Genomic DNA, 57671 nt, shown 5'->3' with positions numbered 1-57671 from the left:
GAACTGCAGGAGCGCTACGTGAGCCATTTGAAGCGACAGATTGAGTTGGCCGGACGGGAGAAATCGCGTGTCCGAAACGACGATCACCTCTTTCGGTTGGCGTCGTTCTACCATGACTTGTTTACGATGACGCTGGAACAGTATATCAATCTGGATTGTCGGCCTGCGCTCGCGCTGAAGATTTTACAGGAAAAAGGTGTCATTGAGCTGATGGCGAGTGCGGCGACACACGCGTTCTTGCCGGCAGTGCAAACGACGGAAGGCATTCAGTCTCAGATTTGTGCTGGAATTCAGACGTATCGGCAAAGTTTCGGCCGAAAGCCGAAGGGATTTTGGCTTCCGGAGTGCGGTTACGACGCGAGGGTTCGCGATGTGTTTCAAGCGGAGGGAATCGAATGGATTCCACTCGACGTGCACGCGATGGACACACCTGATGAGAAGTTGCGCCCATGTTTGGCTCCGCTGCATATTGGGCAGGGAATCACCGCTTTCATTCGGAACCAATCGACGTCGGAGTTGGTATGGAACGCGCAGGACGGTTATCCCGGAGACAGCGTGTACCGCGAATTTTATCGGGACATTGGCTGGGATATCGGATGGGAGTCTGAGGAGGCGTGGAATTATATTCGCCCCTACTTATTGGACAATGGTGCGAGAATTGACACAGGTATCAAGTATTATCAGGTCACGGGCAAGGGAACCGAAAAGCTGCTGTACAATCCGGACGCGGCCATGCAACGTACCGTGGTGCATGCGCATCACTTTTTGCAGCAATGTGGCTTAGAGGCCGACCAAGCGCCTCGTTCCGGTATTGACCAGCCCGTGATCACCGCGATGTACGATGCCGAACTGTTTGGGCATTGGTGGTTCGAAGGGATTGAATGGCTGCGACAGGTGGTCTTGGCCGCGGAGCAATACGGGTTTGAATTGGCCTCACCAGGATACGTGGCGTCTTCACTGCAACATCCCGGCCCAGTCCACGAATTGTCGATGTCGACATGGGGGCGCGGGGGATATGCGGAAGTTTGGGTAAACGCAAAAAACCATTGGATGTATCGTCATTTACACGTCGCCGAGCGAATGCTTCAGCGCGCGATCTCGATTGCGGCGCAGGCGCCTGGCACGGGCGGGCATCTTCGCGCCGCGGCTGAGGCGTTGGCGCTCGCCCAAAGCAGCGATTGGGCTTTCATCCTGGATCACGACACGGTCGTTTCATATGCCTTGACCCGCTTTTCGAGTCATTTGGCTGACTTTTACGATCACATCGAACAACTTTCCGCGAACCTGTCCGTGCCAAGTTTTTCGGCGACCAGAGAAGATGTGATGGCATTCCCTCCGGGACGCCTCGTACTGGACCACGCAATCACGTTGGACCAAAAGTTGCTGAATGACGCCGTGTCGAAACCGGGCGTGTTCATGCTGACATGGGAGTATCCGCCGAACGTGGTTGGAGGTTTGGGAAGAGCTGTGTCGGAACTGGCGGAGACGCTGGCGAAACAAGGGGAAACGGTTCACGTCATCACCATCGCGCGCGAGCGCGAACCTGCGTTGGAGCTGCGCCATGGAGTTTATGTGCACCGCGCAACCATGCCTTTTATTGAACCGACGGTCTCGTTCTACGATTGGGTTGTTCTGATGAATCTCGCACTGGTGGATTGCGCGCTTGAATTGGTGCGTCGCGGGTGTGGCATCTCCTTGATTCACGGCCACGACTGGCTGGTTAGTATCGCGGCGGAAGAACTGGCGGAGCGTATGGAGGTTCCGCTGGTGATGACCATCCATGCCACGGAGTGGGGCAGGAACCAAGGACGGTTGACCAGCGAGTTGCAGACGCGGATTCACGATCGCGAGTTTGCCGTTGCGACAGCGGCGGATCGAATTTTCGTCTGCAGTCTGGCCATGAAGTCGGAGGTTTGTGGCTTGTTTCAACTGCCTGAAGACAAAGTGGATGTGTTCCGGAACGGCATTCTTTCCAAGGAACATTCATCGGTTCAGCGCCGCCGCTCGACGAACCAGGTTCTCTTTCTTGGACGTCTGGTCTTTGAAAAGGGCGTTCATACATTGCTGCACGCCATGCGCCAGGTGTGCGCTCAAATCCCCGATGTCCAGTTGCTGATTGCTGGAACGGGTCCTTTGGAGTCAGAACTGCGGGGACTTGCCGATTCCATGTTTGGCCATGTCGATTTTCTGGGATTTGTCGGGCCGTCGGAACGGGATCAATTGTTGGCGGAGGCGGCCCTGACAGTGATTCCGAGCTATTATGAACCCTTTGGGCTCGTCGCGTTGGAGGCGATGCAAGCAGGATGCCCCGTCGTGGTCGCGGATTCAGGAGGGTTGGCGGAACTGGTGGATCATATGGTGGAGGGGCGCAAGGCTATCCCTGGGGATGTCAACTCGCTGGCGACGCAAATTGTCGACGCGCTGCGCGACCAGGCTGGTTCCTTGCGAATGGCTGCGTATGCTCAACGAAAAGTGCAAAGTGAATTTTCCTGGGATGCGTGCGCGGCAGGCATTCGCGAGGTGTACCAGCAACTTCGAGTGTAAGTGGTCACTCGCTATCCAGCGCTGCCAGCAAAATTGGCAGGCGCGCGAATGACAACGCGCCCCTCGCGGCGGTTGCTTGAGCGCGACGCGTACCTGACGCGTCGTGATGCGATCATTCACTGAAATCGGGTGATATATCGGGTTAAGATTTCCCTTGATTTTGAGGTCTCTCCTAATTGATTGACGCTTGGATTTCTCTGTGCCAATTGTAAAAGGAAATAGCATGACTCGGGCAAATGATGCTCGAGGAAAGGCAGTGTGGTTCGATTCAATACTTCATCGTTCCGGAACATGTGAATGACTTCGTCGACCCATTCGTTAAAGACAATGGTTGTTCTAGCGATGTCGTAAGTGAACCTGTGTTCACCAGGGAACGTTGGCATGAATCGCATATATTTCTGAATGGCAAAATTTTTTAACTTGTACTTCTCATAGGCGTCCACCAGTCGCTGTGTTTTTTCAATCATTTCCGCTTCAATTGGGTCCAAGATATTCACAAGCAACAACGCGTGACCCAACATGTCGTCCAGCCAAAGGTTAAGCAATTTTGGTGTGGACAGCGCTGCTGGAGTCTCTCCTTCTGCCCATTTTTTACACAGACGGATGTATTCTTCGTTCTCGTTCAGCGTGCCAATGAGGTATGTTGGCGTCAGATTGATGATGATTTCGTTCTTGATCCGCAAGGCCTGCAAATGTCCTTCGAATCGATAGTAGTGTTCAGCCAGTTGCAGCGATTGCGCAGCGAATTGAATGGAAGGCCCTTGTTCGTGCAACCGATGAATCATCTGTTCAAATTGACGAATATAGTAATTCGCGACCCGAACGTGTTCCCTTTCGGATGGAGAGAGAAAATCGCGAACAAACACGGCATGGTCCAACAAAATGTTGAGCCAGAAGGCATGCTCCTCGTCCATTGTCAAGGGATTCATGCTGTTATCCCTCCTTCCCGAATTGCTACATTGTATGAGGAACCGTCGTCGAATAGAAATGTGGTGAATATTTCTCGCGATGGTTGGGGAAAATCGGCACGATAATCGGAATGAGGAAGTGAAGGCGTTTTGCACCTCAATCGATCGCGGCGCAGATTTCACACTCATCACCATTCGTCGGTGTCGACAGCCAAGGCTGACTCTCTCCCGTATCGCGGAGATATCAACGAAGCCCTGTCCTACACCTCGTCACATCTCGGTCAAAGTGACGACTTTGTGATAAGAAACCTTCAAGTGGCGGGACGGCGCTGTGTCCTTCTGTTCTATGTGAGCATTTGTAAAAGTGATGTGGTGGAGAAAACCATTCAGTCACTGTTGCAACATCATTACCCGAAGCGCATTCGCATGACGTTCGAGTCGTACGTTCTCAATCACGTCTTGACTGGCGCGAATCCGTGTTTGACATCGGACTTGCGCGACACAATCAGACCGTTGGACACAGGTGATCTCGTCATTCTCATTGAACGTGTATCCCATGCCATCGTCATTCCGGCGCGGAGCGTCGAGCATCGGGTTCCGGAGCAGCCGACCATTGAGGCGTCGACGCGCGGCTCGCAAATTAGCTTTGTCGAAGACTATCAAACGAACTTGGGTCTTATCCGGGCAAGTTTGGCGTGTCCTAGTCTCACCGTAAAGGAGTACAGACTCGGTGCAAGAAGTGAAAGAACTGTCGCCATGGTGTATCTGCGGGACATCGCGAACCCTTCCTTAGTGAGTTCCATCGACCAGAGGATCCTCCAGGTGAACATAGATTTGATCAACGGATCGGCGACAGTTGAACAAATGCTGTCAGAGCATCCGTGGAATCCTTTTCCCGTATCGAGAGTGACGCAGCGAATCGACACCGTCACGCGTGAAGTTGTACAAGGCAAAGTCGTGCTCATCGTGGATGGGGATCCGTGTGTGCTCCTGTATCCCGCCACCATCCAGGACTTTTTTCAAACGGAAGAAGATTACACGCGCTCCACATGGGAGGCGACGCTCATTCGCGGACTACGAGTGATCGCGTTATTCCTGAGTCTCTATTTGCCTGCACTATATGTCGCTTTCGTCGATTTTAATCCAGAACTGCTGCCAAAGGTGCTTGGTAACCAGATTGCGCAGTCTCGTGAGGGGGTTCCATTTTCGGCGTTTGTAGAGGTTGTCTTGATGCAAATCGTGGTTGAGATTCTGCGTGAAGCTACTTTGAGGATGCCGAGGCAGTTGGGACAAACGCTCAGTATTGTTGGAGGTCTTGTCGTCGGCGAAGCGACGGTACAAGCTGGCTTGGTGAGCAATATTCTCATCATTGTCGTTTCGCTGACCGCCATTAGTTTCTTCGTAATACCAAGCTATGAGTTCACCAGTGTACTGCGTATCGGAAGTTGGATTGCTCTGTTGGCGTCTGCCACATTTGGTTTCTACGGAATATTGCTCGTGTCGCTTTGGTTTCTGCATGAAGTTGTGAGTTTGAGATCATTCGGGACGCCATATCTCGCGCCGATGGATGGAGAATATCTAAGGGATTTCTTGGTCGATGGTTTCGTTCGGCTTCCGCTGAAGTTACTCAACAAACGGACGCAACACAACAAGCCTGTTGATGATAAGGGATGAGTGTCGTGAGGTTTCGTCGCATCGTCCTCTGCCTATTGCTTTGCCTGCCGCTGTCGGGTTGCTGGGACTATCATCGAGTCAACGACAGAGCACAGGTGACGGGCATCGCCGTGGATCCTGATCCAGATAACTCACATCACGTGATTTTCACACTGCACGTACCCATTTTTTCACAAAGCTCAAACTCAAGCGGAAGCAACATGAGTGGTTCCGGAAGTGCCAAACACTATAAGAACTTCACGGTTTCGTGCGGGACGTTGTCCACTGCGCTGTCCGAACTCCAGACGAGAAACAGCAAGGAATTTTATCTTGCAAGCTTGCAAGTGCTTATCCTAAATGAACATCTTCAAGATAAACAGATTGAGCGTGTTGTCGCATCTATCATGGGCAATATGTCATCGGACAAACTGGCATTCATCTTCATGACACCCGAAACGGCCGCAGGTTTTCTTAGCGGGTCAAGCATTGACGAACCAGTGGACGACTTGGTTAATGTGTTCAGTCGGGTTCGGCAGTCCGGTTATACGGTACGACGGAGGACTTGGGAGTTTTGGAGAGACACAACCCAGCCCGGTATTAACCCGACTACCGCCATGTTGCGCTCGTCTCCAGAGGGATTTGATGTCGGAGGCGCAGTCGTATTCGAGGGCTTTCAGCCCGTTTGTGAATTGCCGATGCAAGATGTGGTCTACTACAACATTATCCTGGGCAAATTAAAAAACATGGCGATTTCATTTGAGTACAACGACTCGGATTTCGAATTATTGCATATCAAATCGACGAGTAAGAGATTCGTTCGTCAAGTCCACGGGCATTTGCAACTCGTTCTGAAGATTCTTCTCAAAGGTGATCTTGATGTGAACGCCACCAATGGAGAGATAGAAGTATCGCCTCAAGATATGCAGCTTTATGAAAAGGCGGTCGAGACGACAGTGGAGCAACACACGATCGAAGTTATTCGAGCATGCCAAAGGAATAAAGTGGATCCTTTCGGTTTTGGGTTAAGGGATATGGTGGTTCACCCAAAGGACGCCTCAATTATCTCCAACCATTGGTCGACTCTCTTTTCGTCCGCGCAGATTGATGTTCGCGTCAAAGCTGAAATTGGACACAAGGGAGCGCTCAACTAGTGCAACGCATGACATATTTGCAAACGCTTTCGCTGGCCTCGGTAAGTTACCTTCCTCTGGCCTATTGGATATTTCCTGGCGTTGCGGTGAAATACGCCCATTTAGACGCCCTATGGGCAATGCTTGGAGTTATCGGTGCTAGTCTGGTGATGGCATGGGGGCATCAGTGGATCAATAATCGTCTCCCCGACGTGGGGGGATTTGATATTGTTGTCCGCGTTTGCGGACGAGGGATTGCAACCATGATTGGGGTTGTCTACGTACCGTGCTATCTCCTGTTTGTCGCCTTGTGCTGCTATTTTTTCGCGTCCATGATGAAAGCATATTTTCCGGCGACTCCACGCTTTGTGTTCTTGATGACATTCGTGTTGCTTTCTTGGAGAGGGGCTTGGGGCGGGATAGAGAATTTAGGTCGCGTCGCGAGTATTGTGTTTCCGATGACTTTAGTCGGGAACCTCACGAGTTGCATTGCCGTCATGATCCGTGGAGAATACCGATGGATACCAACTCAGGTGGTCAGCCTGCAAGATACCTGGCTGGGAGTGCTTCACCTGCTTCCACTCTACTTAGGCTTCAATATTTTCTTGATGCTCAATCCGTACTACTACAACAGCAGATTGTCGAAATGGTATTGTTACATCAGCGTCGTGATCGCGGGAGTGGCGATGTTGACATCCTTTTTCGCGGTATTGAGCAATTTGGGATGGTTTGCTCCGGAACACCTTACCTTTCCCATGCAGTTTACTCTTGGCCTCCTGCATTTAAGGGGATTTTTAATCGAGCGAATCGGTATCGTTATTATTATCCTCGCTACCGCGTACACAGTATTGTTTACGAGTAACCACATATGGTGCCAGGCAACGCTGATCGCTCGTATTTTGGGACAACCGGAGGACGACTACCGTCGATTTTCGGTCCTTGTGGTTGCAATCATCGTCGGTATGGCGATGGCTGTCCGAAACGGTGCCGACGCACTTTGGTTGTACAATCATGTGCTCGTACCTATCAGTTGGTGTCTTTTGCTAGGGGTGCCTCTGCTCCTTGTCGCACTCATGCTGATTCGGCGTATACAGTATACATGTGAATAGGTCGCTCTGCTTTCGAATGGTTTCAGGTGCGTACTTACTCCAGCAATGTGCATAAAATGCGGCCGTTCGGGGACGTCTATACGGAATGCACAAAAATGGAGGAGACGTGTCAATGAGCCAATCCATGGAAAAGATTGAGACGGTGCCAGTGAGTCGGTCGCTCGAGGACAACGTGAACTACGTGAACGATCTCCTCGGGATCGGCACGACTTGGGACATCATGGCCAAACCGTTCCGGTACGGAAAACTCAACATGATGTCCTACGTGACGAACGGTTTCTTTTTAACGATGAACGTCGTCCTCGTGTTGGACAGCTTCCACAAAAACGTGGAGGCGTTTGAACAGCAGAAGAAGGGCGAGGACTACACCATCGAAGAGTTGGTGTTTTATCTCAACACCAACATCGATTTCGTTCAGGTCCAAGTTATCGATAAAATGAGCGATGCGGTTCGCTTCATTCTGTCCGGACCGCTGATTACGTTTATCGACGGATACGATAAGGTGCTTTTGATCGATACCCGTGTGTATCCGATGCGCAGTATCGATCAGCCCATGACAGAGCGTGTCGTTCGCGGAAACCACGATGGCTTTACCGAGACAATGCTCATGAACACGACGCTCATTCGCCGCCGTTTGCGGGATCCACGGCTGCGCGTGGAGCTGTTTCAAGTCGGCGGCAGGAGTCAGACCGACGTCAGCCTGATGTACTTAAAGGACGTTGCTGATGAAGAATTGGTCGAGAAGATGCGAAACCTCATCAAGAGCGTCAAGTCGGAAGGCATGATGATGGGCGAACAACAGATTATCGATCTCATGGGCAAGGTCAAATGGAATCCGTATCCGATTGCTCGCTACACCGAGCGGCCGGACGTCGCCGCAACGTGCCTGTTGGAAGGCCAGGTGGTGATCGTGGTCGATACGACAGCCGAAGTCATTATCGCGCCAACAACGTTCTTTCAGCACATTCAGAATCCGCAAGAATACCATTCGTATCCACTCGTTGGGACATACTTGCGGTGGGTGATTGCCGTGGCGGTCTTCATGAGCATCTTTTTGCCTGGTGCATTTATCGTGGTCAATCAGCATCCGACGCATATCCCGCACTGGGCGAGTTTCTTTATTGCGTCACGTCACGATCCGCTGCCGCTTTGGGCGGAATTGCTCGTTGCCGAACTCGCGCTCGACATCCTTCGTTTTGCGGTGCTCAACACACCGACGGCCATGGCCTCGTCGATCGGCATCATCGCAGCGTTACTGTTTGGCCAGTTTGCGACACAGATTCAACTGCTTCAGCCAGAAGTGCTTGTCTACATGGGATTTGTCATGCTGGCGCAACACGCCACTTCGTCGTTCGAACTCGCTTCGGCGAACCAGTTGGCGCGTATCTGGATTATGCTGTGGACCGCAGGGTTGAATTGGGTTGGTTTTGCAGTCAGTGTCGTCAGTTGGGGACTGTTGCTGGTGTTCACGAAATCGTTTGGCAAACCGTACCTCTGGCCGCTGATCCCGTTTCGTTGGAAGAATGGCTTGCACGATCTCGTCGCTCGTTGGCCGAGTCAGGATCTCGAGGGCGTGCCCGAATTGTTCCGATCGCACCGGCGCAGACGAACATGATGGCCGAAGGTCACTGGTCGACGGCGGCGGACTTGGGATTGACAGGCTGGACGAGAGCGTATATGCTTCTCACCATAACAACTGGATACATGAGCTGTGATCAGGGACATGGGTGATGATGAAACGACTGTCCAGAGAGGGAATCCACCGGCTGAAAGGTTCCCCGTGTACGCCATCGTACTTACCACCCTGTAGCTGCTGCGGGGAACCACCGCGACAAAGCGGTATGTATCCGTGGCCGGAGGGTCACCTCCGTTATCGAAATGAAGGCTCGCCATCGTGTGAGCAAATTAGGGTGGAACCACGGCGTCAGTCGTCCCTTCGGGGGACGATTGGCGCCTTTTTGTTTTGCGGCGGTGAGACGATGCGGTCGCCACGTGGTTCAAATCATCAACATTTGAAGAAAGGAGAACGATGTCGATGAAACGCGTACAGGAGTTTGCAGGGCAAACGGACGAACAGGAGGTTTTGCGCTCGACTACCGCGGTGACAGCGGCGTCTTCTCCGGATTCGGAGCCACGGACTGGGGCGGCCGCGTGCCAAGCCATGTTGATATTGGGCAAGGCTGTCCAGGAACGTTACGGTGAAGCGGATGCGCTGCTGGTTGGAGGCCAGGTGGATCACGCCGCCTTCTACTGCGATTTTGACGTTCAGTCTCCGATATCGGTGACGGAGTTGTCGGCGATTGAGGACACCATGCGAGACATCGCGAGTCGAGAGGCGGACGCTTCGGCGCCTTCTCCCTGTGCGGCGTTCAAGTTGTTGACGGTGGGCGGCGTACACCGCCCGACGGGGGCTCGCAAGGAAATGCTGCAGCGCATTCAGGGCGTGGCGTTCGCGACTACGGCGGAACTTGCGGCACATCTCGCGCAGTTGGAGGATGCCCGGGCGCGCGATCACCGGAAGGTCGCGAAGGAACTCGAGTTGTTCATGTTTTCCGAGGACGCGCCTGGTATGCCGTTCTATCTGCCTGGCGGACTCGCGTTGCGCGAAGCGATCGAAGGATTCGAAAAGTCCTTGCAGGCGTTCGACTACGATGAGGTGCGCACGCCGCTGATGATGCACGAACGGTTTTGGCAGCAATCGGGTCACGCGGAGAAGTATCGCGAGAATATGTACTTTGTCGACGTCGACGACGAGAAGCACGCCTTGAAGCCGATGAGTTGTCCGGGTCACATGCTGATCTACAAGAGCCAGACGAGATCGTACAGAGACCTGCCGCTGCGACTGGCGGAGTACGGCATCTGCCATCGGCACGAATTGTCAGGCACGTTGAGCGGTCTGACACGCGTGCGATCCTTCACGCAGGACGACGCCCACATCTTCGTTCGCGCCGATCAGATTCTGCCGGAAGTCTCCGGCGTGATCGAACTGCTGGATCACATTTACCGCGTATTCGGATTTACGTACCGCGTCGAATTGTCGACGCGGCCGGACAACGCGCTGGGCAGTGTCGCCTTGTGGAATCAGGCGGAAGATGCCTTGCGCGAAGTGCTTCATATCCACCAGATTCCTTATCAAGTCAATGAAGGGGACGGCGCGTTTTACGGGCCGAAAATCGATTTTCACATCGAGGACGCGTTGAAGCGTCGCTGGCAATGCGGAACCATCCAGTTGGACTTTCAACTGCCCGAGCGCATGGATTTGGTGTACGTCGGCGAGGATGGGCAGCTTCACCGGCCCGTTGTCATCCATCGCGCCATCTTCGGGTCCATGGAGCGGTTTATCGCGATTTTGATTGAGCACTACGGCGGGGTCTTTCCACTTTGGCTCGCGCCGATTCAGGTAAGGTTGCTTCCGGTCGGGTCTGAGCACCGCGATACCGTCAAGGATCTGGCAAGGCGATTCAAGGGCGCCGGGATTCGCGTCGACACCGACTTGCGTCAGGAGAAACTGGGTTACAAGATTCGCGAAGCCCAGCGGCGAAAGATACCCTACACGATTGTGATAGGCGATCACGAAGTCGAGCAAGGGACGCTCTCGGTTCGGCCTTATCAGTCGTCGATCTCACAAGTGTGGGACGGGGACTCGTTCATCGATCACCTCGTGCAGCGCATCCGCCAGCGGGAAGGCGCTCTCGAACCCATCATCCGCTGAGGTCCAACACCGTTCGCATCCGTGAAACATGGGCTGTCCTGGCGCAGGGCAGCCCATGTTTGGATACGACGAAGTCGAATTGGTTTGTTCCATCAATACATCCGTTTCACGGCGGATAAATGGTTGTACCAGTAGCTTCCGGGCGCGACGCTGAGATAGCCTACTTTGCCGAGGCCGCCGCCGCACTGGATCATCTGGTTGTTGCCCACGTAGATCCCGCTGTGTCCGCCGTCGTTGAACGACAGCAAGTCACCGGGTTGCATGTCGGCCGTTGGCACGGTCGTGCCGACCGAGGTGTACTGGGTCTTCGACGCGGTGCTGAATACGTATCCGAGTGCGTGGTGATAGACGTACTCGACGAAATTGGAGCAATCGAAGCCTGTCTGTCCGCGATCCTCGTTGTGGTCCAGTTCGTACGGCGTTCCCAGTTTGCTCTCGGCGACCTGGAGGATGGCATTGAATTTCGCGGTTGCTGACGCGTTGACGCCGGCAATCGGCGTGATCGACGGGTCGAGCGTGATTCCTGGGGGCAAGGAGACGGTTGGCGCGTTCGTAACTTCTTTCGTATAGTACGACGATGTCGTGATATAACCCGATTTTCCGTCGGGCGCTTGCACATGGTACCAGTAACTGTTGCCCCCGGACTCAAGGGTCAGTTGCGTCCCAACCTGCTCCAGTTCAATACGGGTCGATCCCGTCGCCGGCTGCGCAATCAAATACGCGCTGTTCAGCACTTCCACGGTCGGGTTGGACGTGGACGAAGGCGCGGAGGTGCTCGTGGCGACGCTTGACGGGGACGTTGCCGTCGATGTGGATGTCGATGTCGACGAGGATGCGGTCTTCGATGTGGAACTGCTGGAGGCGTTCAATTCCTCCGTATAGTACGTTGTGGTAGTGATGTATCCGGATTTTCCATTTGGCGCTTCGACGTGATACCAGTACGAATTGCCGCCTTGCTCCAGGGTCAATTGGGTGCCGACTGGCTCCAGCTGAAGTTTGGTCGATCCCAATTTCGGAGCCGTAATCATGTACGCTGCATGGACAACTTGGACAACCTTCGCCGAAGATGACGTGGTACTGGCCATCGCGACCGACGTTCCGAGCGACAGTGTCATGATGCTAGCCGCAATCGATGTGGTGACTGTCCGGTTCTTCAAACGAAAATTCCTCCAATGCCTGCGAACCCCCTGATCTGGGATTCGGCGTTGTGATTTCCTAAAAAAGCATATCATATGGATTAAATTCATACTTGGCATAAATGGTAGAATTGCAGGAAATAGATGGGCGGCGGAGTCTGTCGCGGGTAAGAAATCCGTGATTTTCCAATGGGAATCGACTATAGTGGAGACATACGCAATCATACCCAGGCACAATGGTGGAGGTGTTGCTGTGAATATCCTGGTCACTGGCGGGGCTGGCTATATCGGATCGCACACGTGCGTCGAGCTCCTGGACGCCGGATACGATATCGTGGTGATCGACAACTTCGACAACAGCAAGCGCGAGGCGTTGGCACGCGTCAGCGCCATCACGGGAAAGGAATTTCCCATCTATGCTATCGACTTGCTGGATAAAGACGCAGTTGAAACCGTCTTTCGAGCACATCGGATTGACGCTGTGATTCACTTCGCGGCTTTGAAGGCGGTCGGCGAGTCGGTCGCGCAGCCGCTGCGGTATTACAAGAACAATTTGCTCAGCACCCTTCATCTGTGTGAAGTGATGCAGACTTTTGGTGTGAAGCGCTTCGTGTTCAGTTCCTCCGCTACGGTGTATGGGGCGCAGGAAACGGTGCCTTTGCGCGAGGACTTGCCATTGGCCCCGGTGAATCCATATGGTCAGTCGAAGGCGATGATCGAGCAGATTCTTCGAGATGTGCACCACGCGGACCACGAGTGGGGGATTGCTTTACTCCGTTACTTCAATCCGATTGGCGCGCACGAGAGCGGCAGGATTGGCGAAGACCCAAACGGCATTCCAAACAATTTGCTGCCGTATGTCACTCAGGTGGCCGTTGGCAAACTTCCTGAACTGACGATTCACGGCGACGACTACGATACGCCGGACGGCACGGGGATTCGCGATTACATTCACGTGGTGGATCTGGCGAAGGGGCATGTCAAGGCGCTGGCGTGGGTCATGCGTGAGAACGGGATAGAGCCTTTTAACTTGGGTACCGGCACGGGCTCAAGCGTGCTGGAGGTCGTCCATGCGTTTGAACAGGCGTCTGGGATCCGCATTCCGTACCGGATCGGTCCGCGCAGGAGCGGGGACGCGGCGCGCAGCTACGCGGACCCTTCGAAAGCGAACCGCGTGCTGGGCTGGCGGGCTGAGAAAACGCTGCTCGACATGTGCCGGGATTCATGGCGTTGGCAGAGCCAAAATCCCAACGGCTATCAGTCGTAATCCCTATCGCGCCGTGTTGTGCGATGAGACAAACGGCATTTTGGCCAACACGCTCACGAGCACGGTTCCGAATACCGGGATGCGTTCCAGTTGTTCGACTCGGACCACTCTCAGGTAGATGGCCGCCACTAAGTAGGTGAACAGTCCGACGATTCCGCTGACGGCCACTTGCAGGCTCGGCGACAGACTGTGCAAGGCGACTTGGGTCTCGCGGATGGGAACAGAGGCCAGCGCGGCCGCGATTAACATTTTGCCAACGTTAAGAAAGTTGACCCAGAGGTGCACGTACTTTCGCACGAAGTAGACGCTGATGACGGTGCTCACGATGCCCGCAATCGCCACGGCGGTCGCTACGCCATAGATCCCTTCTCGTTCGATCCCGACGAAGTAATAGATACACCCGATGCGAATGGCGCTGGTGACGAGCGAGATCAGTGTGGAGATGGCTGCTTTGTTCAACCCTTGCAGGACGGCCGACAGCGGATCGAGCACGTAGAGAAACGCGCAGGTCGGCGCGACGTACGCGAGAATGTCGCCCGCAAGTTTCACGTTGTATAAGGACGTCGCGAGATCGTGGCCGGACAGGGTGAAAAATACGGTGGCTGGCAACGCAAGAAACATCGTCGCTTGGATCACTTGGTTCAATCGTCTGGTGACCAACGCGCCGTTGCGCAACGCCGCCGCTTCCGACACGGCCGGGATCACGACAGAAGACAGCGCCGACGACAACACCGTCGGCAGAAACAATAGTTCCATCGCCATGCCGAACGCGCCGTAGAGCGCCGTTGCCTGCGATTTAGGAATCCCGATCTTCGCGAAGGCCAAATACATGATCACCGGCTCAGCGGCGAACGCGACGATGCCGGTGATGTTGGTGATGGTATTGGGCAAGGCAATCTGCACAAGATCGCGAGCGGTTCCTTGCACGCTCGCGTTCGCTTGCGTCGACGAGGAAGCGGCCTGCACCGCGTGTTCCATCGCCTTTCGATCGCGCGCGAGATAACGTGACAACATAAACAGATACCCTGCCGCCTCGCCCAGTCCCGCGCCAATCATGACCGCGAGCGCGCCATATTGAATGCCGTGCGGACTGAACGCAATCACGAGTGGAATGGTTGTCATGGTGCGGACCGCCGTCTCGACGATCCACGCGACAGCAGGCGGTGTCTGATTCTGAATGCCCATGTAGTACCCGGTCATGACGGACGACAGGCACACCACAGGGATCCGGAACAATGCCCCGATGAACGGCAGGGTGGCACGGGCGTCGAGCCACTTCGCCGCGATTTCCGGCGCAAACGCGAGCGCGAACAGACAGACGGCCGCGGATATGACGAGCACGGTCCCGTTCGACAGACGCCACGCGCGCCGGGCTTTTGCAAGATTGCCGATGGCGATGTTTTCGGCCAAGACTTTCGAGAGCGCGGGCGGCAACGCCAGTGTCGAGATCGTCAGCAGGAGATAAAACAATGGATTGATGGTCTGAAATAAGCCGAATCCCTGCGCACCCAGTTCCCGCGCGACCACGACCTGGATCATCATGGCCATCCCTTTGGTAGCCAGTCCTGCGGCACCGAGTACCATGGCGCCTTGTAAAAATGATTGTTTACGCAAACCGATCCCCTCAATCGCTCTGTCAATCACTCGTGGTCGCATTACATAAGGTATGTCCACGAGGGACAAGAGAGACCAAATCTTCATCGAGGGCTCGTAAAAACAGATTGTACGGAAACGGGAGGTCCAGCTTTGATTCAGGGCGAGCGAGTGTGTTTGAAGCCGTTCACGAAAGAGATGTACCGTCAGTACTACAACTGGCGCATGGATGATGAAGTGATGTATTGGGCGGCGGGGGTATGGCACCGACGCCGTGCGCGCGATTCGTTCATATCGTAAAGTTGGCTTTCAGGTTGAAGGCTGCTTGAGAAGCGCGACGTGGGTGGACGGTGTTCCGAGGGATCAGGTTGTCATGGGGCTGTTGCGGCACGAACTTGTCTAATGTCGAGCCGTGGCGGGAATGGAGAGCGACGGAACGAATTGCCGCTCGTCGTTGCTCGTTTCGGTTCGCGGAGCAGTATAATCAGGACATACCGGGATGAAGACAAGTACATACTTGGCTCGTACCTGATTTGGGTACCATCCATGCCATCGGATGGATCGAGGTGTGGATCACGAAAGGAGAATGGCGTTGCAATATCAATTGTTTCTACGATTCAAAGACGGATTTGTCTATAAGACGGAGCCGTTTTCGGCAGACAACATGCCTGGCGAGGGGAAGTTTCTCGATCTCGTCGTACAAGGATACGAAAGTGATCGAGAGTTGACACTCAACCCGAACGAAGGGCAATCGATGACGCGCAAGTATCGGGATCTGCACTCCGTGGAAATATTGTTTCCTTGACGTGTGCGCCTGGCGAAAGCCGTGGGTTGCTTGGGACAGACGAGCAAATAAGCGGCCCACGGCCACCTATTTGCTCGAAACGGTCGGCTGGTGGAACAATAAGCGGCTCGGAGCCGCCTATTTACCCGTCGGCGTCGGCGAAACGGCGTGGTATCGTCAGTTAAGCGGTCCACGACCGCTTATTCGGGGCAAATGAGAAAATTCGACAGACTTAAGCGGCTCTGGGCCACTTATTCGGCGCGGCTACGCAGAACACGCAGGCGGCAAGGCGGCGCGAGTGCCGACCGTCCTGTCGACAAGTAAAAGATACGCAGTTTCCAGTTGGCCGTCATGCCATGTCAGTCCTTTTGACGAGAGCAAGAGGTTCGTCCTGGCAATCACGTCGTTGGCGGGGTCACGAACGGACGGTGGAGCAAAGGGGGGAACGCTGTCCGCCGCCGTGTTGACCTTTCACAGCTTGTGTCCCTGAATCACATTGCGTGTGGCTTCCAGCGACGCGTACACATCGTCGCGATAGCGGTTTGCCAGGTAGATGAACAACGTGTCGATGATGATCAGCGCGCAAATTCTCGACGCGGTCGCCGCCACGCGAATTTGCGGCTCCACTGCGCTGGTGTACAGGTTGATGTCTGCGAGACGACTTAACGGCGTGTCCTTGAACCGCGTGATTGCGATGACGGTGGACCCATTGCTTTTCGCGATCTCGGCGACTTCAATGACGTCGGAGGTTGTGCCGGATTCCGATACTGCGAGAAACACATCTCCGGTGCGAAGCTGCGCGGAGAATATCGCAGCCTTGTGGAAATCACATGAATGATTCACGTAAAACCCGACCCTTGTCAGCTTTTGCGCGAAATCGGCAGCCACCACTTCCGAAGCGCCGACGCCCATGGTCATGATTCGCCGAGCCCCGTGCAACGCTTCAGCCGTCGCTTGAATATCGGCTTCTTTGAGCAACCGCAGCGTATATTGTATAGACTGAATGCTGCTGTTCTCTACCGAATGCAGAATGGTTCCAAACGAACTGTCCTCTGACAGCTCGACGTATTTGGATGTAGGGATGGATTGCAAATCGCTGGCTACTCGCAGTTTGAAATCTTGGAACCCGTCAAATCCGAGCGATTTCCACAAGCGAACCACCGCGGCAGGGCTGCCGCCGGTCACCTGGGCGAGTTCGTGCACCGTGGTATTGATGAATTCGGCAGGGTGGTCAAGAATAAATCGGGCGATTTTGGCTTCGGATTCGGGCAGGGAATCGACCGACTCCCGCAACCTTACAAGGCCACCTCCTGGCATATACAGCACATCTCTCACCGTTCTCTCCATTCAAAGTCGATGGCCAGGATCCAGTTGCGAATTCTGACAGCAGTATACCATGTCAAGTCTGAAAATACATTGAATCCGCTTGACCATGAAGGTCTCCAACGCGGTTTCCGTTGGAGTTTTCGATCCGACTCTTTCCTTGTGGCAGAAAATATGACTCAATCCAGATTCTAACCATTCCCATTATCGGATGATTCTATTGAACTTCGGGAAAATATTTTCAGATATATAGACATTTTTTCTGAAATTTATTATTATACTGATGACGTTTTCTCAACAAGGAACCTGTCTATGTTAGAAAAATTAACGTAAATCAGGTGGTGATTCCTTCCTGAATTAGCATGTTGTTGCGGGATGTCTCCATACGAACCAAAGAGGGGGATGCATGCGTGAAAAAATTCGCACCTGCTGTGTTGGCGATCGGAACGCTGTCGTTGCTGGTCGCTGGATGCGAAACAAACGAAAATCAACAAGCTGCGGCGAGTACAGTTGCGAGTACGCCACTGGTCGAAGCGCTCGACCAAAACCCGGATACGCTCACGCCTGGACTGGGCACGCTCGCGGCCGACGACGAACCGGAATCGTACATGAACTCGTCGCTCGTGTATCTCGACACCAAAGACAAATTCCAGCCGGAGTTGGCTACCCGGTGGACCGTCTCGAAAAACGGACTGAAGTACACATTCTATTTGAACCCGAAGGCGAAGTGGTCGAACGGCCAAGCGCTGACCTCAGCTGACGTCGTATATTCATGGAAGTATTACACCAACAAGCAGATTCACATCACCACGGATACTGGTTGGAATTATGTGAAGAGTGTGACGGCTTCTGGACCACACACGGTTGTGTTCACGCTCAGCAAATCGTACGCGCCGTTCATGTCAACCGTCGCATTATCGTACATCGTACCCAAGTCCGTGTTCTCCAAATGGACGCCGGACCAAATCAACCATGGCTACTACAATACGCACGAGGTTGGCAGCGGACCTTACATGCTGAAGAGCTGGACAGCAGATCAGCAGTTGGAACTGGTTCCGAATCCGTACTGGTACGGCCCGAAAGTTCACATTCAGGATATTATCTTCCGAATTATCCCGGACGACACGACGCAGTTCAATGAATTGCGCGATGGCAACCTGACCATGGGCTCCATTCCGCCGGAGGATTTGACCCAACTGGGTTCGCTGAAGTCCAACTACAACATCGTGACGCCGCTGCAGGCCACCTACAACCAGATCACCCCCATCGAACAAGGCTTTCTCAAGGACGTGAAAGTGCGCCAGGCGCTCGATTACGCCACACCAAGACAGCAGATTGTCCAGGCGATCCTGCACAATCAAGGAGTCGTTGCAGCTGACGACCAGGTGCCTGGAGGTTACTGGAACGATCCAAACGTGAAACCGCGCCCGTACGATCTGACGAAGGCGGCCGCATTGCTCAAGGCGGACGGGTTCAAGAAGGGAGCTGGGGGCTGGCTGTACAAGGATGGCAAAGAATTTACGGTGCCCATCTGGACCGGTTCCACGAGCAGCACCAACATCCTGATTGCCCAAGCCGTGTCTGCGTCATGGGAGAAAATTGGCGTCAACGCGCCCGTGAAGACGGCGGATTACTCGTTCATCTTCGGCGCAAACGGACCGCAGTTCGACGGCAAGATGGAAGCGCTGTTGTTCAGTTGGGGACAAGGCGTCTTCCCAGACGACACCATCGATTTCAACTCCAAGTACATCATTACCTCGGCAACTTCGGCTGGCGAGAACGCGGAGCGGTACAGCAATCCGGAAATGGACAAGTTGACCGAAGAGGGAACATCCCTTGTCACGGATGCGGCGCGTCGGCAGGTGTACTGGAAGATCCAACAGCTCGAACACGACACGGTACCAATCATTTTCCTCTATTGGGCGAAGTCGGACTTTGCCTACTCCAAGCATCTGCACGGGTTCACGGACACGGTCTTTGGCCACACGCCGGTGTGGGACTGGAGTTTGCAATAACCATGCAATAAACGGCTGAAATATCGCTGAGCAATTGTTTCGATCCGCGGCGTGTCGTGGGGTACAACGGGTATCCCACGCACGTTCTTTTGCAAAAGGGGGATGCACATGGTCAGCTACATCGTGCGACGCATTGCAGAGGCCATCCCGCTGCTCCTGCTCATCAGCATCGTCACCTATTTTCTGATGAATGCGACGCCGGGTGGACCACTCGCGGTCTACCTGCACAACCCAAACGTCACGCCACAACAAATTCACGTGCTGTCCATCCAGATGGGGCTCAATAAGCCGTGGTATGTGCGTTATTTCAAATGGCTGTGGGCGCTCTTGCATGGCAACTGGGGCTACAGTTACTTTACCGGATCGCCTGTGATGCAGGAGATTGGCGAGCGTTTGCCAAATACGCTGATCCTCATGTTTGCGGCGTTCATCCTCTCGTTTGGACTGGGTCTGCCGCTTGGCGCGTATCTGGCGATGCGTCAATATTCATTTCAGGATCACGCGATGTCCTTATTCTCGTTCTTTGCTTGGGCGATGCCCAGCTTCTTCTTTGGCGTCATTCTACAGACCGTCTTCGCCGTGGATTTGCACTGGTTTCCGGTCTCCGGCATGTATTCCGCTTACGGTCCGCACACGTTTTGGGACTTGCTGTGGCACCTGGTGTTGCCTGCGTCTGTGCTCGGTCTCGGCAGTATGGCGAGTTGGAGTCGATTCATGCGCGCCGGCATATTGGACGTCATCCATCAGGATTTTATCCGAACGGCTCGGGCGAAAGGCCTGTCCGAGAAGAAGGTGATTATCCGGCATGCTCTGAAGAACGCGTTGCTGCCGATTATCACCATTGTCGGAATGGACCTGCCTGGTTTCTTTGGAGGCGCCGTGATCGTCGAACAGATTTTCTCCTGGCCGGGATTGGGCCAATTGTTCCTAAATTCACTCAATCAACGGGATTATCCTGTCGAGATGGCTGGGCTGCTCATTGGCGCGATCTTGCTGATTGTCGGCAACCTGTTGGCCGATCTGGCGTACGGCGTGTTTGATCCTCGGATCAAGTACGAATGAAGCGATTTTCTGGACGGCGACAAAGTTGGCCAATTCCAACGCGGTATGTCAGCGGTATGTCACCTGAGCGGAAGGGAGCGATTGTATGTCGCAAGTGGCAGAAGAGGCCGCAGTGCCAGTCATTCAATTATCGAGCCGACATCGGTACCAGTTTTTCAGGCGCCTGTTTCAACATCGCATGGCGTTGATTGGGACGATTGTGTTGACCATCATGGTGTTGGCTTCGTTGTTTGCTCCGTTTTTGGATCATCAGAATCCCGCCGCGCAAGATCTGTTCAACGTCATGTCGCCGCCGAGTCCGCGCCATCCCTTGGGAACGGACGATCTCGGCCGGGACGTCCTGGCGAGGTTGCTGTACGGCGGCCGAATTTCCTTTTTGGTTGGTTTCGGATCCATGATCATCTCCACCTCGATTGGGACCGTGTTCGGAGCTGTCTCCGGGTTCCTGGGGGGTGTGTGGGATCGGCTCATGATGCGGTTTGTCGATCTCCTGCTGTCGTTCCCGGCCATCTTTCTGCTGCTGGTGGTGTTGAACTTGCTCGGCGGCCAAGCGTCGGTCGGTGTGATGGTCCTCTACCTTGGCCTGTTCGGGTGGGGAGGACTCGCGCGCATCGTCCGTTCCCAGGTGCTCAGCATCAAGGAACAGGAGTACGTCGTCGCTGCGCGAATCGGCGGCGGTCGGACCATGGGCATTTTGTTGCGGCACGTCCTGCCCAACGCCATGGCGCCGGTTTGGGTGTCGACCGCCTTCAGCATGGGCGGCAGCATGCTGGCCGAGGCGTCGCTCGACTACCTGGGTTTTGGCCTGTCTCCTTCGATTCCATCGTGGGGGAATATGTTGGATGACGCGCAGAACTACATTGCGTCGAATCCCTGGATGATTCTGATACCGGGCTTCTCGATCACGATCGCCGTCGTCGCCATCAACTTCATCGGCGACGGTCTTCGCGACGCGTTGGATCCGAAATCGAGCATCGGCATGCAGCGACTAGGCTAGGGTCTAGCTGCCGGAGGCTCTGTCGTGCGCGCTCTCGGCGGCGTGTCGAAAGCGGATCGACGCTCGAACCGCGCCGCTCAGAGTGAGCATAGTTCAGTCTCAAACTCCTGATGCAGCGCGCGGACGGCGCGTTCCATGTCGCGCTGTTCGACGAGACACCAAATCGCGTTGTACGCGTTCCCGGAAAGCAGGATGCGGATGCCGTGACTGGCGAGTGTGCTGACCACTCTGGCAATGGTGCCTGGGTCGTTGGTGATGCCGGTTCCTACCATCGACACCCGCGCGCAATCGGAGATGGTGGTTGGCGCGAATCCGTGTTCAGCGAGCACCGCGATCGCGACATCCTTGGAGCTGTTTTGGATCGTGAAGGTCAGGCAGTCGCGTTCCATCGAGATGTAGTCGACATCGACGCCGCGACGCTGAAGAAGGGAAAGGACGTTTACGTTGTCGGCGGGCGGCCTTTCCAGCGAAATTTGCGCGATGTTCGACACCTGTGTGATGCCGGTGATGCACTGCGAATCCCAAGTTACCCGTTCCATGTCGCCTGCGGTGCAGCAGATGAGCGTGCCGGCGGTCGGTGACTCCACTCTCCGCACGCGAATCGGAATACTTCGCTGCATCGCGATTTTGACAGAAAGTGGATGAATGACGTTCGCGCCGTGATAGGCAAGGTTGTAGATCTCCGCATATGTCGCTCTTGTCCGGCAGCGGGCGTTCAGGACGATGCGAGGATCGGCCGTCATAATGCCCTCGACGTCCGTGAAGATCTCGACGCAATCCGCGCCCAGGGCCGTGCCGATGAGCGCCGCGGTCGTATCGCTCGTACCAAACCCCAGCCGAGTGAGCTCGCCGCTCTTGGTGACGCCTTGGCAGCCCATGACGACGACGATCTGTCCTTTCGCCAGAGATTCCAGAATCCGCGTCGGATCGATTTCCAAAATACGAGCGTCACTGTGTTGGTTGTCCGTAATGATGCCGGCTTGCTGACCGCTCAGGACGATCACGTCGTGCTTCCGGCTTCGCAGCGAAGAGGCGAGCGTCACGGCGCTGACGGTGTCGCGCGAGGCCCGGACGAGATCCAACTCGCGGGAGGAGATTCCGGCGGCGTGTTCGAGCGCGCTTGCCCCGCTTTCGGTCACGCTTAGCGCGGCGCGTCCGGTCAGGGCTGAGACCACGACCACCACCCCGCATTGCTGGGCTGCCGCCGCCTCGATATGTTCAATCGCGGATGTGCAAGTACTGGGTACCGCTACCGCGTTTCCACTGAATTTTTGAACGACGATCCGCATGCGGACTTCCCCCTCTGCCGAACAAGCAATATAATAATATATTTCAGTCGGCAATTCGATTGTATGAAACTATTGTTCATAATGTGTTCGAATTGGGCGGTCCGTGCCTTGGTGGGGAAAGAGCCCCCACGAACGATAGCATGGGGGCTCCTAGACCATCGGATTTGTTCGAGACTGTCCATTTACGACGGGATCGTTGGAGCAAAGCTGCCGTTCCACGGCAACTCGGCTTGAATCACCGTCACTGCGTATACGGTCCCGTCGGAGCCATTGATGTAACCTGCAATGCCTTCAACCTGCGGACTCTGGAATTTCCACAGTTTGTTTAAAGCCTGCTTGAGCGGCGCGTCGGCGGAGTTGTTGTACACGTTCGATAGCATGGCCGTTACGCTTGCCGGCGTGACGTAATTTTCGAGGCCAAGCGCCGTCGGATCCACAATCTGATCCGTGGATCCGAGCATCGCCGCAACCTTTCCGTAACCGCTCGAACCGAGGAGGTTGTACAGCTCTGTGGCGGTTTCGCTTGACGGTTGGCTCAGCAGCGAAGGCATCAAGCTCGCTGCGGACGGCGCCGCAATCGTCGCGACGACGTTCGAACCCGGATCGTGCGTCACGGACTGGATCCCGCCGCTCACCGTCACCCCAGCCTGCTTCAATGCGTCATTGTATGCCGTTGCCGCCACGGCTGCGGCGTTTGGCGGGGCCACCTGGATGGTCGCGGGTGCGCCTGGTCGAACTGCGCCAGTCAAGACGTACGTGTTGGTCCCATTTTTCAGCGTCGCCTGGATGCCTGCGTTCGACGTTCCAGCTGTCGCCGCGCCGCTCGCTCCAGGCGTACCCGTCGTGAGGTCGTTCACCACTTGAATCGGCGCGTCGGCCGGCGTGACAGTGACACTCGGTGTTTGGCCAGGCCCTTTGCTCTGTACGGTGAGTGTGACCATGTCATGGTTGAAAGACAGTGTAGAGGACGGCGGAGCCCAAACTTGCCCCTGATCATTCCAGGGTGCGTCATCGGGCCAGTACGCTCCAGCGGTGGTATCCACGTATTCGAGCGATCCGCTGACCGCCGTGATGCCAGCCTGTTTTACGGCCGCTGCGAGTTGCGCGAGGTCGGCGGCTGTCAGGGATGGCGAACCATGTCCGTCAATCACCAGCGAGCCGTTCAACGTGCCGTTGCTCACAGTGCCGTCGGCTTCCACGGCGACACCTTGAAACTGTGCGCCGCTCTGCAATGCCGCGGCACCGACAGCGAGGCGAGGCAGAAGGCCAGCGCGCATCAGCTTGTTTCCATTCAACGCATACACGGACTGCCCAGTCGCCGCGTTGACCACGGAAACGCCGAGGACGTCTCCAGAATTCGCCGCTGTTTGCAACTGCTGCAGGTCAGATGTCAATTCGGCCGGCAAGGCGCTTGGCACGGTTGGCGTTGCGCCCTCAACCGGCGTGCTTTGGCTCGCGTTTGTTGCCGAATTCGCGGCTGCCGGGTCAGCAGAAGCTGTTGGGACGTTCGGCCAGCTCGCCGCGTCGTCGATCATCTGATCCAATGGAGAGCCCGCGCCGTCATTCAACGACGTCGGCGCACCGTCGTCCAATATGGCGAACGCAATCAGATCGCCGTTTTCCGCCTGCGCATAACCGACGTAGTTCCATTGGTTGGAAAGGTTTCCCGTCTTCACCCACACGTTGGTGCCGGATGGAAGATTGAAGTTGTGCCCCGCCAGGATACCGGAATTGTTTGGATCGTTGACATGCATCAGTGAATTTCTGAACGCGTCGAACCATGGCTGTGTCGACGCATACGAAAGCAGGTTCACCATCTGCCTGGAACTGATCTCGTCGAGTGGCGAGAGCCCTGATCCATCCACAATCTGCAGCCCGCTCTGCGAGACCCCCGCCTTGTGCAGGAATGCCGACAATGCGCTTGCGGCCGTCTGCGGCGATCCGACGCCAGACGCGTTTGCGCCGAGCATCCGGTACAGGTTGTCCGCCATTTGATTGATGGAGAACTGGTTTTGGGTGATGAGCAGGTTCGCCAACGTGTCCGATTGATGCGTGGCGATGGTTTGCGTGTTGCTTGGCAAGGTGCCGGTCGTCGGATCGGACGTGAACGCGACGCCATCCTTCTTCAAGGCATCCTGGAACAGTGTGGCGGCGAACAGGGCGGGATTCCCGACGGAGAGGAAGTTGTTGGAGGTGTAGTGACCCGGCGCGATCGCGCCCGTGACAACGATATTGTTCGTGCCCAATTGCCGCGTGATCGAGATCGTGGAGGCTTGTCCGCTGTTGGTGGTTGCGTCGTTGACCACGTGAAAGTACTCAGGTGCGACCGCCGTGCCGTTGAAATAGAGATCCACCGTCGGTTTGCTTCCAGACGACGTGCCGGTCACTTTCACCTGAATTTCCGATCGCTCGGCCATCAAGGCGCTCACACCCGCAGCGTAGTTCTGCGGCAGGTCGCCCAAGGGCCAGCCAGTTTCGTAGGTCGGCGAAGTGAAGAGCGAACTCACTCCGACCACTTGGGTGGCAGATTTCACTTGCGCTGCAACCTGTTGCGCCAACGTTTCCAAATCGGACGCGCCATTGGCTTCAAGCCACGGATCGCCGCCGCCGACAAGGTAAATGGGGCCAGGCGTGGACGAAGAACTCTTTGCAAGTACATCGACCTTGGTCGTGTACTCGTCATTCGGGCCAAGTGCCGCCAACCCAGCCGCCGATGTCACCAACTTGGTCACCGACGCAGGGGTCTGCCGCATGTCCCCATGGATGGACGCCAGCGTCTTCCCTGTGGTGACATCGTACGCATACGCGGATACTGTGGCGTTGGCCAAGGAGGGGCTGGTGTCCACGATGTTGCTCCAAATCTGCTGCAGTGGGGTATTCACGGCAGTTGCGGACGCGCCTGACGCGGTCGCAGCATTTGCCGAGCCCGGCACCGCATACGCGTTGACGGTGCCTGCGGCGGTGAGTACCACCGTTGCAGCTGCGGCGGCGCGTAACGCGTTAGGAAGCTTGGCGGCGGCAGTTCGTCGATGTCGTCTCCCCATGATCCATCATCTCCCTTTGAATTTCGAATAGGTTTGCAAGATAGATTTGCAAGAAGAGATTGTCGATTTCATGGAGATTGTAAATCTGGGCAATCGAGAAAAATGTCGAATGATGACGTGTGATTGAAAAATTTTTTCGGTGGGTGGTCTGTGATACGTGATTTTGTGTTTTGCAAACCGGGCGCGCGGGCGAGGGGCAGCGGGGGAGATGAAGGCGAAGGCGAAGGCGAAGGAGGCAAATAAGCCGTCCCAGGCCGCTTAAGTGTGTCGAATCGCGTAATCGGCGCCGAATAAGCCGTTCATGGGCGCTTAAGTGACTGAAACCGCCGCATTTTGGGGGACGCGGAAGCAAATAAGCGTCTGAGAAACGCCTATTTGCCTTCGATCCGGCGAGTTCAACGACATAGGCGTCTCAGAGCCGCCTATTTGCCCATTCGGCTTCCGACAACACGCCGCACACCGTCGCGATCGGCCTCCCTAAGGGAACTTTTGCCCCACAAGTCGCTCTTCACCACGGTTTGTTGCAAGGCTCTACCATTGTGCAGAACACTCATCGTTTTTTGTATCTGAGATCATCGGGACAGATAACTGCCGTGTCGGTCAACGGGTCAATGCGGAAGCCTCACCTGTGCTTGCTGGCAAAGGATGTGCGAATTGTTTTATAATTGTTTAAAATAATCTGGGGATGGAGTGACTCTGGTGATTCATATTAAGGATTTACGCTCAAGTGTTGAATTGTTCAAGGCCCTCAGTTCGGAAGTGCGCGTCGAAATCCTGATGTTGCTGCAGCGACATGAGCGCCTGAATCTTGATGATATTGCGAAAAAATTGAATCTTACAAACGGAGCCATTACGCAGCATGTCCGCAAGCTCGAGGACAGCGGTCTGATTGTCACGGAAACGACTGGGGCCAGGCACGGTCTGCAGAAGTTCTGTTACCTCAATGAAAAGAAAATTGTCGTTGAGATTGATTCGGAAGAACAAGCGGACAACCTCTATGAGATTGAAATTAAAGTTGGCCATTACGTCGCTTTCGATGTTCAGCCTACGTGTGGTCTTGCGACCAAGGACAGCATCATTGGAGATTTTGATGATCCTCGTTATTTTGCCGATCCCGAGCACGTGAATGCCGAAATTGTGTGGCTTACGCGAGGCTATCTGGAGTACTGGATACCCAACTATTTGAAAGCTGATCGTCGTATTGAGGAGATCCAAATTATCGCGGAATTGGCGTCAGAGGCTCCTTCCTACAACGACAACTATCCTTCTGATATCTATTTCTACATCAACGGTGTGGAGGTTGGGTACTGGACGAGTCCAGGGGATTTTGGCGACGAACGGGGGAAGCAGAACCCGGACTGGTGGCCTCCTCATCTGAATCAATATGGCATGCTAAAACTTATCCGGATCAACCCAAGCGGCACGTTTATTGATGGTTGCCGAATCTCCGACGTGACAATTGACGATTTGCAGCCGTTTGATAAACACATGATCCCACTGCGTTTGGCGGTTCCGGACAAGGCTGTTCGGCAAGGTGGTCTTACGATTTACGGAAAGCACTTTGGTCATTATCAACAAGACATTATGGTACGAATTCTATACAAATCGAGCTTTGGTCATTAATTTACGACGAATTCATTATGAATTGGTATTGTTGTTTGTTTTAATATACCAGAAATCAATTTTGTTAATTATAAATTTATCGTTGACGAGGTTGCGTGAGGAGGATATTCTAAACATCAAGGAAAGCGCATTCATAACTACAAGATGAGCGTTTTCGTCGCGTTGCTTGCGCTATCCAAATTGGTACGTACAATTTTGATGGGGGGATCAATGTGAAGAGTCGTAAAGCAAAGTTCGGCGTCGCATGTTCTCTTGCCGGGGCTATGTCGGTTGCGCTCGTCGGCTGTACCGTCGGTTCGGCGAATGCCTCATCGAGTGCAAGCATCACGGCACCGAAGGAAGTCCTAACTGTCGGTGGGTTGCCGCTGCCAAAGTACACGCAAAAAGCGAACATTACATGGTGGAGCTGGGTTCCTAATGCCCAGACAGAGGTAAGTATCTTCGAGAAGTATTATCCGAATATTAAGGTCAAGTTGGTCGATGCAGGTGCGGGATCGACCGAATATCAAAAGTTCAGCACCGTCGTGCAGGCAGGCGCAGGCGTTCCTGACGTCGTCATGTTGGAATTTGACATGATGCCGCAGTACATCAATATGGGTGCACTCGCGGACATTTCGCAGTACGTCGGAAACCTCAAGAGTAAGTTCACGCCCTGGACATGGAACCAGGTATCTGTTGGCAGCAAAGTCTACGGTATTCCCGAAGACACAGGTCCTATGGGCTTATTCTATCAAAGCTCTGTATTCTCCAAGTATCACCTCTCCGTTCCTACCACCTGGTCGCAGTTTGAGCAAGAAGCGCTGAATTTCCACAAGAAAGATCCAAAGCAATACTTTGCATACTTCTCTAACAACGATGGCCAGTGGATGACCGGGCTCTTGTGGCAAGCCGGGGTGACGCCGTTCCAGGGTTCGGGAAACAATTGGAAGGTCGATATTGACACGCCACAAGCCGTGAAAGTGTTCACCATGTGGCAAAATCTCGTAAAGGCTGGCGCCGTTCAGAATATCGCGGCGGGATCGCCAGAGTGGCAAAAGAACATCAACAGCGGATTGTACGCGACAGCTGTCGGCTCAGCATGGTACGACAGCGAAACGCTTGTTCCGTACGATCACAATCTGACCAAGCACAAGTGGAGGGCTGCCATCATCCCACAATGGTCGCCTGGAAATACCATGGATGGGGACTGGGGCGGATCGGTTCAAGCCGTGACAAAGGTCTCCAAGTATCCTGAGGCTGCAGCGATTTTTGCTGCATTCATCAATGCGGCTCCTGTGGAGTTGACGCATGATGTGGCGCCAGCCAAAGATGGCGGCGGCGGTCTGTTCCCGGCCGCGATCGCAGGGTTCAACATTCCAGCGTTCAAGGCGCCCAACCCGGCTCTCGACAACCAGCCCGCGAACGTCGACATCTTCGAGAAAGAGTCTTCGCGTGTAAACACCAAGTTTCAGTGGTCGCCATGGACGAGTTACGTGTTCAACGAATTGCAGACCGAGATCGAGAAGGCTTTCACAGGCAAGGAATCTGTCCAACAAGCGCTTGCCAACGTTCAGCAGCAGGTGGTCAACTACGCTCGCTCGCAAGGTTACAATGTGACGACTTAACGCTCGAGTCTGGCGCCCTCGACGCGTTCGCGCGGGGGCTGCTGGCAAACCTGCAGTAAAGAGGTGAGTATTCGTGACACAATCGGGCTATGGCAACAGGCAGGTCTCGTCCTGGGCGTTCCTCGTACCTTTCTTATTGCTGTTCTTGGCCTTCTTGTTCGTGCCAATGGTATACGCTTTTTACAGCAGTTTGTTCATCAATCGCATGGGCCAAGAAGTTTTCGTCGGCTTTCGCAACTATCTGAACGCGTTTCAGGATGCCGCGTTTTGGGGATCGGTGCTTAATGTGATCCGCTACGCCGTCATTCAGGGCGTCATCATGCTGGTGTTGTCGATTGCGCTCGCGCTCCTTCTCGACACCCGGTACGCCCGGTTTAAACCGTTTTTTCGGCTTGTTTACTTCTTGCCGTACGCGGTTCCCGGCGTGTTTGCTTCGATTATGTGGGGCTTTCTCTACTCGAAACCACTCGATCCTTTGCTGCAGGCTCTACATGTTGATCCACTCTCGTCCGGCGCGCTGCTCTACGCAATCGTAAACATTGCGACATGGGAGTGGGCTGGATATAACATGACGTTGTATATCGCGTCGCTCACGGGCGTATCAAGTGAAATGTACGAAGCCGGCGTGATGGACGGGTGCAATGAGTTTCAACTGGCCTGGTACATCAAAGTGCCTCTGTTGCGGCCGACCATCGTGATGACCATTATCCTCAGCTTCATTGGATCCATGCAGTTGTTTAACGAACCGTTCTTGCTCAGCGCGCTAACCCCTATTTCGCAGACGTTCGCACCCAATCTCGACATTTATTCGATGGCGTTTGGTCTGACCAATTTGCCGTACGCAGCGACGCTTTCGGTCATTCTCGGTGCCATTACGATTTTCATTTCGTGTGTTGCGATGATGGTCACACGTCTCATTCAAGGAGCGCGATCACGCCGCAAACATGTCGCGCTGGCGGTGGAGGTGTGAGTGTTGATACAAATGGAATCACGGCCCAAAGCGGAGCGCGAAGCGGTCAGGACGTTCGCGGCCTGGAAATGGATGGTCAGTGTCGTCGTAACGCTGCTGTTGCTTCTTGTTGCATGTTACTTTCTGATTCCGGTTGTTTGGCTCTTGATTGCAGCCACCAAGACGCAGGCTCAATTGTCGTCGACGGGGATCTTCAGCTTGCCGTCCCATTGGGCTCTGTGGCACAACGTGGTACTCCTTTTCACGTACAGTCACGGGATTTACGTACGATGGTTCATCAACTCCGCCATCTATGCGGGAAGTGTCGCGATTCTCACGTGTGTCGTGTGTTCCATGGCCGCCTACGCCCTTGCCAAACATGTTTTTCGCGGGCGTGAAGCCACTTTCTATCTGATTCTCCTCTCCATGATGATTCCGGGCACGGTTGCGGCCATTCCGTTGTTTGTCATCGAGCAGCCCCTGCACCTGGTCAATACCTATATGGGTGTGATTCTTCCTCTTGTCGCCAGTCCCTTCGGTGTCTACTTTTTGCGTATCTACATTCGCGACGTTGTACCCAACGAGATGCTGGAGGCGGCGAAAGTCGATGGGGCGCGGGAGGCGACGATATTCTGGCAAATTGTCGTACCCATTATCCGCCCGGCACTAACCACACTCTTTTTGATCAGTTTCATCGGTACGTGGAACAACTTCTTTCTTCCGCTTGTGCTTCTGCACAATCAGTCGCTCTATCCGTTGCCCGTCGGCATTCAGTTGCTGTTGAGTTTGATCAGTACACCAGCAGCCGATCAGTCGGTGCCGATTTATCAGCTCGTTATCACAGGTTCACTGATCTCTATTCTTCCAATGATCATCGGCTTCATCCTGTTTCGCAAACATATCGTCACGGGTCTTACCCAAGGCAGCGTCAAGCTCTGATGTCTGCCTATCTCATATCAGCGAGGAGAATGCAAATTGGCGAAAACCATTGCGCGCATGACCATTGATCCGCAATATCAGCTGGCTGATGTCGATTCTCGTCTGTTTGGCTCGTTCATCGAGCACCTTGGTCGGGCTGTGTACGGAGGCATCTACGATCCCGGGCACCCGTCCGCAGACGAACTCGGATTTCGACGAGACGTCCTTGCGTTGGTGCGCGACCTTCAGGTTCCCATCGTACGCTATCCAGGCGGAAACTTTGTGTCAGGCTATCGATGGGAGGATGGAGTCGGCCCGATTGAATCGCGGCCGGCGCAGTTGGATCTCGCGTGGAGAAGTTTGGAACCCAATCGAATCGGCTTGAATGAGTTTGTCGAGTGGTCCAAGCGCGCTGGGGCGGAGGTCATGATGGCCGTCAACCTCGGTACGAGGGGCATTGAAGAGGCAAAACAAATGGTGGAGTACTGCAACCATCCGGGCGGCAGTTATTGGAGCGATCTCCGTCGGTCACACGGACACGTCGATGCGCATCGCATCAAGGTATGGTGCTTGGGCAACGAAATGGATGGTCCATGGCAGATTGGACACAAGACGGCGGACGAGTATGGCCGAACTGCGGTCGAGGCGGCGAAGTTGATGAAATGGGTGGATCCGACGATAGAATTGGTCGCGTGCGGCAGTTCGAATTCGCAAATGCCCACGTTTCCTGAGTGGGAGCGAATTGTGCTCGAACACACGTACGATCACGTCGAATACATTTCCATGCACAGTTACTACGGAAACCGCCATAACGATCTGCCAAGTTATTTGGCGCAGTCGCTTGATATGGATCATTTCATTCGTTCCGTCATTGCAGCGTGTGACTACGTCAAAGCGAAAAAGCGCAGTCGCAAGACGATGTCGATTTCATTTGACGAATGGAACGTATGGTTCCACTCAAACGATGCGGACAAACAAGTGGAGCCGTGGCAGGTGGGGCCGCCGTTACTCGAGGACGTGTACACGTTTGAAGACGCGCTGGTCGTCGGCTGTTTGTTGATCACGCTGTTGCGTCACGCGGATCGGGTCAAGATCGCCTGCCTTGCGCAACTGGTGAATGTGATTGCGCCCATCATGACAGAGAATGGCGGCGCTTCCTGGAAACAAACCATCTACTACCCGTTCCTGCACGCTTCACGATACGGCAGAGGTACCGTGATGCACACGGCCTTGCAGTCGCCCAAGTACGACTGCAAGGAATTCACGGATGTTCCGTATGTTGAATCGGTGGCCGTGTGGAATCAAGAGGCGGGCGAATTGACGATTTTCGCGGTCAATCGCGATCAACACGAGCATGCGTTATTCGAATGCAATGTTCGAGGCTTTGCTGGAGCGAGCGTGATTGAGCACACGGTGCTTGCGCACCCCGACCTGAAGGTGGTCAATACGAAAGAGCACCCGGAGGAAGTGGCGCCAACGCAATTGCAAGGGGCGGCCGTCGACGCAGGTGTCTTGTCCGTCCAGTTGCCCAAACTGTCGTGGAACGTGATTCGGCTGCGTGTGTAAGCTCGTGTCAATGCGCGACGTCGGCCAGGAGTGCCGGTGTGGTTTGAGAAGGCTGGCGAGCGGGGCTGCGGTCCCGATTGCCAGCCTTGTTTGTGTTGTTCGGCGGCGCCACACGCGTATACCGCGCTATGATCCACGGCATTCCTCTGCTCTGGGCGATCACCCATTTCTCCGACCCTGCATAGGTTGACGAAGCAGGCGACCACAGAGTCAATCACAAGAAACCGCGAGGTGGTCTGGGATGATGTCACAGGGCGGAAGCGGAAGACACGGTGGAAACCGTGTAAAACCTCCGGATCCGACGCTGGTTCACAAGGTGATCGACGAATACGAACGGGGGCAGATGGCTCTCACGGAAGCATTGCAGCAATTGACAGGACGGTCGGGCAACTCGACGGCGACGAACACGCCTGTCATCGAAAAATCCCGCCTCTTGTCGTTGTTGACGGAACTGGATGCGCTCGTCGGATTGGATGAAGTGAAGCGCATCGTGCGAGAGATATTCGCCTACGTGTACGTACAGCAATCTCGAGTTCGCCAACATCTGAAAGCGGATCCTGTCGTGCTTCATATGGTGTTTTTCGGGAATCCAGGGACAGGCAAGACGACGGTCGCGCGTTTGTTGGCCCGGCTGTTTCACGAATGCGGGCTGTTGTCGCAAGGTCACCTGGTCGAGGTGGAGCGCGCCGATCTCGTCGGCGAGTACATCGGCCATACGGCGCAGAAGACGCGCGAACACATCAAGAAGGCGCTCGGCGGCGTGCTGTTCATCGATGAAGCGTACTCGCTCGCCCGAGGCGGCGACAAAGATTTCGGCAGGGAAGCGATCGACTGTTTGGTCAAAGGGATGGAAGACTACAAGAACCAATTCATCGCCATCCTGGCTGGATACGAGCGAGAGATGGAATGGTTTCTGTCGATGAATCCGGGATTGCCGAGCCGTTTTCCGATTCATATTCACTTTCCTGATTACGATGCCGACGCGCTGTTGAAAATCGCCAAGCGGGCGTTGGCGGATCGACAGTATCGCATGAGCGTGGACGCCGAAATCACATTGCGCCGGCGCATTCAGGAAGTCTTGCGCGAGGTGCGGCAGGAACCGTTCAGCAACGCGCGCTGGGTGCGAAATGTCGTGGAGGACGCGGTGCGCAGGCAAGCGGTTCGGCTGTTTGAACACCGAGATCCCAAGCGGGACGATCTGATGCTGATTGAAGCCGCAGACTTCGCAGGGGGGGCCAGGCTATGAACGGAGAGACGTTGGTGATTGGGCGCGTGAATGCGGGCAAGACGTCGTTCTGTCTGCGTTTGGCGCGACACCTCAAGCTGCGTGAATTGAATTGGCTTGTGGAGCGGACCGATGGCGTTCGCGAGAAACGGCGCATGCTGCTTTCCGAAGCGGACGCTATCTTGTCTTCCGACGAGCCGAACCGGACGCGGGAGATGCAGACGTTGTTGTTGTCCGTTCCGCGGGGCAAGAGCGATCAGGTCGTGCGGGTCACCGACAGCGCTGGTCTGATGGAAGGGCTGCACGAGAATGAAGACGTTCGCAGGGCGATGGCGCAAACGCTGCGGGCGATGATCGCCGCGCGCGGCATATTCCACGTGGTCGACGCGGCGGCGCTTGGCCGCATGCTCGCGGGGCAGTCAAAACTGGCTCAGGCGCGCATGAACGCGCTCGATGAGCAAATGTTCGCGATGGGCCAGATGAAAGATCGGTATGTCATTCTGGCGAACAAAATGGATTTGCCGATGGCGCGGGAAGGCTACCGATGGTTAAAGGCGCACGCTGCGAAATATCCGGTCGTTCCTATCTCAGCCCGAGATGGTACCGGGTTCAACGAGGTGAGGCGCCATGTTTGGCGGCTGGCTTGAGACGCTGCACGTCGCGCTGGCCCTGCTGTTCTCCGGCGCCGCCGTCAAGTTGATGGATGATGCGCTCGATGCCGAGTTCGATCTCTGTCAAGGCAAGCGCACACTCGCGGCTCGGCTCGGGAGAGCGGCGCTCCCATATTCCTTAGCCATGCTGGCCATCGGCGTGGCGCTCAATCCAGGCATGGCCTTTGCGGCGTTCTTTGGCAGTTACGCGGTCGGCATGTTCGCAAGGCCCGGTGAACAACTGCCCACTCGCTTGCCGGCCTGGGTCGAAATTGTTGCGGCGATCGCCATTTCGGTGTTGCTCGTAGGGTGGCGGGACACGTTGTGGGGCGTCGCGATGATGGCGGTCGTCGATTGGCTCGACGACGTCATGGATCGATACCGGGACGCGCAAACGGGACAGTTCAATGTCGTCGTGCGATTTGGGTTGATCGAAGTGCTCTTTGCGCTCTTGGGGATGTTCTGCGTTGCGCTGTACGCCGACATCGAAGCCACTATTTTCGCGTTCATCGTGCTGGTGATCCTGAATATCGTGTCAGAACTGACGACCGTGCGCATCTTGGTGCACGACGAGGAGGCGAGTGAATCGTGGTAGTATTTTTGATTCCTGCTGGCGTGTTGTTTGCGCTCGCTGTGGTATTCTACCTCGGACGGCAAATTGGGCGGACTGAGGGCAGACGGACCGCCGAAGCGGAATGGCCCATCGAGATGCGTGCGCGCTTGCAACTTGAAGGCCGCTGCCCAATTTGCGATGATGCCAGAAGATATCCAATTCTCTCTTCGCAGAAACAGGGGTGACCTTTTGACGGAAGATCGGGATCGAATCATATTGGCGATGTGTCAAATTGGTCGGGAAAGCGACGAACGCTTCGCGTACCGACAAGACGAGTTGGTGGGCTTGTGCGAAGCTGCCAACGCAGATGTGATTGCGGTCGTGACGCAAAACCGGCCCATGGTCGATCAACGAACGTTTCTCGGCACAGGGAAAATCGACGAGTTGGCCGCGCTGGCTGAAGCCAATGAAGCTTCCTTGATTGTCGCCGACAGAGAGCTGTCGCCGGCGCAGATCCGCAACTTGGAACGGCTCTTGCCCTGCCGGGTCATCGATAGAACGCAGCTGATTCTCGACATCTTTGCCCGCCGCGCGGTGACCAAAGAGGGCAGGGTGCAAGTCGAGATGGCGCAGTTGGCTTATCTGATGCCGCGCCTGACGGGACGCGGGGTCGAATTGTCGAGGCTTGGCGGCGGCATTGGCACAAGAGGTCCCGGCGAGACGCAGCTGGAGTTGGATAGGCGCCGCATTCGAACGCGGATGGCCAGTCTGCGCAAAGAGCTCGCGGAAATCGAGCGCCAGCGCGAGACGGCCCGCCAGCGCAGACGGCGCGATGTCCCGGTGGTGGCCTTGGTCGGCTACACCAACGCGGGCAAGACGACCCTGCAGGCCAAGTGGGTCGCCGACAAGGGCGGCAGTGCTTCGCAGGCAGGCCACAATCGCTTGTTTGACACGCTCGATCCGGCGGCGAGGCAAGTCAAAACGAAACTGGGCCATCCATACGTCGTGATCGACACGGTAGGTTTCGTGGAGGACTTGCCGCACCATCTGGTCGAGGCGTTTCGCGCGACGCTGGAAGAGGCACGGCACGCGGACGTCATCGTCATCGTCGTCGACGCGGGGCATGAACCTGGGTTGCACCTGGCGACGACGCGGAGTGTTCTGCGCGACTTGAAGGCGTTGGACAAGCCCATTATTACCTTCTTTAATAAGATGGACGTGATCAAGGTGCGTCCGGGTCCTGACGTGGGGGCGGTCGAAACCGTCTACGGATCCGCGCGGGCTGGCGATCTGCTCGCGTTGTACGAAGCGGTGGAGAAGCAGCTTGGACTCGACGAAGTGAGAGTGACCATTCACGCGAAGCAGGACGACGTGGCATGGAATCACCTCCTTCGCAACGGTAGAATCGAACATGCCGACGAGGTGTCCGAAGGCGAGTGGGAAGTCACAGCGATCACCAGCCGTCGGGACGCTCGGGTTTGGCAAGTGAATCGACAAGATGGGAGTCAACATGACAATCAGAGCCAGTGAATATATACGCGAATGTGCTGCCGAGATCGAAGCTTCGCAGCAAGTGTTGAACGACATCGCGCTTGCCAATCAGGAGCGCGTGCTGGAGGCGTTTTGGCGACACAAGATAGGGCAAATCGATTTGGCGGGATCGACCGGGTACGGCCTGTCCGACGCGGGGCGGGACAAGTTGGAGGCCGCGTTCGCGGACGTGTTTGGCGGCGAACGGGCGTTGGTCAGGCCGCAGATTGTGTCTGGCACGCACGCCATCACGCTTGGTTTGTTTGGCGTGTTGCGGCCTGGCGACGAAGTTCTCTTCGCGACCGGGCTTCCGTATGACACCTTGCATGCGGTGCTCGGGTTGCGCGAAGCCGTCGGCTCGATGAAGGAATGGGGGATTGGCGTGCGAATCGTCGATCTCGACGAACACGGCGGGGTCGATATCGACGCTGTGATCGCTGCGGTCTCGGAGCGCACCCGCATGGTGATGTTTCAGCGATCGAGGGGGTACTCGCTTCGGCCCTCGATCCCGATCTCCGAATTGGAGAGGCTGTTCCATCGCTTGAAATCGGCGCATCCGAACATCGTCATTGGCGTCGACAACTGTTACGGCGAGTTTGTGGAGTCGCGTGAGCCGTGCCACGTGGGGGCGGATTTGGCGATGGGGTCGCTCATCAAGAATCCGGGCGCCGGCCTGGCGCCGACGGGCGGCTACATCGTCGGCAAGGAAGCGCTGTTGGAAGGTGTGGCGGCGCGCCTTGTCGCACCTGGAACCGCGGCGGAATATGGACCGAGCGGACCCTATTTGCTGCCGTTCTACCAGGGGCTGTTTTTGGCGCCGCACACCGTGATGCAAGCGGTGAAAGGGTCGCTGTTGTTCGCTCAGGCCCTGACCGGGCTGGGCTACAAGGTCTCACCCCATCCCCATGCGCCGCGCACCGACCTGATTCTGTCCGTGGAGTTGGGCGATCCCGACACGCTGTTGGCGTTCTGTCGAGCCATACAATCTGCGGCGCCCATCGACGCTTATGTGCGGCCCGAGCCGGATGCGATGGCGGGCTACGCCGACGCCGTCGTGATGGCGGCTGGAACGTTCATTCAAGGGGCTTCACTGGAATTGTCTGCCGATGCGCCGATGCGAGAGCCGTATGTCGCCTACGTGCAAGGCGGTCTCACGTATGAACACACGGTGATCGCGCTGAAAAAGGTGATCGAGCAAATTGTTCCAAAATGACGTTAGAGAAAATGACATCAGTGATTGTCGGCGCGGTTTCCTCATGTTAGGATAAGGAATCATAGGTCTTAGGATGGGGGGACGCGCAGTGGATTTGAATGACCGTCGGCAGCTTCCGCTGTTTTCTATCGGAACTGTTCAAAAATTGACTGGCCTCAGTGCGCGTCAAATCCGCTACTACGAGGAGCATGAGCTCATCCAGCCCGCTCGGACAGCAGGCAAACAGCGTCAGTTTTCGTTTGAGGACGTCGAGCGTTTGATGCTGATTCGGCAATGGCTTGACGAGGGTCACAACATGGCTGGCGTGAAGCGCAATTTCGCAGAGCAAGAGCGGAGACAGAAAGCGGCGAAGACGATGCCGAAACAAGAGATATCCGACGCTGAGGTCTATAAGTGGCTGGAACGCGAATTGATGGAAAAACGAGGTCATAGTGAGTCGTTATTTCAGGGCGATTTATCGCGGTTCTATCGGAATCGCTGAACGAATCCTGGGAAGACGTGGAGGAAACTATGCGCAAACAGTATAGCAAGGATGACATTATAAAGCACGCAGAAGAGAATAATGTTCGCTACGTTCGGCTCCAGTTTACGGACCTTTTGGGTATCGTCAAAAACGTCGAGATTCCTGTGGATCAGTTGCCGAAGGCGCTGGCCAACAAGATGATGTTCGACGGTTCGTCGATTCAAGGGTTCGTTCGCATCGAGGAATCGGACATGTACCTCGTGCCAGATTTGGCCACGTGGCTGGTGTTCCCCTGGGATACGCCGCAGGGCAGAGTCGCACGGCTCATCTGCGACGTGCATCTTCCCGACGGCACGCCTTTCGCGGGCGATCCACGGTCTGTGCTCAAGAACGTCGTCGCCAAGGCGAATGAAATGGGATTCTCGGCCTTCAATGTTGGGCCCGAACCGGAGTTCTTTCTCTTCAAACTGGATGAGAAGGGCAATCCGACGCAGGATCTGAACGACGAAGGCGGCTACTTCGACTGGGCTCCGGTCGATCTCGGCGAAAACTGCCGCCGTGACATCGTCGTCACGCTGGAGAACATGGGCTTCGAAGTCGAAGCGTCGCACCATGAAGTCGCGCCTGGTCAACACGAGATCGACTTCCGGTACGCGGATGCGGTCGAAGCGGCCGACAACATCACGACGTTCCGTTTGGTCGTCAAGACCGTCGCCCGCCAGCATGGGTTGCACGCGACGTTTATGCCGAAGCCGCTGTACGGCATAAACGGTTCCGGCATGCATACGCATTTGTCGTTGTTCCGCAACGGTGAAAACGCCTTTTACGACGCTTCCGACGAGATGGGGTTGAGCGATACCGCACGCTATTTCCTCGCCGGCGTCCTGGAGCACGCTCAGGCTTTCACGGCCATCTGCAACCCGACCGTCAATTCGTACAAACGACTGGTTCCCGGCTACGAGGCGCCATGCTATATCGCGTGGAGCGGAAAAAATCGGTCGCCGCTCGTACGCGTTCCTGCGGCGAGAGGTCAATCGACGCGGATCGAAGTTCGCAGTCCCGATCCGTCGTGCAACCCGTACCTCGCCATCGCGTCGCTGTTGGCTTCCGGATTGGACGGGATCGAGCGCGAGTTGGAGTTGGCGCCGCCAGTCAACCGCAATATCTACGTGATGACGGAGAGCGAGAAGGAAGAAGCGGGTATCCGAAGCCTGCCTTCCAATTTGCACGAGGCAACGGAGGCGTTGCTTCATGATCAGGTGCTGGTCAACGCGCTCGGACATCACGTGCTGCTGCACTTTGTCGAGGCGAAGCGGATCGAGTGGAACATGTTCCGGACGCAAGTGACCGAATGGGAGCGAGAGCAGTATCTGACGCTCTATTGATTCATGCGCCTGGAAACCGGGGCTGTCTGCGGGTCATGCGAATGACTGCGGGACAGCCTTTTTGCAACTTGTTTTTTTTTTCGCGCCGCCCACGACTTTCCTCCCGAAAGGTGCTCAATTTTTGGTAATATAGCAAGAGGCTTTGCTGTAACCGCTATCATGAAGGAATGTGGTGGTGCCCAATGAGCGTTGTCGTCACTCGCGAGACGGGTTATCGGGGGTTGACAATCCCCGTGCGCGTTGGGCGGAGTTGGAAACGCTTCGCCCGCGGCGGCTTTTCCGTCGCTGGACTCGTCTGGTTGGTCATTCTTGCGATTGCGGCCGCATCGCGTCACCAAGTCGTGCAGATCGATATCTTTGACGCGTTTTCGCCGCCGAGCTGGACTCATCCGTTCGGTACCAACAATATGGGACAAGACATGTTCTGGATGTGCATGGACGGTCTCCGCTACACGTTGATGGTCGCATGTGGAGCAACCACGGTTGCGGCATTGGTGGGGACCACCATTGGCATTGTGTCCGGAATGCGCGGTGGCTGGCTTGACCAAGTTCTCATGCGATTCTGCGATTACATCTACTCCTTCCCGGCTTTTCTCTGTGCCATCATGCTGATTTCGATGTTTGGCAGCAACGCGTTCAACGTCATTTGGGTGCTCGGCATCACGCAGTGGGCGGGGTATGCACGTCTCGCGCGCGGCCAGGTGTTGGCGATACGCCAGTCGGATCTGACCGAGTCGGCTCGTTCCCTTGGCGCATCGGAGTTGTACGTGTCGACTCGATACGTGCTGCCGCACGTGATTAGCCCGCTCGTCGTCTACTCGGCGTTTACGGCCGCCAATCTCGTGATGTTGGAAGCGATGCTGGACATCGTCGGCGGAATTGGGCCGAAGCCGCCGATGTTCAGCTTTGGTGCCATCCTGTTTCAGGACGTGACCAATATCCTCGGCTATCCTTGGCTGCTGTTGTTCCCGCTCGCCTTGTTCGTGTCGATGCTGGTGTCGTTCGTGGTCGTAGGGGATGGTCTCCAAGCCGCATTCGATCCGAGAGGAGGCACATCGCTGTGAACATATTGGAGATCCGCGATCTGCGTGTCGAGATCGACGCTTCCGACGGAACGGTGCACGCCGTGAACGGTATCTCGTTTGATGTGAAGGAGGGTGAGTGGCTCGGTATCCTCGGCGAAAGCGGGTCTGGGAAGTCGATCACACTGCTCTCCATCCTTGGACTTGTTCGCGGTCGCGGCAGACGCGTCCACGGACAGGCCGCATTTGCCGGTAAAGAGCTCTTGTCGATGCGGGAGCGGCAACTTCGCGGCATACGCGGCCGAGACATCGGCTTGGTGATGCAGGACGTCGCGAATGGATTGAATCCACTGGTGCCGATTGGTAAACAGGTGATGGAGCCGATGTTGGAGCATTCCATTTGCACGAAGCCGGAAGCGGCGCGGCGCGCCATCGAGCTGCTGCGCGAAGTGGGCCTGCCGAATCCGGAATGGCAGATGACGCGCCATTCGTTCGAACTGTCAGGCGGAATGCGGCAGCGCGTCATGATCGCGACAGCCATCGCATGCGGACCCAAGGTGCTGTTTGCGGATGAGCCCACGACCGCGCTCGACGCCACGGTGCAAGTTCAAGTCCTGTCGCTGCTCCGCGAAATCGCGGCCAGGCGTAACATGACCACCGTGATGGTCACGCACGACATCGGTGTCGCGGCGAACGTCTGCGATCGCGTTGTCGTCCTGTACGGTGGAATGATCATGGAGACGGCCGAGATCGACGAGTTTCTGCGCGATGCCCGTCATCCATACTCGCTTGCCCTGCAGTCGTCGATGCTGCGCGGCTCCCGCGAGACGGGCGTGAAATCGGCCATCAGGCCCATCCCCGGACACGCCAGAACACTGTGGGCGCCACCCGTCGGATGTCCGTTTGCCGAGCGCTGCCTCGCGGCTCAGTCGATCTGTCATCGCGAACGACCAAGCGTCGCTCGTCTCTCGGAAACGCACGAAGTCGCATGCCACTTCGCGGAGGAGGAAGCGAATCATGTCCGCAGCCTATTTACTTGACGTGGGGAATGTCAGCAAAGTGTTTCGTCTGCAAAAGCGGACCGTTCGCGCCGTGCACAGGGCGTCGCTTCGCGTACGCGAGGGCGAGAGCGTCGGGATTGTCGGTGAAAGCGGATCGGGCAAGTCGACACTAGGCCGCTGCGCAGTCGGTTTGTTGAGGCCGGACGAGGGCGCCGTGCGTTTTTTAGGCACCGATCTGACGCGTTTGTCCAACAAGCAGATGAGGGCACAGAGGCGCCACATGCAGGTCGTCTTTCAAAATCCTTCGACCGCGCTGAACCAGCGGATGACCGTGGGGCGGAATATTCTCGATCCGCTGCTGATCCACAGGGTCGGCACCCGTATGCAACGCGGTGTTCGGGTCTTCGAGTTGATGGAGCAGGTGGGATTGAGTCCGGAATACGCCAACGCGTTTCCGTTCGAGCTCTCCGGCGGCCAGCAGCAACGCGTCATGATTGCGCGCGCACTCGCGCTCGATCCGAAGCTGCTCCTGTGCGATGAAGTGCTGTCTGCGCTCGATGTGTCCGTGCAAGCGCAAATTCTCGCGCTGCTGCTGGATCTCCGTCGCGATCGCGGGCTGTCCATGCTCTTCATCTCGCACAATCTGCCCGCCGTCGAAGTGCTCAGCGACGTGATTGCGGTCATGTACCTCGGCGAGATTCTGGAAATGGGACGCACCGAGGATTTGCTGGCGAATCCACGGCATCCATACACGCGCGTCTTGTTCGATTCCGTCCTCGATATTCCTGAGTCAAAAGCCGCACGGAAGGCACTGCGTCCGCTGCCTGGCGAAATGCCGTCTCCGTACGAAATCCCGAATGGCTGCGTCTTTCACACGAGATGCCCCGTTGCGCAAGATGTTTGCAGACGGGAAGTGCCGCAGGCGCGAACACTGGACGACGATCGCCAAGTGGCTTGCCACTACGTCTGAGAGGAGCGGGATCGAATGGACATTCTGCGAAGATTCGCCTCACGGCTGGCGGGCATGCTTGTCGTCCTTACCTTGTCCATCGCGACACCGACCGTGATTCAGTTCTACGGCCCAGGAGGGGAGAACTCGAAACTCGCAAGTCAAGGCGTATCCGCGTGGACTCGCGCGAAAACAGCCTTTGCCACGGTTTGGCCGGAAGAGAAGGGAATTCTGACGTTTCACCTGCATGTGTCGACGATGAGCTTCGTGAACGACTTTTTCTCCTTCATGGGCCTGGCGATCGGTTCGATTGTGATTGCCGCCATCGTCGCCGTTCCTGTCGGAACCTACGCCGCCATTCAGCAAAAATCGTGGTTTCGCACCGTTTTGCCCACGGGGTTCCTCGTATCCCAGTCGATCCCGACGTACGTCATCGGCGTGATCTTGATCTTGCTGTTTTCGGTGGTATGGCCCATTCTTCCACCAAACGGATGGAATTCTCCCTTGTGCGCGGTGCTGCCCACATTGACGTTGGCAGCCGGCAATGTTGGGTATATGGGGAAATTTGTCCAATCGGCTGTGTCGGAGACGATGCAGGAAGGATACATACTCGGGGCGCGGGCGCGTGGAGTACGCAAGTGGAATATCATTCTGAAACATGCGATGAAACCGTCCATCTTGACGACGATCACGTTCTTCGCGCCGCAAATCGCGATCTTGCTCAATAATGCCCTGACGATTGAAGCGATGTTCGCCGTTCCAGGTCTCGCGAAGTTGTTTGGTGAAACGGCATCGGCGCAAGGCATGGGCTTGCCGCCTGGAGTCGGGATGCAGGACCAATACATGGTATCTGTCGTGTTCTTCATCTTCGCCTTGGTCGTACTCGTGATGAATCTCTTTGTCGACATCCTGTATCGAGTCTTGGATCCGCGAATCGCACGCCTGACGGCATAGCTGCCCCAGCGTCTTGGACCTTGCAGCTTATCTCAGATTGCGGAATACGCCAATGACCTTGCCGAGGATGACCACGTCAGGATAGATGAGCGGTTCCATGTTGCTGTTCTCCGGTTGAAGCCGGACATGTCCGTTCTCCCGGAAGAAACGCTTGACGGTCGCTTCGTCGTCTTCCGTCATCGCGACGACGATATCGCCGTTCACGGCGTCTGACTGCCGACGTACAATCACCAAATCGCCGTCGAGGATGCCTGCCTCAATCATGCTGTCGCCGCTGACGTTCAGCACGAACACCTCGCTGTCGCGGGCAAAATCGGTCGGCAGAGGCAAATATCCCTGAATGTCTTCGATAGCCGTGATAGGGAGACCTGCCGTGACGCGGCCGACGATAGGCGCCATGACAGGTGTCTCCACGACGCCGCGATCGCTTTCAGACGACGCTCCGAAGCCAATCAATTCGAGTGCCCGCGGTTTGGTAGGATCTCGGCGAATATAGCCTTTTTGCTGCAAGCGTTCCAAGTGTCCGTGTACGGTGGAAGAGGACGCGAGACCCACCGCTTCACCAATCTCGCGAACAGAAGGTGGATATCCCTTTTCATGGACATTCTTTCGGATGAATTCGAGAATCGCTTCTTGGCGAGAGGTCAGCTGGCCCAACCGAGACACATCCTTTGGCTTGATTTGCCTCTATCGTAACACAACCTAGCGAACGGTGGCAAACGTTTGTTCGTATGCCGCCGTCTGCCTGGCCAACGAACGACTAGCCAATCAATCCCAGGTCGATGAGCGCGTCCGCGACGCCGCCTTCGATCGCGGAGGATGTCACGCGCTTGGCGTGGCACTTGACATCGTCCGTCGCATTGCCCATCGCGTACGAATAGCCCATGGTCTTGAACATGCCGATATCGTTGCCGCCGTCGCCGATATGCACCGCCTTCGCTGGGTCGATCCCCAGGTGCTTCAGGAGGTGCAAGGCTCCGATGGATTTGTCCGATTTGCGCCGTTGAAAGTCGACGGCTTCGTCATGCCATCGGTAGATATAGCAAGCTGGAAATTCTGACTCGAACGTCGCGTCCCACTCTTTGGACATGAACGCGTTGATCTGGAACACGTTCAGGTCCGACAGATGGTGTTTCCACCCGGGTTCCAGCGAAATGTCGGGAAAATCGTAGGACGCCATCACTGGTCGGAATCGATCCGGAATCGGCTCGAAGGACAACGCATGATCGTGTGTATGAATAATCGTGGAAATTCCGCGCGCCTCCGCGGCCGCCAAAATACCCTGAACGACGTCGGGATCGAAAGGCATGGAAAACAATTCACGGTGCCCCGTTTTCACGAGTCCTCCGTTGAAGTAGATGCCGTATGGCACACGGAGTTCATCCTGAATATGTTGAGCGTGAATCAGACTTCTGCCTGTGCAGACTGCGACCGGAATGTCCTGTGCGAGCAATTCCGCGACCGCCCGCGCACTTCTTTCAACAATCTGTCCATCTGTGTACAGGGTCCCGTCGATGTCGAGGAACACCATTTCGATATCTGATTCCCGTCTGCTCATCTTTTCTGTGGGCCTCCAATCTCCAAGCGACAAACTTTCCGGGCTTTCCGAGGCTGGGACGTGCGGTCGCCAATCGAATACAGCCGGACTCCATTATACACATTCGAACGTGGATCGCGTTACGCCAGATGGTCAAATCTGGGCTCTTATCCAACGTGATTGATTCTTCGGCAAACCTTCCGCTATGATAGCCGTATTGACAAGATGCGGGAGGAAGCCGAATGCAAGCGACGATGGAAGCGTTAGTATCATTGGCAAAAAGACGGGGATTCATCTTCCCCGGTTCCGAAATATACGGCGGACTGGCCAACACATGGGATTACGGTCCACTCGGCGCGCAGATGAAGCACAATCTGAAGCGCGCGTGGTGGCGGCATTTTATCGAACAAAATCCGCATAACGTCGGTCTCGATTCGGCGATCTTAATGAATCGCCAAGTCTGGGTCGCATCGGGACACGTGGAGAACTTCCACGATCCGATGGTCGACTGCCGAAAGTGCAAATCTCGCTTTCGCGCGGACAAGCTGATCGAGGAAGCGGCTGCCGCCAAAGGCGAGGAAGTGATTGTGGATGGCATGCCGTTCCCGAAGATGGAAGAACTGCTGGAGACGTACGCGATTGCCTGTCCCGACTGCGGCGCGCACGACTTCACGGGTATCCGCCAGTTCAACATGATGTTCAAGACCTACCAAGGCGTCACGGAGGACGCGTCGAATGAAGTGTATCTTCGCCCCGAGACCGCCCAAGGCATCTTCGTCAACTTCAAGAACGTGCAACGGGCCCTTCGGAAGAAGCTACCGTTTGGCATCGGCCAGTTCGGGAAGAGTTTTCGGAACGAAATCACGCCAGGCAACTTCACGTTCCGCACGCGCGAGTTCGAACAGATGGAACTGGAGTTTTTCTGCATGCCGGGCGAGGACATGAAGTGGTTCGAGTATTGGCGGCAATACTGCTACGATTGGCTGCGCTCGCTCGGTATCAAGGAGGCGTCGCTGCGTTTTCGCGATCACGAAAAAGAACAATTGTCTCACTACAGCAAAGCGACGACCGACATCGAATTTCTCTTCCCATTCGGCTGGGGCGAGCTGCTCGGCGTCGCCAACCGTACCGATTTTGACCTGAGAGCCCACGCCAAGGCGTCCGGTGAAAACATGACGGTCCAGGAAGAAGGCCAGGAGCCTGTCATTCCATACTGCATCGAGCCAGCGATCGGCGCGGACCGACTGTTCCTCGCGATCTTGGCCGACGCGTACGACGAAGAAGTCGTAGGCGAAAACGACACGCGTGTCGTCCTGCACTTGCACCCGAAGTTGGCACCGTACCAGGCCGCCGTATTTCCGCTGTCCAAGAAGCTCGCGGACGGCGCCTCGCCGCTCTACACCGAGTTGGCCAAAACGTTCAGCGTCGACTACGACGAGTCGGGATCGATTGGCAAACGGTATCGCCGACACGACGAAATTGGCACGCCGTTCTGCATCACCTACGATTTCGAGTCCGAGACGGATCACGCTGTCACCATACGCCATCGCGATTCGATGGAACAGGAACGGGTCGCGATCGCGGACGTCAAGGCGTGGCTGCAAGAACGTATCGAAGCGTGAGCGGGGCCGGCGGACGGGTGGCTTGGGGGCGACTTGGGGCGACTTGGGGCGACCGAGGTGAATAAGCCGCCCCAGGCCGCTTAAGTGTGTCGAATCGGCCGACTGCGCGCCGAATAAGCCTGCGAGAGCCGCTTAAATGGCCGAAGCCGCTGCGTTTTGGGGCCCATGGAGGCAAATAAGCGTCTGTGCGACGCTTATTTGCCATCGCTTCTGGCTGTTTTGTTGAAATAAGCGGCCCACGGCCGCTTATTTCTTCTTCCACTTTACCAGCGCCCGCCCGTGTGCTTCTTCTTTCCACATCCGCACATGAACTTCCCGCATTCTGGGAACAACAGGATGGGGGTGGAGACTCATGTCAGGACAGCATACGCAGAACCACAACGAGCATTTTGCTTTTGTTGGGGCATTGGAGGAAAATCGTCATTTTGAGTCCGTCGTTGAACGGCGCAATCACATGATGAGTACTCGCCTTGATGCAGTGGTTCCGTGGAAGCAGTACCACCGTGCGAACGTGCCGCATGGCAAGCGGCAGTCGAACGGGTGACAGACAGTCAAACACGCCTCGCGAACAGGCCCCGAAACGTTCGGGGTCTGTTTGCTGTTCTCCCTTACGCCATTTTAGTGTCAGTCCATTGTCCCTATGCTACAATGGTCGAAATTCCTCATATAGAAACGAGTGGAGTGGCAATGGCGGAATTCAAACGGCCTGACATAGAAGAATTGATGCGGCAGCGAATTCTGATTCTGGATGGCGCCATGGGCACCATGATTCAGCAGGGCGACCTTGACGCCTCGGATTTTGGCGGTTCGCAGTACGAAGGCTGCAACGAATATCTGAATATTGTGCTTCCTGACTTTATCTCAGAGATTCACCGGGCATATTTGGCTGCCGGCGCGGATATCATCGAAACCAATTCGTTCGGAAGCACGCCGCTCGTCCTGGCCGAGTATGATCTCGCCGATCAAGCGTTCGAAATCAGCCGCAGAGCGGCGGAACTGGCGAAGGGGGCCGCTGATGCCTTCTCGACGCCGGATCGGCCGCGCTTTGTCGCGGGATCGATGGGGCCAACGACCAAAAGTTTGTCCGTGACAGGCGGTGCCACGTTTGACGATCTCGTGGAAAGCTACGCCGTTCAGGCGGAGGGCTTGGTGGTGGGCGGTGCGGACTTTCTCATGATCGAGACATCGCAGGACATGTTGAACGTGAAAGCGGCGGGTCTGGCCATCCGACGGATCGAAGAAAAACTCGGACGGCACATTCCGATTATGGTCAGCGGGACCATTGAGCCCATGGGCACGACGCTCGCGGGACAGACCATCGACGCCTTTTATCTCTCTATCGAACATCTCAAACCGTTTGCGGTCGGCATGAACTGTGCCACGGGGCCGGAATTCATGCGCGATCACATGCGCACCCTGTCTGAATTGGCGGAGTGTGCGGTCAGCTGTCACCCCAACGCGGGGCTGCCGGACGAGGAAGGGCGATATCTGGAGACTCCGTACGCGTTCGCGAAGAAGATGCGCGATTTCGCGGTGGAGGGATGGCTGAATATGGCGGGCGGCTGTTGCGGAACGACGCCGGAGCATATTCGGGAACTCGCGAACCAGCTTGCCTCGTGTCGACCGCGGGATCGGGCTAGGGAACACGGGCACGCGGTCTCAGGCATGGAAGCGTTGTTTCTTTCCGACGATCAGCGTCCAATTATCGTAGGGGAACGGACGAACGTTCTGGGCTCGCGGAAATTCAAGCGGCTCATCGGCGACGGGGAGTTCGACGCGGCGGCAGAGATCGCAAGGGCGCAGGTGAAGTCTGGGGCACAGGTCATCGACATCAATGTCCAGGATTCCGACCGGGATGAGATGACCGACATGCTGCGCGTCTTGCCGCTGGCGGTGCGTAAGGTCAGGGTGCCCATCATGATCGATTCGACCGATATCGCGGTGGTGGAAGCCGCGCTCAAACATATCCAGGGCAAGGCGATCATCAACTCGACAAACTTCGAAGACGGCGAACCTCGTTTCGCCGCCTATGCGAATATCGCAAAAAAGTACGGCGCGGCGTTGATTGTGGGCACGATCGACGAGCACGGGATGGCGGTGACGCGCGAGAAAAAGGTCGAAATCGCGCATCGGGCGGTTCGAACGCTGACGGAGGGGTACGGTTTTCGGAAGTCGGATATCTTGATTGATCCGCTCACGTTTCCGGTGGGTTCCGGCGATGAGAAATATATCGGCTCCGCGCGGGAAACCATTGAAGCTATCCGGATATTGCGCGAGGAACTTCCGGAATGTCCGACGATTCTTGGCGTCAGCAACGTGTCGTTCGGATTGCCTCCGGCAGGTCGGGAAGTGCTCAACGCGGCGTTCTTGTATCACTGCACGCGGGCGGGGCTTGGTTACGCCATCGTCAATTCGGAGCGGCTTGAACGCTACGCCTCGATTCCCGAAAACGAACGCAACCTGTGTGATCGGCTGTTGTTCGAGACGACGGACGAAATCGTCGCCGAATTTACCGCAAAGTATCGCGAAAAACGTGTACAGGCTGCGGTTGCCAAAGAATCGCTCACATTGGAGGAGCGGATCGCCTCGTACGTCGTCGAAGGATCGAAAGACGGACTGCTTCAGGATCTCGACGCGGCGTTGCAAAAGTACGCGCCGCTCGACATTATCAACGGGCCGCTGATGGACGGCATGACGGAAGTCGGCAGGCTGTTCAACAACAATGAACTAATTGTCGCGGAAGTCTTGCAAAGCGCGGAAGTGATGAAGGCTGCGGTCTCTCATTTGGAGCCGCATATGGAAAAGGCGGACTCGCACGCGAAGGGCAAGCTGATTCTGGCGACGGTCAAGGGCGACGTGCACGACATCGGCAAGAATCTCGTGGAAATCATCCTGTCCAACAACGGATTTGAAGTGGTCAATCTCGGCATCAAAGTAGCGCCTGAACAGCTGATTCAGGCTGTCGGCGAATACCAGCCAGACATGATTGGACTGTCTGGGCTTCTGGTCAAATCCGCCCAACAGATGGTGATTACAGCCGAGGAATTTCGGCACGCGGGTATCGATCTCCCGCTCTTGGTCGGCGGCGCCGCCCTGTCGAAGAAGTTCACCATGACAAAGATCGCGGACAAATACGATGGCCCCGTGATTTACGCGAAAGACGCGATGGAGGGGCTGGAGTTCGCGAACCAACTCGTCTCTGACGCGCGAGGCGATCTATTGTCGCAACTGAATCAGGAGCGAGACACGTTTGCTGAACGTGCGAAGGCCGCGACGGAAGTCGCGGACAAAGTGCCGGTTCGCGTCAAATCGACCATCCGCCGAGACGCGCCTGTTTTCCTGCCGCCGGATCTGGATCGACACGTATTGAGGGACTATCCGATTCGCCTCATTCGTCCTTACTTGAACTTGCAGATGCTGCTCGGAAAACATCTCGGTTTGTCGGGCAACGTCGAGAAACGCTTGGCGGAACGGGACCCGCAGGCAACCGAACTGCTCGAATTGGTCGAGGCGCTCATTGCCGACGCGACGCGCGATGGCCTGTTGAACGCGCATGCCGTCTATCAGTTCTTTCCTGTCATGGCGGACGGCGACGATCTCGTGATCTTCGCAGCGGACGCCAAGACGGAACGGGCGCGCATCCGGTTTCCCAGGCAGAGAAAATCTCCCTACCTGTGCGTGGCGGACTTTGTCCGACCCATCGAGGGCGGGACCATGGACTATTTCGCGATGATGGCGCTCACGACGGGCGGGGCAATCCGGCAGGAGGCCGACCGCCTCAAGGAAGCCGGCGAGTATTTGCGCGCACACGCTTTGCAAGCCACGGCGCTCGAACTGGCCGAGGCGTTCGCCGAGCGCCTGCACCAGCAGCTTCGCGACATGTGGGGATTTCCTGATCCGATGGAGTTGTCGATGCGCGAACGGTTCATCGCCAAATACCAAGGTATTCGCGTCTCGTTTGGCTACCCAGCTTGTCCCGACCTGGAGCAGCAAGAAACGCTGTTTTCACTGTTGCGTCCAGAGGATATCGGAATGGAATTGACGGACGGTTTCATGATGGACCCGGAGGCTTCCGTGACGGCGTTGGCGTTCAGCCATCCGGAAGCGCGTTATTTTAACGTGGATATCGAATGACGTTGCAAAGGGGAGGCCGACCATGACGACAGAGTTGCGCGATGCCTGCCCAACTCAGGGGCAGCAGATTGGACATCGTGTCCACAATCATTCATACGTGGTGGGGGATGGCGCGATGGCGACGTATCTCCATCAATGTGGAGTTCCGATACGCGTCTGTGCCGAAGAATTAAATTTGTCGAATCCGAAATTGGTGGAGGACGTCCACCGCTCGTACGTGGAAGCGGGATCGACGCTCATCCAAACCAATACCTTCGCTGGCAATGGCGAGCATCTTTCCAGGTACGGATTGGACACCAAGGTTCGGGAGTTGAATCGGCGCGCGGTCGAGATCGCCCGTGCCGCAACTGCGCGAACGGATGCCATGGTGTACGGAACCATCGGCCCAGTTCGCGGCGGCACTCGGTACGGGGCGTTGTTGACGGACGACGAAAAGGTGAAGCTCGGCGAGGTATACGCCGCTCAAATCGCCGCGTTGCTCGAATCGAATGTCGACGGGCTTGTGTTGGAGACGTTTCCGGATCTTGAAGAGCTGCTTGTCGCGCTGGATGTGGTCCGGGCGATGTCTTTCGATATCCACGTGGTTGCCAACTTGTCTCCGGAAGAGGTCGGCGTCACGCGCGACGGCGTTCGGCTGGATCGGGCGTTTGCGAGTTTACGGGATCATGGTGCAAACATTGTCGGACTCAATTGCCGTTTAGGGCCGTACGGCATCTTGCGTTCGTACGAGCGCATCCGTCTCGATGGTCCAGGCTACGCCGCCTTTCCGAACGCAGGCATTCTCCACCGCAGCGAGTCCGAGAAACTTTCCTACACCGGCGACGTGTCGAATTTCGCCAGCGTCATGAGCGAACTTGCGCGCTTGGGTGTCACGTGGCTCGGCGGCTGCTGTGGAACCACGCCAGAGCACATTCGAGCGATGGTGGAACAATTGTCGAGTGTTTTGCAGGCGCCGATGCAGGAGATGTCAACGGCCCTTCGTGAACCATCTCCCGACGCGCCCAATATCATCGTCGAAGAACAAACATCGCCATCGCGAACGGCTGCGTCGCCTGTCGCCGCCGCGCGAGGGTTCGATGTCGAAGCTTCGCCGTCGATCGTCGATCTCCTGAACACCAGGACGACCGTCATCGTCGAACTGGATCCGCCCAAACACCTGCAGAGCGACAAGTTTATCCAAGGGGCGATCGCGCTGCAGCGAGCCGGCGTCGACATGATCACGATGGCCGACAATTCGCTCGGCACCGTGCGCATGTCCAACCTGGCGTTGGCGAGCGTGCTCAAGCAGTACGGGATTGAACCGTTGGTCCACGTCACATGCCGAGATCGCAACTTGATTGGCCAACAGTCTCACCTCATGGGCCTGCACCTGTTGGGCGTCCGCAACATTCTGCTGATTACGGGCGATCCGTCCAAGTACGGCGACTTGCCTGGCGCCACTTCGGTCTACGACGTGTCCTCAATGGATCTGACCAAGATGGTGCGCAAGCTGAACGACGGTGTCGGTTTTTCCGGGAGGCCCTTGCAGCGTTCCGCGAATTTTGTGATTGGCACGGCGTTCAATCCGCACGTGCACAACTTCGACAAAGCGATCGATCGCCTGAAGCGGAAGGTGGCGGCCGGGGCGGATTATGTCATGACGCAGCCGGTGTACGAAGAGGCTTTGATGGAGCGGATAGCGGAGGCCACGCGCGATCTCGGCGTACCCGTGTGCATCGGCATCATGCCGCTCACGACGGTGCGCAACGCGGAGTTCCTGCACGATCAAGTGCCGGGCATCTCGATCCCGGCCGATGTGCTGGCGAGGATGCGGGAGGCGGCGCCGGATCGGGATGGGGAGGTTGGGTTCGAGATCGCCCAGGAATTGACCGACGCGGCGGCAGCGTACTTCCGGGGAATCTACTTGATCACACCGTTCATGCGGTACGATATCACGGTCCGTTTGACTCAATTCATTCGCGCTCGAGTCGCGAATGAATCGTTGGCGTAAGGCCGAAGCCCGCTTGTCGTTCAGGAGAATTTCTGCTTCTAGGCGTCATTGCACAGCGGCCGTGGATAGGCTACGTTAGTGGAGTTCGTAATCTTGCGCTAGCAATTGCGATCCGATTGCGTAGTTAGGTAGGTGCATGTGTGTGCAAAAAACAATCGTCTGGCTTGCTGGGCTGCTGGCGGCGGGGTGTCTGACTGGATGTTCAATAGCGTGGAATGACAGCCATGCCAAGGTGCAGGCAACCACCCAGCAGATTTCCTTTCAGAATCGGACGGACGAGCTGGTGGGGCCCGTCGACACGAAGTTGGATCCCACACCCGTGAAACAAGTGGACTATACGAAGATCCCCGTAGTGGACGGGGAAGGCCGGCACGTTTCGCTGGACGCCCGCAAACAACCGGTGTTGTTTGTCGCGTACTGGTGCCCACACTGCCAAAGAACGTTGAAATTGTTGTCGCAGGAGTTCCATTCGCTCAAACAGAAACCGATTCTCGTCTGTGTGGGTTATTCCCAGGGAACGACTTTGCGACAAGCGGTTGCGGTTCAACATCAGGAGCAGACTGCGCTCCATTTGGCGGCGTTCCAGGTGTATTACGATCTCAATCCGAAAGCAGGCGACGTCTATGCGCCTGCCGGTTATCCAACCTTGGTCTACCAGGCAAACGACCAATTGCTGAGCTTGTACGGAGAGCACACGGCGGCCATTTGGCGGCAAGTCCTGCGGGCGTGACGTCCTGCCGGTCGAGGCAAGCGCGAGGTCGGCAGCAGGGATAGCTTCTGAAGAATTGAAGTAAGTAAAAATAGATAGCTATGTGCAAGATATGCAGGCCTAGATGATAGAGAGCGATAAATGACATCCAGAAGAAGAGGGAACTTCGTGATATACGAATCAGGGGTAGCTTGTCGAAAGCGACAGGGGTGTCCGAATGAACGCCGAAATGTTGAAGAGATTCTTCCACCGTACGCGGGAATGGGCGCGCGCGGAACGGGGAATGGAACTGTTGGAGATGGCTTCGCACGCGTTGCGCGAACTCGTCGAAGCGGATTCTGGTTTTTTTCTGTACCGCAAACGTGGGCTGCTTTCCGGAAGTCGCCCAGAAGCGTCGCAAATGTACGTGCCATGGGGCGTGTTTGAACCGAGCGCTGCAGAACTTCAGGAGGCTTTGAAGCCGCTCATGGAAGAGAATGTCGCGCTCGACATGGTGACGGAACGATGGATTTTGGCCGAGGACATTTCGAATGCCAGGCTCAAGGCTGTCTTGGCCAAATACCCACTGCTGGAACTCGGCATTTGGCCCATCATTTCGCGCGAGGAGACTCGCGGCGCGGTTGTCGTGGCACGGTCGCGCGCCGTTTCGTCGCGCATGACCTTCGAAATGAGCAACGCGCTTGTCGATTCCTGTGCGGCCCAATTGTCGGTCGCGCTTGACTTGATCACGGCCTTTCGAATCGCGGAAGCCGCCAGCGAACGCGATCTGCTGACTGGTGTATTCAATCGACGAGGCATCGAATCGAACTGGGAGCGATTTGTTCAGCAGGAACGCGACCCAGGTGAACGGGTTGTGCTCGGCATTGTCGATCTCGACGATTTCAAAGCCATCAACGACAACTTTGGCCATCCGGTCGGGGATCACGTGCTTCGCGAGGTCGCTGACGTGATCGCGAATTGCCTCGATCCGGAAGACATGGTCGGTCGGATGGGCGGCGACGAGTTCATCGTCTTGTTGACCAATTGCGCTTGCGACTGGGCCGGTCCGATGCGCCGCATCCAAGAAGCCGTGGCGAGCAGGAAGGATTCTGTTCTGCACTCCGTGTCAGTCGGCGGCGCGGTTTGGGGCGTCGATGGCGATGACTACGAGACGTGCTATCGCGTCGCGGATAGACGTCTTTACGAAGACAAACGAAGACGTAAATTGGTCGAAGGCGAAGGGACGCTGAATTCGTCCGTCCGGCAGCAGGAGAGCGCGCACAAAGGGGATGTCGAAGCCGTATCACCGTCATCCGACGTATGAGCGAACGCGCTAAAACGAAGAAAACCGCTCCCTGCCGCATGGGAGCGGTGGTTTCGGGCAGGAACGTTCATACGTTCCTAGGTGTCGTGCCCGAGAGGCGGCATGTGGTAACAGATGTCGCCTCTTCCTCTATATCGTACCACAACATGACATGATATGGAATAGGTGAAATATTGCAACATTTCAGCCGTCGGAATTGGCTCGTCCCCCCTCCCGTGTGCGATACCGACACCGAGCTGGAGGAGCATCTGGCCCGTAAGTCAGAGGCTGATATGGACCGTCCGCATTACGCCAAGCATGAGCGTATTGCCGACCTGTGGGAAAAGGAGCGTTCAAAACTGCTCGCGCTACCGGCCACGCCGTTCGAGGTGTTCCGCCTGGAAGCTGCCCGTCTGAACAAGTACCGGGAACTGCGGTTCGAGAAAGCCACCTACCCGTTGCCTCAGTGCCGTGGGCTGGAGACGGTGCTGCTGAAAGTGAAGTGGGATGAAATCGAGGTCTTGTCGAGCGACGGGGAGTACCGGCTCCTAGGGAAGCTTCCACGGCCTTATGCGGATAAGCCCATGACAATTGAGTGGACCACCGTATTCGACGGATACCGGAGGAAACCTCGGTCCGTGATGTACTCGGACCTGGCAAGATACATGCCTCCCTCGGTACGTGTTACGGCTCAGGATAAATGGATGAAACAGATGGTGTTTTGCCCAGAATCTTTGACCTTACATTCTCTGGTGGAGGCCAATGCCTCCCACATCAAGAACCTGCCCGGGCGTAAAACTGACAAAAAAGATGCACAATGGATTGCTGAGTTGCATCGTTGCGGTTTGGTGTCCAACAGTTTTGTTGCCCCGCGTGAGATTCGTGAACTTCGCGATCTTACCCGCTATCGCAAAAAGCTCAAAGGATATGAGACCTCAGAACGCAATCGAATCATTAAGGTGCTGGAAGATGCCAACATCAAAATCTCCACTTTCATGAGTGACGTCTTTGGGAAGTCTGGGCGACTCATGTTGGATGCGTTGGTGAACGGTGAAGTCATTGAACCAGAACAGATTGCTGATTTGGCAATCGGTCGTCTACGCCCCAAAATTCCTGAATTGACACTTGCGCTAAATGGCAGGGTAACCTTGCATCACCGAAAAATCATCCAGCGTTCTTTGGAGCATCTCAAATTCCTTGAGAAGTCTATCGCTGACTTGGAAGCGGCCATGGAACAATACTTCGTTCCTTACCAAACGCAAGAAGAACTACTGCAAACCATCCCGGGTGTTGGGCCAAATGTGGCGAAAGTCATCCTAGCCGAAATCGGAACAGACATGTCCGTGTTTCCTTCGGCGTCCCATCTCTCTTCATGGGCTGGCTTAAGTCCGGGCAATCATGAAAGTGCGGGCAAAAAAAAGATCGAAGACGACACAGGGCAATCAAGCGTTAAGAACCGGACTTTTGGAAGCTGGATGGGCTGCCAGTAAAACGCGCACTTTTCTTGGTTCGAAATTCTGGTCAACAGCAAGACGTATGGGTAAGAAGCGAGCCAACGTCGTGATCGCACACAAAATCCTCGTGATTGCGTACCACATACTCAAAACAGGTGAACCGTACAACGAGCTTGGTGCTGACTACTTGGAGAAACGCAAGCCCATCTCGACGGAGGAACTGATGATTCGCCAACTGCAAAAGCAGGGATTTGTCGTGACGAAGCCAAACAACGCAACAGCTTGATATCCTGAAACCGGAACGTAGGATTTGGCATCCCGGGCATCCTATTGCCCGAAAACAGAGTTGAGCGGTCGTCTTCAGCCTAAACGGAGTCTATTTTCTCATCAATGGAGGCTTGTCGACGAGGTCATGAGGTCCGGTTTTACCGGGTACACGACTTGGTGGCCACGCTGCAGGACAAGTACCAAGCCGGCACGCTGCGTCGGTTCCTGAGTGAACTGCAAAAAGCGGAACTGCTCATTCTGGACGAAATGGGCTTCGTGCCCTTTCACAAAGATGGTGCTGAGCTGCTGTTCCACGTGATCGCCGACTGCTACGAGCAACGCAGCGTGATTGTGACGTCAAACCTCGAGTTCGGGCAGTGGAACACTGTCTTTGGGGACGCCAGGCTGACGGCCGCCTTCGTGGATCGCCTCGTGCACCACGCACATGTACTGGCTTTCACAGGCGACAGCTACCGTCTGCAGCATGCGCTATCTGAGACAAAGTCGTCGTAATCTTCTGTACTGCAGTGCCTATGCACAAATCCGTGTCGTTTCTCTGCACTTTTTACTTGCGAAAAACAGGTATCAGTAGGCACTTATACGCAGTACTTACAACTATTTTGACTGTAATAAAACAAAACAGCCCGTACAAAAAAAACGAACGGACATAACTTGAACGGTATGGCCAAAGGAAGGAAATGTTTGTGGCTAAATAATGTTTGGAGAGTGATTGTATGACTACGCCAACGTATCACGGTTGTGACTCAAACACCGCACCATCAAGCGATTCATGTACGGATAATTTTTATTTAGGTGAAATGGGTATGGGGGCATTCGTAGGGGATTCGCACGTATATAACCCTAACTACGGATGTTTTAACAATGTAGGAAACACCGGAAACACAAACACGAATGCGGAATGGATGTATGAACGGAACCGACAAAACACTTATGGCTACTGGTTCCTTTTAGGTCCACAGCTTGCAAACCCCGATTACTCACCAAGCACCTATACGTGTAGTGGACAATCAATAAGTGGTTACAGATCGTATTCTGTAACAACCACTGCGGATGCTTATACCTGGGGTAGGTGTTCAAGGCAACACAGCTGTTGCTGCATGGGGTGATTATGGTTATATCATGAGAAACACTATTTACTGTGATGTAGAACAGGCTGATGCAGCAGGCTGGTACTTGAGTGGGACATATAACGGAAACGAATGGTATGAACTGAATCGTCAAGTCATTATTGGGTTTTTGGATGCCGTTTTTGCCAGCAGTCCTCACGTTGGCGCTGTATATGCTGATCCAGGAGACTGGAACGCTATAACTGATTACTGGACAGGTCTAGGAAGCTATACATCACACGTCTGGGTAGCAGATTGGACATATCCAGGAGGATGTTTACCAACATTCCCATCGGGTTTATCGCTTGGAGGCGTATCCGCTCAAATATGGCAATATAGTAGTGGGCCTGATCTCGATGCAGCAATTTCTTTACCAAG

General features: G+C 55.7%; 46 protein-coding genes and 1 pseudogene (1 of these 47 running past the window's edge). 39 read left to right on the top strand and 8 right to left on the bottom strand.

Annotated features, from left to right (window positions below):
- On the top strand, positions 1 to 2544 hold the 3' portion of the coding sequence (locus AAC01S_RS00230) for a 1,4-alpha-glucan branching protein domain-containing protein (RefSeq protein WP_067616948.1). It extends 219 nt beyond the left edge of the window; the window shows 2544 of its 2763 coding nt (coding positions 220–2763); the start codon falls outside the window, past its left edge; the stop codon is at positions 2542 to 2544.
- Between the two features lie 116 nt (positions 2545 to 2660).
- Here AAC01S_RS00230 and AAC01S_RS00225 read toward each other — a convergent pair whose 3' ends face one another.
- Positions 2661 to 3473 (bottom strand): DUF2935 domain-containing protein, encoded by an 813-nt coding sequence (locus tag AAC01S_RS00225; protein WP_067616945.1) that lies wholly within the window; start codon positions 3471 to 3473, stop codon positions 2661 to 2663.
- A 180-nt stretch (positions 3474 to 3653) separates the two neighbouring features.
- Here AAC01S_RS00225 and AAC01S_RS00220 point away from each other — a divergent pair, with 180 nt between their 5' ends.
- From AAC01S_RS00220 to thrS, 5 genes are all read left to right on the top strand, one after another.
- Positions 3654 to 5126, top strand: coding sequence for a spore germination protein (locus tag AAC01S_RS00220; protein WP_281178096.1), 1473 nt, complete (start codon positions 3654 to 3656; stop codon positions 5124 to 5126).
- Between the two features lie 5 nt (positions 5127 to 5131).
- Positions 5132 to 6256, top strand: coding sequence for a Ger(x)C family spore germination protein (locus tag AAC01S_RS00215; protein ID WP_169793980.1), 1125 nt, complete (start codon positions 5132 to 5134; stop codon positions 6254 to 6256).
- Between the two features lie 8 nt (positions 6257 to 6264).
- Complete coding sequence (locus AAC01S_RS00210; RefSeq protein ID WP_245629995.1) at positions 6265 to 7344, top strand: GerAB/ArcD/ProY family transporter; 1080 nt, start codon at positions 6265 to 6267, stop codon at positions 7342 to 7344.
- Between the two features lie 112 nt (positions 7345 to 7456).
- Positions 7457 to 8959 carry a spore germination protein gene (locus tag AAC01S_RS00205; RefSeq protein ID WP_067616932.1) on the top strand — a complete coding sequence of 501 codons (1503 nt, stop codon included), beginning with the start codon at positions 7457 to 7459 and terminating at the stop codon, positions 8957 to 8959.
- 420 nt (positions 8960 to 9379) lie between these two features.
- Complete coding sequence (thrS, locus tag AAC01S_RS00200) at positions 9380 to 11056, top strand: threonine--tRNA ligase (protein WP_067616931.1); 1677 nt, start codon at positions 9380 to 9382, stop codon at positions 11054 to 11056.
- 92 nt (positions 11057 to 11148) lie between these two features.
- Here the strand turns inward: thrS and AAC01S_RS00195 are convergent, their stop codons facing one another.
- Complete coding sequence (locus AAC01S_RS00195) at positions 11149 to 12213, bottom strand: C40 family peptidase (protein WP_067616930.1); 1065 nt, start codon at positions 12211 to 12213, stop codon at positions 11149 to 11151.
- Between the two features lie 232 nt (positions 12214 to 12445).
- Between AAC01S_RS00195 and galE the strand changes: the two genes are divergently transcribed.
- Positions 12446 to 13459, top strand: a complete 1014-nt coding sequence (gene galE, locus AAC01S_RS00190) for a UDP-glucose 4-epimerase GalE (RefSeq protein WP_067616929.1) — start codon at positions 12446 to 12448, stop codon at positions 13457 to 13459.
- Positions 13460 to 13462: 3 nt separating this feature from the next.
- Here the strand turns inward: galE and AAC01S_RS00185 are convergent, their stop codons facing one another.
- Positions 13463 to 15073 carry a putative polysaccharide biosynthesis protein gene (locus tag AAC01S_RS00185; protein WP_245629981.1) on the bottom strand — a complete coding sequence of 537 codons (1611 nt, stop codon included), beginning with the start codon at positions 15071 to 15073 and terminating at the stop codon, positions 13463 to 13465.
- A gap of 132 nt (positions 15074 to 15205) precedes the next feature.
- Here AAC01S_RS00185 and AAC01S_RS19105 point away from each other — a divergent pair, with 132 nt between their 5' ends.
- Positions 15206 to 15352: a hypothetical protein gene (locus tag AAC01S_RS19105; RefSeq protein ID WP_157070982.1), complete on the top strand. Its 147-nt coding sequence runs from the start codon at positions 15206 to 15208 to the stop codon at positions 15350 to 15352.
- 292 nt (positions 15353 to 15644) lie between these two features.
- Entirely contained in the window at positions 15645 to 15857 is a 213-nt protein-coding gene (locus tag AAC01S_RS00180) for a hypothetical protein (protein ID WP_157070981.1), read from the top strand.
- A gap of 450 nt (positions 15858 to 16307) precedes the next feature.
- Here the strand turns inward: AAC01S_RS00180 and AAC01S_RS00175 are convergent, their stop codons facing one another.
- Entirely contained in the window at positions 16308 to 17153 is an 846-nt protein-coding gene (locus AAC01S_RS00175; RefSeq protein WP_281178095.1) for a MurR/RpiR family transcriptional regulator, read from the bottom strand.
- Between the two features lie 416 nt (positions 17154 to 17569).
- Between AAC01S_RS00175 and AAC01S_RS00170 the strand changes: the two genes are divergently transcribed.
- The 3 genes from AAC01S_RS00170 (at position 17570) to AAC01S_RS00160 (ending at position 21233) form a co-directional block, all read left to right on the top strand.
- A complete protein-coding gene (locus tag AAC01S_RS00170) occupies positions 17570 to 19174 on the top strand; it encodes an ABC transporter substrate-binding protein (protein ID WP_067616922.1) in 1605 nt (534 codons plus the stop codon).
- Between the two features lie 108 nt (positions 19175 to 19282).
- Positions 19283 to 20236, top strand: a complete 954-nt coding sequence (locus tag AAC01S_RS00165; protein ID WP_067616920.1) for an ABC transporter permease — start codon at positions 19283 to 19285, stop codon at positions 20234 to 20236.
- An 85-nt stretch (positions 20237 to 20321) separates the two neighbouring features.
- On the top strand, positions 20322 to 21233 hold the full coding sequence (locus tag AAC01S_RS00160) for an ABC transporter permease (RefSeq protein WP_067616918.1): 912 nt from the start codon (positions 20322 to 20324) through the stop codon (positions 21231 to 21233).
- 77 nt (positions 21234 to 21310) lie between these two features.
- Here AAC01S_RS00160 and AAC01S_RS00155 read toward each other — a convergent pair whose 3' ends face one another.
- On the bottom strand, positions 21311 to 22522 hold the full coding sequence (locus tag AAC01S_RS00155; RefSeq protein ID WP_067616916.1) for an aspartate kinase: 1212 nt from the start codon (positions 22520 to 22522) through the stop codon (positions 21311 to 21313).
- Between the two features lie 182 nt (positions 22523 to 22704).
- Positions 22705 to 25566, bottom strand: coding sequence for a D-alanyl-D-alanine carboxypeptidase/D-alanyl-D-alanine endopeptidase (gene dacB / locus AAC01S_RS00150; RefSeq protein ID WP_067616913.1), 2862 nt, complete (start codon positions 25564 to 25566; stop codon positions 22705 to 22707).
- A 699-nt stretch (positions 25567 to 26265) separates the two neighbouring features.
- Between dacB and AAC01S_RS00145 the strand changes: the two genes are divergently transcribed.
- From AAC01S_RS00145 to AAC01S_RS00065, 17 genes are all read left to right on the top strand, one after another.
- Complete coding sequence (locus AAC01S_RS00145; RefSeq protein ID WP_067616906.1) at positions 26266 to 27189, top strand: ArsR/SmtB family transcription factor; 924 nt, start codon at positions 26266 to 26268, stop codon at positions 27187 to 27189.
- Between the two features lie 212 nt (positions 27190 to 27401).
- Entirely contained in the window at positions 27402 to 28793 is a 1392-nt protein-coding gene (locus tag AAC01S_RS00140; protein WP_245629980.1) for an ABC transporter substrate-binding protein, read from the top strand.
- 73 nt (positions 28794 to 28866) lie between these two features.
- The gene (locus AAC01S_RS00135) at positions 28867 to 29763 is read left to right on the top strand and encodes a carbohydrate ABC transporter permease (protein WP_067616902.1); all 897 of its coding nucleotides are present in this window, start codon (positions 28867 to 28869) and stop codon (positions 29761 to 29763) included.
- A 12-nt stretch (positions 29764 to 29775) separates the two neighbouring features.
- A complete protein-coding gene (locus tag AAC01S_RS00130; protein ID WP_067617318.1) occupies positions 29776 to 30681 on the top strand; it encodes a carbohydrate ABC transporter permease in 906 nt (301 codons plus the stop codon).
- Between the two features lie 57 nt (positions 30682 to 30738).
- Positions 30739 to 32226 carry an arabinosylfuranosidase ArfA gene (gene arfA, locus AAC01S_RS00125; RefSeq protein ID WP_169793984.1) on the top strand — a complete coding sequence of 496 codons (1488 nt, stop codon included), beginning with the start codon at positions 30739 to 30741 and terminating at the stop codon, positions 32224 to 32226.
- Positions 32227 to 32569: 343 nt separating this feature from the next.
- On the top strand, positions 32570 to 33472 hold the full coding sequence (locus tag AAC01S_RS00120) for an AAA family ATPase (RefSeq protein WP_217997806.1): 903 nt from the start codon (positions 32570 to 32572) through the stop codon (positions 33470 to 33472).
- Complete coding sequence (locus AAC01S_RS00115; protein ID WP_067616900.1) at positions 33469 to 34098, top strand: GTPase; 630 nt, start codon at positions 33469 to 33471, stop codon at positions 34096 to 34098. Before AAC01S_RS00120 ends, AAC01S_RS00115 begins: the two co-directional genes overlap by 4 nt.
- Positions 34079 to 34696, top strand: a complete 618-nt coding sequence (locus AAC01S_RS00110; protein WP_067616899.1) for a hypothetical protein — start codon at positions 34079 to 34081, stop codon at positions 34694 to 34696. The genes AAC01S_RS00115 and AAC01S_RS00110 overlap by 20 nt, the downstream gene beginning before the upstream one ends.
- The gene (locus AAC01S_RS00105) at positions 34690 to 34899 is read left to right on the top strand and encodes a hypothetical protein (protein WP_067616898.1); all 210 of its coding nucleotides are present in this window, start codon (positions 34690 to 34692) and stop codon (positions 34897 to 34899) included. The genes AAC01S_RS00110 and AAC01S_RS00105 overlap by 7 nt, the downstream gene beginning before the upstream one ends.
- A 4-nt stretch (positions 34900 to 34903) precedes the next feature.
- Entirely contained in the window at positions 34904 to 36184 is a 1281-nt protein-coding gene (hflX, locus tag AAC01S_RS00100) for a GTPase HflX (RefSeq protein WP_245629979.1), read from the top strand.
- Positions 36165 to 37397 (top strand): methionine gamma-lyase family protein, encoded by a 1233-nt coding sequence (locus AAC01S_RS00095; protein ID WP_157070980.1) that lies wholly within the window; start codon positions 36165 to 36167, stop codon positions 37395 to 37397. Before hflX ends, AAC01S_RS00095 begins: the two co-directional genes overlap by 20 nt.
- 88 nt (positions 37398 to 37485) lie before the next feature.
- Complete coding sequence (locus tag AAC01S_RS00090; protein WP_067616893.1) at positions 37486 to 37878, top strand: MerR family transcriptional regulator; 393 nt, start codon at positions 37486 to 37488, stop codon at positions 37876 to 37878.
- Positions 37879 to 37907: 29 nt separating this feature from the next.
- On the top strand, positions 37908 to 39245 hold the full coding sequence (gene glnA / locus AAC01S_RS00085; protein ID WP_067616891.1) for a type I glutamate--ammonia ligase: 1338 nt from the start codon (positions 37908 to 37910) through the stop codon (positions 39243 to 39245).
- A gap of 182 nt (positions 39246 to 39427) precedes the next feature.
- Positions 39428 to 40309 (top strand): ABC transporter permease, encoded by an 882-nt coding sequence (locus AAC01S_RS00080; RefSeq protein WP_067616889.1) that lies wholly within the window; start codon positions 39428 to 39430, stop codon positions 40307 to 40309.
- Positions 40306 to 41307 carry an ABC transporter ATP-binding protein gene (locus tag AAC01S_RS00075; protein WP_245629978.1) on the top strand — a complete coding sequence of 334 codons (1002 nt, stop codon included), beginning with the start codon at positions 40306 to 40308 and terminating at the stop codon, positions 41305 to 41307. Before AAC01S_RS00080 ends, AAC01S_RS00075 begins: the two co-directional genes overlap by 4 nt.
- Positions 41285 to 42238, top strand: coding sequence for an ABC transporter ATP-binding protein (locus AAC01S_RS00070; protein ID WP_067616887.1), 954 nt, complete (start codon positions 41285 to 41287; stop codon positions 42236 to 42238). The genes AAC01S_RS00075 and AAC01S_RS00070 overlap by 23 nt, the downstream gene beginning before the upstream one ends.
- 15 nt (positions 42239 to 42253) lie before the next feature.
- Positions 42254 to 43171: an ABC transporter permease gene (locus tag AAC01S_RS00065; RefSeq protein WP_067616883.1), complete on the top strand. Its 918-nt coding sequence runs from the start codon at positions 42254 to 42256 to the stop codon at positions 43169 to 43171.
- A 27-nt stretch (positions 43172 to 43198) separates the two neighbouring features.
- On the opposite strand, the gene lexA is transcribed toward AAC01S_RS00065, so the two are convergent.
- Positions 43199 to 43828, bottom strand: a complete 630-nt coding sequence (lexA, locus tag AAC01S_RS00060) for a transcriptional repressor LexA (protein WP_067616880.1) — start codon at positions 43826 to 43828, stop codon at positions 43199 to 43201.
- 103 nt (positions 43829 to 43931) lie between these two features.
- Positions 43932 to 44729, bottom strand: coding sequence for a Cof-type HAD-IIB family hydrolase (locus AAC01S_RS00055; protein WP_067616878.1), 798 nt, complete (start codon positions 44727 to 44729; stop codon positions 43932 to 43934).
- Between the two features lie 221 nt (positions 44730 to 44950).
- Here AAC01S_RS00055 and AAC01S_RS00050 point away from each other — a divergent pair, with 221 nt between their 5' ends.
- The 10 genes and pseudogenes from AAC01S_RS00050 to AAC01S_RS19680 all read left to right on the top strand — a co-directional run.
- Positions 44951 to 46330 carry a glycine--tRNA ligase gene (locus AAC01S_RS00050; RefSeq protein WP_067616872.1) on the top strand — a complete coding sequence of 460 codons (1380 nt, stop codon included), beginning with the start codon at positions 44951 to 44953 and terminating at the stop codon, positions 46328 to 46330.
- A 352-nt stretch (positions 46331 to 46682) separates the two neighbouring features.
- Positions 46683 to 46874, top strand: a complete 192-nt coding sequence (locus tag AAC01S_RS00045; RefSeq protein WP_067616867.1) for a hypothetical protein — start codon at positions 46683 to 46685, stop codon at positions 46872 to 46874.
- A 143-nt stretch (positions 46875 to 47017) separates the two neighbouring features.
- Positions 47018 to 50464, top strand: coding sequence for a methionine synthase (gene metH / locus AAC01S_RS00040; RefSeq protein ID WP_067616864.1), 3447 nt, complete (start codon positions 47018 to 47020; stop codon positions 50462 to 50464).
- 115 nt (positions 50465 to 50579) lie between these two features.
- The gene (locus tag AAC01S_RS00035; protein WP_370670800.1) at positions 50580 to 52454 is read left to right on the top strand and encodes a bifunctional homocysteine S-methyltransferase/methylenetetrahydrofolate reductase; all 1875 of its coding nucleotides are present in this window, start codon (positions 50580 to 50582) and stop codon (positions 52452 to 52454) included.
- A 142-nt stretch (positions 52455 to 52596) separates the two neighbouring features.
- Positions 52597 to 53184 (top strand): TlpA family protein disulfide reductase, encoded by a 588-nt coding sequence (locus tag AAC01S_RS00030; protein WP_067616861.1) that lies wholly within the window; start codon positions 52597 to 52599, stop codon positions 53182 to 53184.
- Positions 53185 to 53380: 196 nt separating this feature from the next.
- Positions 53381 to 54466 (top strand): GGDEF domain-containing protein, encoded by a 1086-nt coding sequence (locus AAC01S_RS00025; protein WP_067616859.1) that lies wholly within the window; start codon positions 53381 to 53383, stop codon positions 54464 to 54466.
- A gap of 272 nt (positions 54467 to 54738) precedes the next feature.
- Positions 54739 to 55935: an IS110 family RNA-guided transposase gene (locus AAC01S_RS00020; protein WP_245629977.1), complete on the top strand. Its 1197-nt coding sequence runs from the start codon at positions 54739 to 54741 to the stop codon at positions 55933 to 55935.
- Between the two features lie 46 nt (positions 55936 to 55981).
- On the top strand, positions 55982 to 56185 hold the full coding sequence (locus AAC01S_RS00015; protein WP_067616853.1) for a hypothetical protein: 204 nt from the start codon (positions 55982 to 55984) through the stop codon (positions 56183 to 56185).
- 104 nt (positions 56186 to 56289) lie between these two features.
- A pseudogene (locus AAC01S_RS00010) lies at positions 56290 to 56679 on the top strand (ATP-binding protein); the annotation flags it as partial.
- Between the two features lie 627 nt (positions 56680 to 57306).
- Positions 57307 to 57671, top strand: a 365-nt coding sequence (locus tag AAC01S_RS19680; RefSeq protein ID WP_217997805.1) for a glycoside hydrolase family 25 domain-containing protein, incomplete at its 3' end; no start/stop codon positions are given.

The organism is Alicyclobacillus acidiphilus NBRC 100859, assembly GCF_001544355.1.
Taxonomy (GTDB): Bacteria; Bacillota; Bacilli; order Alicyclobacillales; family Alicyclobacillaceae; genus Alicyclobacillus; species Alicyclobacillus acidiphilus.
Note: the sequence above shows the minus strand (reverse complement) of the source record. Positions and strands in the feature narration are given on the sequence as shown.

What these genes read in the sequence shown, in the direction of transcription:
- AAC01S_RS00015 (WP_067616853.1), top strand. Translation starts at nt 55,982, where the DNA reads ATGGGTAAGAAGCGAGCCAACGTCGTGATCGCACACAAAATCCTCGTG.
- AAC01S_RS00050 (WP_067616872.1), top strand. Translation starts at nt 44,951, where the DNA reads ATGCAAGCGACGATGGAAGCGTTAGTATCATTGGCAAAAAGACGGGGA.
- AAC01S_RS00175 (WP_281178095.1), bottom strand. Translation starts at nt 17,153, where the DNA reads ATGCCAGGAGGTGGCCTTGTAAGGTTGCGGGAGTCGGTCGATTCCCTG.
- dacB (WP_067616913.1), bottom strand. Translation starts at nt 25,566, where the DNA reads ATGGGGAGACGACATCGACGAACTGCCGCCGCCAAGCTTCCTAACGCG.
- metH (WP_067616864.1), top strand. Translation starts at nt 47,018, where the DNA reads ATGGCGGAATTCAAACGGCCTGACATAGAAGAATTGATGCGGCAGCGA.
- AAC01S_RS00160 (WP_067616918.1), top strand. Translation starts at nt 20,322, where the DNA reads ATGTCGCAAGTGGCAGAAGAGGCCGCAGTGCCAGTCATTCAATTATCG.
- AAC01S_RS00110 (WP_067616899.1), top strand. Translation starts at nt 34,079, where the DNA reads ATGTTTGGCGGCTGGCTTGAGACGCTGCACGTCGCGCTGGCCCTGCTG.
- arfA (WP_169793984.1), top strand. Translation starts at nt 30,739, where the DNA reads ATGACCATTGATCCGCAATATCAGCTGGCTGATGTCGATTCTCGTCTG.
- AAC01S_RS00210 (WP_245629995.1), top strand. Translation starts at nt 6,265, where the DNA reads ATGACATATTTGCAAACGCTTTCGCTGGCCTCGGTAAGTTACCTTCCT.
- AAC01S_RS00055 (WP_067616878.1), bottom strand. Translation starts at nt 44,729, where the DNA reads ATGAGCAGACGGGAATCAGATATCGAAATGGTGTTCCTCGACATCGAC.
- glnA (WP_067616891.1), top strand. Translation starts at nt 37,908, where the DNA reads ATGCGCAAACAGTATAGCAAGGATGACATTATAAAGCACGCAGAAGAG.
- AAC01S_RS00225 (WP_067616945.1), bottom strand. Translation starts at nt 3,473, where the DNA reads ATGAATCCCTTGACAATGGACGAGGAGCATGCCTTCTGGCTCAACATT.
- AAC01S_RS00065 (WP_067616883.1), top strand. Translation starts at nt 42,254, where the DNA reads ATGGACATTCTGCGAAGATTCGCCTCACGGCTGGCGGGCATGCTTGTC.
- AAC01S_RS00070 (WP_067616887.1), top strand. Translation starts at nt 41,285, where the DNA reads ATGTCCGCAGCCTATTTACTTGACGTGGGGAATGTCAGCAAAGTGTTT.
- AAC01S_RS00045 (WP_067616867.1), top strand. Translation starts at nt 46,683, where the DNA reads ATGTCAGGACAGCATACGCAGAACCACAACGAGCATTTTGCTTTTGTT.
- AAC01S_RS00025 (WP_067616859.1), top strand. Translation starts at nt 53,381, where the DNA reads ATGAACGCCGAAATGTTGAAGAGATTCTTCCACCGTACGCGGGAATGG.
- AAC01S_RS00155 (WP_067616916.1), bottom strand. Translation starts at nt 22,522, where the DNA reads ATGCGGATCGTCGTTCAAAAATTCAGTGGAAACGCGGTAGCGGTACCC.
- AAC01S_RS00205 (WP_067616932.1), top strand. Translation starts at nt 7,457, where the DNA reads ATGAGCCAATCCATGGAAAAGATTGAGACGGTGCCAGTGAGTCGGTCG.
- thrS (WP_067616931.1), top strand. Translation starts at nt 9,380, where the DNA reads ATGAAACGCGTACAGGAGTTTGCAGGGCAAACGGACGAACAGGAGGTT.
- AAC01S_RS00115 (WP_067616900.1), top strand. Translation starts at nt 33,469, where the DNA reads ATGAACGGAGAGACGTTGGTGATTGGGCGCGTGAATGCGGGCAAGACG.
- AAC01S_RS00080 (WP_067616889.1), top strand. Translation starts at nt 39,428, where the DNA reads ATGAGCGTTGTCGTCACTCGCGAGACGGGTTATCGGGGGTTGACAATC.
- AAC01S_RS00020 (WP_245629977.1), top strand. Translation starts at nt 54,739, where the DNA reads ATGGACCGTCCGCATTACGCCAAGCATGAGCGTATTGCCGACCTGTGG.
- AAC01S_RS00165 (WP_067616920.1), top strand. Translation starts at nt 19,283, where the DNA reads ATGGTCAGCTACATCGTGCGACGCATTGCAGAGGCCATCCCGCTGCTC.
- AAC01S_RS00035 (WP_370670800.1), top strand. Translation starts at nt 50,580, where the DNA reads ATGGCGACGTATCTCCATCAATGTGGAGTTCCGATACGCGTCTGTGCC.
- AAC01S_RS00120 (WP_217997806.1), top strand. Translation starts at nt 32,570, where the DNA reads ATGGCTCTCACGGAAGCATTGCAGCAATTGACAGGACGGTCGGGCAAC.
- AAC01S_RS00095 (WP_157070980.1), top strand. Translation starts at nt 36,165, where the DNA reads ATGACAATCAGAGCCAGTGAATATATACGCGAATGTGCTGCCGAGATC.
- AAC01S_RS00130 (WP_067617318.1), top strand. Translation starts at nt 29,776, where the DNA reads ATGGAATCACGGCCCAAAGCGGAGCGCGAAGCGGTCAGGACGTTCGCG.